Consider the following 57,671-nt stretch of genomic DNA (forward strand, 5'->3'; position numbering starts at 1 on the left):
CGGTGTCATCCCATGATAAAAAATTTAGTAAAACTTTTCGATATTAAAAAAGTTTCCTAACTTTTTTAAATGTGGATTCCACTATAATTTGTTTTACTAAACAAATTCGTGGAATGACAATAATAGGTAAATTAAATGCAAAGTTATTATATTTCAGCACCTATCTTTTTAAGTAAGGAAGATTCTAAAACTAGTTCAACAATGACAAAATAATATATGAAAAAAATACTAATACCATATGCCTGTGGCGAAGGTGCTAAAGATAACGGTTGTGCAGATGCACCGAAACATCTGAAAAAAATAGGTCTTGGTTCGCACATTAAAGCAAGGTGGACGGGTGAATATAAGTCGGATAAAACCGATAAGTACGAAATTATAAAAGATAGTTGTAACAGATTATCAGATGATGTTAGCAAAGTAGTGAGTAAGGGTAATTTTCCTATAGCTATAGGCGGCGACCATTCTATGGCCGTGGGAACGTGGAGCGGAGTAACAACCGGACTTAACATGCAGGGGAATTTCGGTCTTATATGGTTTGATGCACATATGGACGCGCACACGCCGCAAACTTCTCATTCGGGTGCATATCACGGTATGCCGTTAGCACATCTGCTAGGCTATGGCGATGAAGGTCTATGCTCTATAGGCAGCAATATGCCTAAAATATCACCTGCCCATCTTTGCCTTATCGGTATCAGGAGCTTTGAAGAAAAAGAAGCCAACCTGCTGCAAAAATTAGGCGTGCGTATCTTTTACATTGATGAGGTTAAAAGAAGGGGGCTGCAAGACGTGATAAGCGAAGCACTGGAAATAGTGAAAAACAATACTCAAGGATACGGCATAACGATAGATGTAGATGTCTTCGACCCTTCAGAAGCACCGGGGACGGGTACAAAAGAACCTGACGGTCTGCATAGGGCGGAAGCCGTAGAGGCGTTCTGTGTTTTTAAAGGTGATAAAGACCTAAGAGCGGTTGAGCTTGCCGAATATAATCATCATCTGGGCAACAAAGGAATAACTTCAAAACTTATTTTCTATATATTAGGGGCGATTTTTAAGTAACTTTTTATACGAAATCCAATCATTTTGCCATCTTAACTATTAGTTAACTATTTAATAGTAATATTAAAGCAACAATATAAATTTGGTTGGGAGATATAATTATGTCTTTAAAGGTATTAAAAGTAATAATCGGTGCGTCATTTTTGTCATTTGCGTCTGTAGGGGGTGCAATTGCCGATATGGAAGGGAATCAGTATTATCCGGAATCCGGTCAGGAAAACCGCACAGATGAGGAAATGATAGACCGTCATGACGAAGTTCTAAACGAAATGTATGACGATTATGAGCATAAACTAAAAGCCTCCGAGAAATTCTATAACGGGGAGCTTGTCAGAAGGGAAAAACTTCACGAAAGAAGAATGGAAAGACGCAGTATATCGGCAGAACTTAAGAAAGAAAGAGCCATGCAACGTTCAGATGCACATGCCGATTATCTACAGAAAAAAGCAGAACTGGCAGAAACTCAGTTCGAAAAAAAGAACTATTATGTTGAAGCTATGAAAGAAAAAAGAGAGTATTTCAGAAAAAAAGAAGCTGAAAAAACGGGTATGGACCGGCACGAAGAAGACCCTTATAATAGCAAAGAAACCAATGAGATGAACATGCAACAATAAAGTAAGTTACTTTATGGAATATATTGATGAGTTATTAGTAGCGATAGATGAGCAGGTTTCATATATACTTGTCGGTTCTATATTTACGTTTGTAGCACTGTTTATATTCAGAAAAATTATATCAATGTTCTTGTTCGTTGTGTTCGGACTAATCTTATTTGCCGTTGTAAAACTTACCGTATTGCAACCAAGTACAACCGGAGATACTGCCGAGGGTGTTATAAAAAAGAAGATGAATAGTGTACAAGAAGCTATAGACGAATCTATAGAAGGTGTGAAAAACATAAAAGAATCTATGCAAGAAAAAGTAGACGGTGCTAAAGAAACCAGAAACAAAATAGATAAAACCCTTGATAAGTTCAAAGAAAAAGAAAAATCCGAATTTGATAAATTTATGCAGGAACTGGAAAAAGAAAAGAAAAAATCGGATTTTGACGTATTTATGCAGGAACTGGAAAAAGAATGAACTTATGAAAAGCGCTGATAATAATAAGCAATTTTAATTGCAATCTTTCAATGGATTTAGCGTTGAATTAATGATAAAAATGATTTTCCTTAAATGATATTGAGGTTCTATATATCTCTAAAGAAATCTGTGCATTATATACGCATCAACAAGCCCAAGTTCTTTATGGTCGAACGCCTGAGGGATAGTTCCCACTACCTCGAAGCCCATTTTCATCCATAATGCTACGGCTTTATGGTTGGTACTTACTACGATATTGAACTGCATGGCTTTATAGCCCTGTTTTCGGGCTTCATTTAAAGAATGCTCACACAATGCTTGCCCTATATTTTGTTTGCGGTAGTCGTGATGCACCATATACGCAGCATTACAGACATGCGAACCACGCCCCACCTTATTTTGCCTGATTAGGTAAAAACCTACTATTTTACCTTCTAAAACGGCAACGAACGGAGTAGTTTCCTCCATCCATAGCTTATGGGCTTTTTCACGTGTCGTATCATCTTTATAAATAAAACTTGTTCCTTCATTGACTATATGATGGAATATCTCCCATATCCCTTCAAAATCATCATCTTTAGCTTTTCTTATTTTCAACGGCATAACGAACCTTATGTATAGTTATTTATACACTATTTAGCACAAAATAACTAAATTCTCCACATAATTTTTATGTGCTACCTTTTGAAAAAATTAGCTTTATCCTTAACTCTATCCTGCCAGCTTTTTTCCGGCTCAAGAGAAGTGTGGGGCGTCGATTTTAGAACTCCTCTCGGATTATATTTATCAAGGACAGAAAGTTTAGTCTTCTCATCATGATGTTGTATATTATGCTCAATAGGGGCTTCAAGCCTTCCCATGTTTCTGGCTGCCACCAGAGGTACGGTTATTGCCATTCTGGGTATCATTGCCGCACCTATGCCTGAGCCACCCTTTACCGCCCGTGCAAAATTTGTTTTCAGAGTTTCCATGCTATAATTATTTTTAGCGTCCTTGCCCCAAAAATGTATAAGCTCAAGCGGAGTGCATGCAAAGGCGGTAAATGCCCCCGTTAACAAAGATGCTTTATATACGTCGTTATCTTTTATTTTACCGTCTTCTCCCCGAAATTGAGAGTTTATATAGTCCCCTCCCATAGTAAAACTTGTTATTGCAGCGGCACTTCTGCCTGTGGCCGATATTACCCTGCTTGACGGATAAAGATTTCCTACATTTCCTTTTGATATTGATTCCTTATAGCTATCAATAACTTTTTTAAAGCCGTTTTTGGGGTCTAAAGCTGTAGCTATCCCTATTGTTTCCACAGGACATAATATCGCCGCCCCTGCCAGTATGAATGCTGATTTTTCAGCACTTTTGATAATATCGTCTTCAGAATCACCGAGCATTCTGTCACTGGTTATTGACAGCCCTAATCTTACTGCCTGCATCAAAGGCGTATGTATCAATCTTGCCGATATACCGCTATAGGAATTTTGTACCTTTTGTGAAAAACCGTGTTGTTGGTAAAACGGTTTTACATGCCCTTTGTAATATTCTCGTAAGTTGGAATAGTTATTTCTTTCCTGCGGGTCAAGTATCCTTAGTTTTGCAGAATGCAGAGGGTAGGTTCCTACGGTAATTAACGAACTATATGCTGCATTTTTTGCCAGAGTATTAAATAAGCTAAAATCACTGTTTTTATTATCAGCGTTATCGGATTTTGTTTGGGCATTTTTTTTTAAGCTATCTTTCTCTGTAGCAGTCACTAATCATTCATAAATTGAGTCAAAGCGTTTATTACGGCTTTATTCTCATCTTCCAGACCTATAGTGATTCTCAGGAATTGATCAAGTCCGTAATTAACTACCGGACGTACGATGATACCTTGTTCCATCAAAAATTCAAATGCATAATTTGCTTTTTGTGCATTTTTAAAATCAACCAGAATAAAATTACCCACGCTTGGGACTGATTCAAGCCCTATATTGTTTAGTTCTAATGCCATATTCTCAAGTTGGGCATTATTGAAATCCTTTGTTTTTTTAGTGAACTCCACGTCTTTTACGGCTGCGGTTGCCGCACTTATAGCGGCTGACGATACGTTAAAAGGACCTCTTGTTCTGTTTAGCACATCGGCAACCGATTCAGGGCAATATGCCCAGCCTATACGCAGTGCCGCCAGACCGTATATTTTTGAGAAGGTACGGGTCATAACGGTATTTTCACCCAAATCCACAATATCCTCACCTGCCGTATAATCGTCTTTTTCAACATATTCAGCATAAGCACCGTCTAATACAAGCAATATATCGTCCCGTAAATTCTGACGCAGGCGTTTTACCTCCCCGCCCGATATATAGCTGCCTGTCGGGTTATTAGGGTTAGCGATGAATACTATTTTTGTTTTATCGGTAACGGCATTTAAGATATTATCTACAGATGTTTTTAAATCCGTTTCAGGAACGCTAATCGGTGTTGCACCTACTGTCAGGCTGTATATCCTGTACATAAGGAAGCCATGTTCGGTATAGATAACCTCGTCACCTGCTCCTGCATATGCAAGGCAAAGGAACGATATAATCTCATCGGAACCTGCACCGCAAACTATGCGGTCGGGGTTCAACCCATATACTTGCCCGATAGCTTCACGCAATATTGTTGCACCGCCATCGGGATATCTGAATAATTTTCCGGCTTCGTTCTTATATGCTTCTATGGCTTTGGGGCTTGCACCAAGTGGTGTTTCGTTAGATGAAAGCTTGATTGTTTTAGCTTCATTCTTCGATTTTGACAGACCGCCCTTATATGGCTGTATTTTCAATATGGATTCTTTTGGTTTTAATGTCATGTTCTAACCTGCTTATGATATCAAGCACATAGATATAGCGGAAATTATGGGATTTGTCACCGATGAACTTGTTTATCGAAAACTCTTATATTAAAAAACTAATTCCACTTTGCCACAGGTGGTAATGACATCAAAATAGCTTCGGTATTGCCGCCCGTCATAAGACCGAACTTTGTCCCTCTGTCATATACAAGATTGAACTCGGCATAACGCCCTCGTTTGAATAGCTGATGTTCTCTTTGCTCTTGATTCCACTCCTCAAGCATGTTGCGACGCACAATTTTCGGGTAGATATCAAGGAAAGCCTTACCCACATCTTGTGTAAAATCAAAATCATTTTCCCAATTACCGCTATCTAAATAATCATAGAATATACCGCCTACTCCACGTGATTCGTTCCTATGCTTTATAAAGAAATATTCATCACACCATTTTTTGAATTTAGGGTAATATTCGGGGTCATGCTTATCACATGCTTTTTTGAAAGCTGCATGAAAATCTTTTGTGTCTTCCTCTACTTCATACATAGGATTCAAGTCACCACCTCCTCCGAACCAGCTTTTTGACGTTACAATGAATCTGGTGTTAAAATGTACGGCAGGAACTAACGGGGAATGCATATGTGCTACCAGCGATATGCCTGTTGCAAAGAATTCAGGGTTTTCTTCCGCTCCGGGAATTTGCTTCGCAAACTCATCACTGAATTTTCCGAAAACAGTTGAGATATTCACGCCTACTTTTTCAAAAACACGCCCTCGCATAATAGACATCTGACCGCCGCCACCGCCTTCTCTTTCCCAGTTCTTACGCTCAAACCTTCCAACGGGCTTATCAGAATCGGTCAATTCGTCTTCGATTTTTTCAAATTCAGAGCAAATACTATCCCTTAGTCCTTCAAACCATGCGGCAGCCCTGCTCTTTTTCTCTTCCATCAGATTACCTTGTTGTTGTTTCACTTTTACCATTTTTACACACACTCAATATTAAAAACATTCGACAGCAAACTATGTCATTTTAATAGAGCAGTAATTGACAAAACTCAAATAATATATTAACAAGCCGGAAATAATATAAAAAAATTCATAAACAAAGAGCCGATAATATGAAAAGAACCTGACCGTTAAAGAAAGTATAAAGCCTAATGAAAGTCCTCTGTTTCGTTAATCAAAAATCACCGCCCGTTGAAGAATAAAAACTTACTCTTCTTCGGCAAGTAATTTTTCCGCATCAAGTGCTGCCATGCAGCCCATACCTGCGGCAGTTACCGCCTGACGGTATCTTTTGTCCTGCACGTCACCTGCGGCGAACACGCCTTTTATGTTGGTATTGCAAGTTCCGGGTTTAACTTTGATATAGCCTTCTTCGTCCATATCTATCTTACCTTTAAACATAGCCGTATTAGGTTTATGACCTATCGCTATGAAAACACCGTCGGCAGGTTTTTGAGTTATCTCACCGGTTTTTGCATTTTTCAATTTAACGCCCGTAACGTTCAGCGGATTTTCATCGCCTGTTATTTCTTCTAGCTCGGTATCCCAGATAACCTCTATTTTCTCATGCCTGAAAAGCCTGTCCTGCATAACTTTTTCAGCACGCAATGAATCACGTCTATGCACCAGATTAACTTTACTTGCGTGATTTGTCAGATATAAAGCCTCTTCAACTGCGGTATTTCCGCCGCCTATTACATATACTTCCTTATTTTTGAAAAAGAAGCCGTCACAAGTTGCACAGCCTGAAACACCATATCCCTGATATTTTGTCTCGCTTTCAAGCCCCAGCCATTTTGCCTGCGCTCCCGTACATATAACTACAGTATCTGCGATAAATTTATCACCTGTTTCAGATATAGCCTTGAACGGACGTGATGAAAAATCCACTTCTTTTATATGGTCGAATATTACATTAGTTCCCACATGCTCTGCCTGTTTTTGCATTTGTTCCATGAGCCATGGACCTTGAATAGCATTTTCAAATCCGGGATAATTCTCTACTTCGGTGGTTATGGTTAGCTGACCGCCCGGCTGCATTCCCTGTACTAATATAGGTTCGATATTTGCACGTGCCGCATATATCGCCGCCGTGTAGCCCGCCGGCCCTGATCCTATTATCAACATTTTAGTACGATGTTCAGCCATTTTTATTCCTTTTGATTTCAGTAGTATAATCTGTTAGCGTCAGTGCAAGTGCCTACTGACACTTAACACCGACACTTAACACCAATTAAAGACTCGAAGCGTTCTTATCCAAGTATTTGGCAACACCTTCAGGAGATGCTTTCATTCCTTCAGAACCCCTGTTCCAACCGGCAGGACAAACTTCGCCGTTTTCCTCATGGAAGTTAAGAGCATCTACGATACGTAAAGCTTCATCAATGCTACGTCCCAAAGGAAGATCGTTTACAACCTGATTGCGAACAACACCTTTTTTATCGATAAGGAACGTACCGCGAAGTGCAACGCCTGCACCTTCTATCAACACATCATAATTTCTTGAAATCTGTTTTGTAAGGTCGGAAACGATAGGGAACTGAACCTGACCGATACCGCCGTTATTTACAGGAGTGTTTTTCCATGCAAGGTGGCTGAATTTTGAATCAACGCTAACAGCTATAACCTCAACGTTACGGCTTTTGAACTCGCTTAATTTGTTATTGAATGAAATGATTTCCGACGGGCATACAAAAGTAAAATCAAGGGGGTAGAAAAATAATATACCGACTTTGCCGTTTAAGTATGATTTAAGGTTAAAACTATCATTTATCTGATTATCCGGCATTACAGCAGAAGCCGTAAAATCAGGGGCCTCCTTTCCAACTAAAACACTCATTATAGAGCCTCCATAAAATTTTGTTACAACATAAAATTAGTAGTTATTTATATGGGGCATGCACCGCCTAGTGTCAAGTAATGAATCATTAATATTTTTTTAAGATATTTCGGCATTGATATTAATTTCAGACCGCCTAATACTTAAATTATAATCCCCCTTATCTCTTCACAAACTTTTGTCCGCTCCCAAACAAAACCGACCGGCTTTAAAGATTTTATAGGTTTAGCCACCCAAGCTATATTAGTTATAAAAACTTCCTCGGCATCTTTTAGGTCATCAAGTTCAAAATCGCCCTGAACAATCTCATAAGGTGATTTTTCAATAACCGCCTCACGCATTACCCCTTTTAGGATGTTATTTGCAGGGGTATATAGCTTCCCCTCTTTGAACCAGAAAATATTTCCCGAACTGCCTTCACATATTTTCCCTTCAATGCCGAGCAGCAACGCTTCAAAACATCCGTTTTCAATTGCGTGCATTCTGGCAAGCGTTGAGTTTAGACCTTGTGCGGTTTTGATGTCCGAAGGCATGCATATATCGGGGATTTTCCTATATGAGCTAAGCCAAAGGTCAACAGGTTCATCGCTTACATTCGCACTTTGTAGCGTCTGTATAATAACTGTAGGCTTACCGCATTTGGGCAGATATCCTTCACTTCCTACACCACGGCTTATGGCTATGCGTATAAATCCTTTCTCAACTGCATTTTTTTTCAGTAACTCATTACATATACGTTCTATTTCCATGGTATCAAAATTTATTCCGATAGCTTCCAGACCCCTTCTTATCCTTTGCAGGTGGCTTTTAAACCTGAACATTTCCCCTTTATTTACCCTTATTGTATCGAAAATACCGTCGCCATAGCGGAAGCCACGGTCGTCAAAAGATATGGCTGCCTTACTTTCATTTATGAAGCTGCCATTGTAAAAAACACTCTTGCTGTCACATAAATTTGACAAAATAATCCTTTCCTTATTAATGTTTTTAGTGTATATGAGTCCGCAAGTATAATGAAAAATATAAATTTGTATATGAAAGAAGGCTATAATTCGGTCATATCCCTAGAAGGATTGCTACTCAAGGTTAATATCGGCATAACCGAACAGGAACGTGATATACCGCAGGATATCAAAATAAGCTTAAAGTTCTTTTACAAGGATTTCCCTTCCGGATGCAATACGGACAATATAGCCGATACGGTCTGTTATCATAAAATAGCCGATATTGTGACTAGTTATTGCAAGAGTAATAAAGTTAAATTATTAGAGTATTTGTGTTTAGGATTACATAGGAAAATACGTTTAATCGCACCCGAAGATGTAGTTATCTGGATAAGAGTAGAAAAGTGCAATCCGCCGATAGACGGAATGTTAGGCGGTACAAGTTTTGAATATGGTGATTTTTAGGAGTTATAATGGTTATTCTAGGACTGGGAAGTAATTTCGGCAACAGAATGGATTATCTGTCAAAAGCGGTAAATAAGCTAAGTAAGTCGGTATTGGCGGCAGTTGAGATGTCTAATATATATGAATCGACTGCGATATTGAAGAACGGTTCGCCCGATTCTTGGAACCAGAAATTCCTTAATATGGCAATACGCGGTGAGACTCATCTTTCGCCTTCCGAATTGTTAAAACAAATAAAGATGATAGAAAAGGAACTCGGTCGTCTGGACAGAGGCGTTTGGGCTCCAAGGGAGATTGATATCGACATATTGGCTTATGATAATATTTACATAAATAATGACGAGCTTACAATTCCCCATAAGCATTTATATACAAGACCGTTTGCCCTAGTGCCGCTGGCGGAACTTGCCCCTAACTGGCAGTGTCCGATGGACGGTGCGTTCAAGGGCAAGACTGCCTATGAAATAACAGATCAGTTGATAAGCTCCTGTAATGAAGAACTTATAAAGACCGATAATAGAATTACTATAAGCGATATCTTGGTGGCGTAAAATCGAACAAAAGGAAGGTAAAAATAGATAGCGAGTTATTGAACGATACGGTTGAAGCTATTATAAACTTTAAAGCTAAATCTAGTACTAATGGAATTAACAATTTAAAGGAAAGTACCGTAGAAAAAATTAATAAATATTATGCGGTGTTTCGCAGTGAGTTTTTCGATGAGGAAAAAAACGCCTTTACAAGAGAGGCTCGGCAGCGGAAAAATATGCAACCTTTAAACGCATATGCAGATCTTGCATTATATAAATCTCAGATTGAAATTTCAGGAATTGACGGCTTGTCTGCCGAGCAGGCTCAATATCAATATAATTTAAGTCAATCTTTGTTGGAAGAAGCAGAAAGCATAAAAAAAATACAAGGCAAGCATCTTAATGCCCTACAAATAACTAAAAAAAAGATTAATCAAGCAAATGAATATCCCGAACTTCATATCGAATATCAGGCGAAAAAAAACATTTCAAATCAGCTTAGTTTTTAACGTTATTTGCCGCTTTATTAAATAGAAGTTAATTCTTCGAAGTAATTTATACATCAAGTACCCTTAGTTCATTGACAAACCGCTTAAAACATCGTAAATATACCTGACAAAATCACTATGTTATTATGAGCGGATAATATGTTTATACAAACGGAAACAACACCAAACCCTGCCACCTTGAAGTTTATTCCGGGTGAGTCGGTGCTTGGCAGTTCTACGGCTAACTTTAATAGTAAAGAGGAGGCTGTGCGTTCGCCTCTTGCAACGGCTTTATTTGATATAAACGGTATTGAAGCGGTTTTCTTAGGCAGCGATTTTATATCTGTAACCAAGAATCAGGATAATGACTGGAGTCACCTTAAAACGGAAGTGCTTACAACCATTATGGAGCATTATGTTGCAGGCAAGCCCGTAATGTCGGGTGACGGCTCTAAAGCAAGTGCGGAGTCTAATGAAGATGATGACGAGATAGTAAAGCAGATAAAAGAGCTTATAGAAACTCGTGTACGCCCTTCGGTGGCACAAGACGGCGGTGATATAATATTTCACGGATTTGAGAACGGCATTGTAAAACTTGAAATGCACGGTGCGTGTTCGGGCTGTCCCAGCTCTACAATCACATTGAAAAACGGTATCGAGAACATGCTGAAACATTATGTTCCTGAAGTTGAGTCTGTAGAAGCTATTGAGATTTAGAATAAATTCCATTGACTAGTTTTAACTTATAGACGAAGATACTTTCTTGTATAAATAAAAAATATGGGGGATGTATTAATGACTACATTATATGAAAAGCTAGGCGGTAAAGCAGCGGTAAATGCGGCTGTAGATATATTCTACGAAAAAGTTATGGCTGACGACACAATAAATTATCTATTTAAAAACGTAGATATGCCTCGACAAATCGCCAAGCAGAAGGCTTTTTTGACATATGCTTTCGGAGGTGCTCCTAATTATTCGGGTAAGAACATGCGTGAAGCTCATAAGAACCTGAACCTAACGGAAGAGCATTTCAATGCTGTTGCCGGTCATTTAAAATCCACGCTGGAAGAACTAAGCGTTCCTGATGATATTCAGGACGAAGTTATGTTAATAGCGGCAAGCACGCATGATGACGTTTTGAATCTGTAGCCTTATTTTAACGATTATTATATAACTCCCTAATATTACTATCCAATTAAAAAACGACTACATTTAGTAGAAAAAGTGCTAGCCATACACAATTTGTTGTGATATTTTACTTCTTAAGCCAAGCAAGTAGCTAGGCGTTATTTTTTTAAGCCCCAGTGGCGTTTGAACACTAAAAAAGATAATGCTGTAGTCATGAAGAAACTTGTACTTGCCACATTAATGCTATCATTTTTTCCTTCTGCTTCATATTCGCAGCAGGACATACTTTCATCGCTTTCAACTAAACTGAAATATCTTAACCAACGCCAGTCCGTAATATCACATAATATTGCGAATGCCGATACACCCGGATTCAAGGCTCGTGACTTAGAGGAATTCAGGATAAATTCTGCTTCGGGTTCAAATATGGGCATAAAATTACAGGCAACCGCTCTGGGGCATATAGGCGGAGCAACCTCAGTTGCACATTTTAAAACCATCAAACAGGAAGATTCGTATGATACGTCTTTAGACGGCAATAACGTATCACTTGAAGAGCAGATGATAAAAATGGCAGAAACCGATATGGAATATAATAAGGTAGTAGGTATCATGCGTCAGTATAACGGGTTGGTCAGATCTGCTATAGGAGGTAACAGGTAATGAGATATGTGTTTATTATTTTCGTAGTTTTATTTCCGTCCTTATCCCAAGCCCTTGGGCTTGACGATGCTTTTGAGCGTTCTACGGCGGGTATGAAGGTGCAAAGCCAGCGTATGAAGATTATTTCACAAAATATCGCAAATGCCGATTCGGTCGGTACAAGTCCTGATGAGGAGCCGTACAGGCGCAAAACCATATATTTTAAAAATACCGTCAACCCTAAGACGGGTAATGAGATAGTTGAGGTAGATAAGTTATCAAGGGATTATAAAACTCCGTTCAAAGCAAGATTTGACCCTTCTCATCCCGCTGCCGATGAAGACGGTTATATTTTATTACCAAATGTCAACCGCACGATAGAAAATGTTGATATGAAAGAAGCCGAGCGTAGCTATGAAGCGAACCTTGGTGCAGTTGAGACCACAAAGCGTATGTACTTAAATACGCTTGAGTTGCTAAGGTAGGCAGCTCTTTTCGGCAAGTAGCCCTGATTTTTTATATAAATATAATTATTACAATTATGGATTCCACTATAATTTGTTTTACGAAACAAATTCGTGGAATGACATTGATAAATAAGGGAATACATATGTCAGTGAGTTTTAATGCCGCACTAAATGCCTATAATAAAGCCGCACAAATGCCTACAACCGCAATAACTAATCAAAGCGGAAGTGAGTCTGCAACCGGTTCTAACGCTATAGCAGCTTTCGGAAACTCCTTGGCAGGCAAGGTGGGTGAGGCAACCAACACTTTAAGGTCTGCCGAGGCAGTTACGGCAAAATCACTTGTAAAGCAGGCAGACTTGACTGACGTTGTAACAGCGGTTACAAAGGCAGAGGTAACCTTGCGTACTGCCGTTGAAGTCCGTGACAGGCTTATAACTGCTATGCAGGAAATATTAAGGATGCCTATTTAATTGGAATAGTAATAATATGGACCCTACTACGGCACTTGATATAGGCAGAGAATCTATTTTTGTTCTTTTGAAAATATCACTACCCCTTATGCTGGTAGCCCTGTTTGTCGGTCTTATAGTGTCGCTGTTTCAGGCATTAACGCAGATTCAGGAGATGACACTATCATTTGTTCCTAAGATAATCGCTATTTTTCTGGCATTGATAATGTTCTTGCCCTTTATAGGTATGCAACTACGAGGGTTGTCTGAGACTTTGGCGGCTATGATAGTTTCGTCATCAGGTGTATTATAATATTACGATTTTTCAACTAAAACTTAACAAAACCCACTATAAATATATCTATTTTTATCGTTTTTTTAATGCTTTCTTAATAAATGTAATGCGTTTTAGGGAAATTTCTGCTATAATAAACGTCATTATCATAAGAAGATAATGAAGGAAGCGGCGGAATTTGACAGGGAAATTTTTTACATTAACTTTAATAGCAATTAGCCTTCTGGGCTGCCAGAGGTTTGATAGGGAGAATGTGCCTGCATCACAGAAAGTAATGGGGCTTATTAACAAAGATCAGTTTAAGGCAAGGGCTTTCAGACAGCAATATTTTGATCACATACCCGCTCCCAGATATGATGACCAGCCTACCTATCAGGATAATGAGGCATCAAGATATTACTATCGTACCGAAGAAGAGAAAAAACAGCTTATGTATGCAGGGCGTGACCAAAGCTATGAAGAAGGATTTCAGGCGGGCTGCCAAACATTCGCAAGTGCTATAGGCTCAGGTCTTGCACGATTAAGAGATACCGTAGTCGACGCCGATAAATTGAGCGAGAATCCTTGGTATTTACGCGGATATCAAGATGCATCGGCATATTGTACACACGCACTGGATTGGGAAACCCACTAAAGGAACATATAATGAAAAAGTTTATATTATTACTTATGGTATGTTTTGCGTCTTCGGGCTGTTCAAATTTAATGAGAATACACCCCGGTGGCGAGGATATACTACCGCCTCCGGGACCTAAAATATATCAGCAGGGTTTTTTGGACGGTTGTGAAAGCGGAAGTTCCGGTTATAAAAGTAGTTTGAAAAAAATGTATTTTACATGGAAACAAAATCCTGAATTAGCTCAAAACAGGGTTTACTATAAAATATGGAAAGACGCTTATGCATACTGTGCCGTAAGAGGAATGATGAATAGCTCTCACGGTTTGGGCAACTGGAGATAATAATGAAAAATATCTTTATTTTAATTATTACGGCTTTTTTTCTGATGTCCTGTACATCGGATTTTAAGCCTAGGGTCGGTGCTCCTTGGATGCAAGACATGTTGACTCAAGGTCCTGAAGGTCCTACCAATTTCCGCAAAGGCTGGAGGGACGGCTGCGAAACGGGAATATCGGCAACTGCAAACAAATTGCAGCGTGTTTTCTATGATTTCAAACAGGATTTTGCGTTGGCACAGGATCCGGTATATTATAAGGGTTGGAAGGCTGCTTATAATTACTGTCAACGTTATGTATTCCAGTATTTAAGAAGGAATATTTTATAGATATGAAAAAACTTGTATTATTATTAACGGTATGTTTAGCGATAACGGGTTGCAGGGGGCAGATATTTTCACCTAATAACCCTATGGCTCCCAAACCGTTTAGGATAGGCTCACCGCCAAAAGATGCACATCCCGACTACAAAGAGGGCTGGGAGGACGGATGCAACACCGGTCTGTCAACCATGGTTCCGGGCTATTATAAAAGCTTTTATGCATATCAACAAGATACCTACAAGGTAAATAATCCGGTCTATTATAAGGCATGGAAGGATTCTTACACATATTGTAGACAATATGCATTCCGTTATGTTTGGGATTCACTGGATCAGAGCGGACACCCGCTGGATAACAATCTGTGTGTATTATGTCCCAACGAGTTGAGGTAATATGAATAAAATTTTATTGATAGTAATATCCGTATTCTTACTTACAGGCTGCTACAACGCACCTGATGCGATAAAGCCGCATTCATGGCTATTCAAGCAAATGCCTCAGGACGCACCCAATAAATATAAACACGGCTGGAAGGACGGCTGCGAAAGCGGAATGTCGTCAATGACCAGTACAACCTATAAGACGTTTTATTCATTCAAGCAAGACCCTATTTTGCGAAAAGATCCCACATACTATAAGGCGTGGAAAGACACTTTTAATTTCTGCCGTCACTATGCTTACGGAACACTTCGTCAGGCTGATATACGTATGAACCTGCCGAATGAAAGGTCGCAGTTCCTTACAACTTTTATGGGTACGGAGAACATACTTGAACACGGTTTATTACAAATGTGGGGGCCGGGTGGCGGTACTTTGAAATTCTTGAAAAATTTCGGAGGTGACTACGGCAGCTTAGGACGTGAATTCGGCATGGGAGGAGCAATGGACTTCTCTGACGACATGGTGATGAACGGCAAAGGCAAAAACCCGATAATGAACTGGGAGTTCAAATACGAGTATTAGGAACTTTATGCCGACTTCCATTCGTGCATACCTGTAATTCCTGTAATAATATTACCCCAAAAAGAAGCGTGGTTGCCTCTTTAGCCTGATTATATCGTTAGGTTCAATTCCGTTAACAGATTTTCTAGCCCTGCCTGATTGTGTAATAAGCATTCGTTTTACTAACTGCTCAATATCTGCTCCAACTGTTTATAACAATCTTCCAGCCTAGCTTGTTCATCAGGAGCCTGTCTTAAGAATTCCTCTATCCGGTCGTGGTATTTTATTGCCTCGTCCACTAAAGCATCAGAACCATGCTTATATGCACCAAGTCTTATTAACTCTGCCATATCGTTATATGTTGCTATAATTGACTTGGCTCGTTGTACAATTTTATTTTCGGCATCGCTATTACATGCCGGCATTGTACGTGAAATACTTTTCAATATATTGACGGCAGGAAAACGCCCCCTCTCGGCTATTGACCTGTCCAGAACTATATGTCCGTCCAAGATTCCTCTTGCCGCATCGGATATAGGCTCGTTATGGTCGTCCCCTTCAACCAATATGGAGAATATACCCGTTATACCGCCTTCTTTTGTTCCCGGTCCTGCCCTTTCAAGCAATTTGGGCAGTTCGGAAAATACGGTAGGTGTATAACCTTTGGTAGTCGGAGGTTCGCCTGCCGAAAGCCCTATTTCCCTCTGTGCCATAGCAAAGCGTGTTACCGAGTCCATCATGCACAGCACATCTTTGCCCCTGTCCCTGAAATATTCTGCCACAGTCAATGTAAGATATGCTGCCTGTCTTCTCATCAAAGCCGATTCATCGCCTGTTGCCACAATCACAACGGCATTTTTAAGCCCCTCTTCGCCTAAATATTCCTGTAAAAATTCCTGAACCTCACGCCCACGCTCACCGATAAGACCTATAACTTTTATATCGGCATCGCAATATTTTGTAAGCATAGAAAGCAAAACCGACTTACCCACTCCCGAGCCTGCGAAGATACCCATTCTCTGACCTTTACAGCATGTGAGGAAGGTATTTAAAGCTTTAACGCCAAGATCTATTTTGCCCTTAACCCTTTTTCTGGCATGTGCAGATGGCGGGTTGTTGCGGAAAGGATAGCTTAAATCACCTTTGGTCAAAGACCCTTTACCGTCTAAAGGTTCGCCCATAGCATTTATGACACGTCCACGCCATGCCTCACACGGGTAAATAACGGAAGCCTCATCTATCAGCCATACTTTACACCCCATGCCTACACCTTCTAAGTCACTAAACGGCATGAGCAGAACAACATCTTCCCTGAAACCTACCACCTCGGCGATGATTTCTTTATTATTGCGGGCTATTATTTTACATCTTGAGCCTACACTTACAACTTTTTGCAAACCCGAACATTCCGCCAGCAACCCCCTTACGGACTTTACCCGCCCAAAATAATGTATATCGGGTAATCTTTGAATTTCATTTGCCAGATTATCAAAATGCTGTTTCATAGATATAAAACATAATGAATCAATAGCTATTTTCAAAGATAAATTATCTATAGGTTATAATTTTCCCTTGAGTGTAAAGCTTTTGTAGTTTATTAAGACATTCTTGATTTAAAAATCCATCTACCTGCCCTTAGCTCAGCCGGATAGAGCAACAGCCTTCTAAGCTGTGGGTCAGAGGTTCGAATCCTCTAGGGCAGGCCATTGTTTACAGCGGTACATACCGAAGACATAGGTAACACGAACAAAACGTGTACCAATGGAATAACAACAATGTTCTTAATTAAAAACCTGAGTTTTTGTTGATGATATCGTTAATTCGTGATATCTCATTATATAATAAATAATTTCAATAAGCAAAATCATGCAAGACTGCAATTTTTTAGGGGCATATTCTTTATTCTCAAAGGAAGTAAGGCGTTTTTTAAAGGTCTATAACCAAACGCTTATCATACCCGTTATAACCTCACTGTTATTTCTGGCTGTGTTCAGTCTGGCATTGGGCGGCAGGGTTGAAACAATCGGCACTTTACCTTTCAAGGAGTTCATGGCGGCGGGTCTTATTATGATGGCGGTAATGCAGAACGCTTTTGCCAATACATCGTCCTCGTTTATTATGGGTAAGGTGCTTGGAACTATAATTGACTATCTTATGCCACCGCTTTCCGCATTTGAGATTACCTGTTCGATGGTGCTTGCAGGAGTGGTAAGGGGGCTAATGGTAGGGCTGCTTGTGTTTATATCCGTTGCCTTCTTTATAGATATCAATATCCATAGTATAGGCTACACGTTATTTTTTATAATATCAGCTTCAATGCTGCTTTCTCTGCTAGGCTTATTCGCCGGAATAGTTGCCGAGACTTTCGACCAGATGGCTGCCGTTACAAGTTATCTGATAACACCTATGACATTCTTATCGGGAACATTTTACTCGATTCACAAACTGCCTGAATTCTGGCAAACCGTCAGCCATGCCAACCCGTTTTTTTATATGATAGACGGTTTCAGATACGGTCTGACCGGTTATCACGACGGCAACCTTAATGTAGGTGTAATAGTTATGTTAGTTGCAAATATGTTTATATGGATTGTAGTACAGGTTATGATTAAGAAAGGATACCGTATAAAAAGTTGACTTTGCCTTGTATCTTAAGTACATATCTTTACGTTAATTTTTTAAAGTAGTGTGATTATGGCGTTATTAAAGTATAGTAATGAAGCAGTTGTAACGAGAGTTCCAAAAAAAGGGAGAGATAGGTTGACGTCGCATATATTGCCTGTTTACAACAGGAGCAAATTGCAAATAGAACGAGGTGAGGGAGTATATCTATATACTAACGATTCAAAACGCTATCTGGATTTTATGTCCGGTATAGCGGTAAACAGCCTTGGTTATAATCACCCGAAGCTGGTGAATGCTCTTCACATACAATCTAAAAAAGTATGGCATCTTTCCAACCTTTACGAAATACCGGGAATGGAAGAGCTTGCCGATATTATTACCGAGAACTCTTTTGCAGATAAGGTATTTTTCTGCAATTCCGGTGCTGAAGCAATCGAATGCTGTATAAAGTCGGTTCGCAAATATCATGATGCTACGGGTAATCCTAACAAGTTCAGGATAATTACATTTACGGGTGCTTTTCACGGCAGGACGCTGGCGGCTATCTGGGCAAGTAAGCGTGACCCTATGATGCAGGAAGGTTTTGGTCCTCCGGTTGAAGGTTTTGATAATGTTGAGTTTAATAATTTAGAGGCGGTAAAAGAAGCTATCACCGATGAAACTGCGGCTATTTTAGTTGAGCCGATACAGGGCGACGGCGGTATCAGACCTGCCGACAAGAAGTTTTTGAAAGGCTTACGCAAGATATGTAACGATCACAAGTTGTTGCTGTGTTTTGACGAGATACAGTCGGGCATAGGCAGGACGGGCGAGCTATTTGCACATGAGCATTATGATGTCAAGCCTGATATAGTAACATCGGCAAAGGGTATCGGTGGCGGTTTTCCTCTTGGTGCGTGCCTGCTTTCGGAAAAAGCTGCCAAAGGCATGACACTTGGAACTCACGGCTCTACATATGGCGGTAACCCTCTTGCTATGGCAGTAGGTCAGGTGGTAATGCAAGAAATTTTGAGCGAGGGATTCCTTGCAAATGTCGAGCAACAGGGAAAATTGTTGAAAGACGGTCTTAATAAACTTGCCAAGAAATATATCAAGGTTATAGCCGAAGTCAGGGGTATGGGGCTGATGCTTGGTTTAAAACTGATTCCCGACAACAAGGAATTTGTCGGAAAGCTACAGGATAAAGGTTTATTAGCACCTGCTGCCGCCGATAACGTGGTAAGGCTCCTGCCTCCGCTTATTATCAATGAACGCCATGTTAAAAAAGCCCTTTCCATCATTGAGGAAGCCTGTAAGGAATATTAATTTACTATAGAAAGTTCTGCAAAAGTCAAAAAAACTACTCTCCCCTTGAGGGAGAGTTAAAAACACGAAAGTGTTTTTGTGAGGGGTGAAAACTCGCAAGTATTTGTTATACCTGTGTTTATCACCCCATCCCTAACCCTCCCCCACAAGCGGGAGAGGGATAAAAAGAACTCAAATTTCAACTTTACGACCTTTTGCAGAGGCTTATATAAAAGAAATTAAAGGCATATTTTAACTAAAATAACGCTCTATACAATGAAATTTATAGATTTATGTTCAGGGATTGGTGCGGCACATTTGGCATTTAAAAAATTATCCTGCCAATGTGTTGGATATGCCGAAATTGATAAAAAAGCTGAAAAAACATATAAGCTTTTCTTTGGAAGTGAGCTAAAAAATTATGGTGATTTAATGAAAATAAAATCATCAGATTTACCGTCATTTGACATTCTTCTTGCGGGCTTTCCATGTCAATCATTTTCCGTAGTAGGACAACGGAAGGGGTTTATTGATGAACGAGGTCAGATAATATTCGGGATAAAGAAAATATTAAAGGAAAAAAAGCCTAAATTCTTCTTACTCGAAAATGTTAAGGGAATACTAAGTGCAGGTAACGGCGATGTGATTAATGTAATTGTTAAGGGGCTGGAAGCTCAAGGCTATAATGTTTACTGCAAAACCCTTAATAGTTACAATTACGGCACTCCACAAATAAGAGAACGTGTTTATTTTGTAGGTATCAGAAAAGATTTGGTTCCAAAGTTTAAGTTTCCCGATAATGATAATAACATAGGATATAACATTCAAAGATTCTTAATCAATAATGATGATAAACACATATTGTCAGGAAAACCTTTAGAAACATTTAAAAACAAATATCTTAATAATAAATATAATTTCGGAAAATATAATTTTGATGATCTAATCAAAAATGAATATCTGGTTATTGATACAAGACAAAGCGACTTAAGACTTTATATAGATAGAGTGCCGACCATCAGAACGGGTAGACAAGGTATAATTTATGTTAAAAACGGTAAGTTAAGAAAGTTAAGTGCAATGGAGGCGTTACTTTTACAGGGATTCGATGAGGATATGTCCATAAATGCCGATTCCGCCTTTTCACAAACGGCATTGTTATCTCAGGCAGGTAACGCAATGACCGTTAATGTAATGCACGACTTAGGAAAAATTATATTAGAAAGTTACGCATGAAAGATTTAGTCAAAATGGGTTCAGATGCCGCTAAAGCAGGCTTCAAAAATGAAAAAGATATTATTGAGCGTTTTAACAATTGGAAAAATGATAACCTTGCCCGCCAGTGGCTCAAGGCTATGGGTTATAAAATAAAAGAGATTGAATGTGTTAATGCCTATAAAGTTAAGGGGAGTTTTAAAGCTGACATTCAAGTTCAGATTCATATTGAAATTAAATTAAAGAAATTACAAGATACTCAAAATTTACAAGTAAAATTAGTTTCAAATCCTCAAGGGTTTAATCAAATTGATAAAAGGTGGGTCGACAAGTATGTTGAATTATGGAAAATTCCAAAAGATGTTGAAAAATTACTAAAGTATTTTACCGGAGAAGTAGAGCCTTACATATTAAATCCAAGAGACGAAAGGAGGATGTTTGCAGATGAATTCTCCGTTCCGGAACAACAAAAGCTCGTACGGTTTATATCAGAAAATAAAACTCTTATTATATCGGATATTTTGAAAGGCAGGGGCAGCTTTTCTGCGGAATGGATGCTGGTAATTCTTAAATTGCAAGATTCTGACTTAAAATGGACATTAAAACCTATTAATTATGTTCTTAATTATTTTGGAAACGGCGAAGTCTGTATTACTGATAGGGGTAGCATAAAAATAGGAAAAATAACGCTCCAACGAAAAGGAGGTGATGGCGGAAGAAAAACAGCTCAAATGTTACAATTTAAAATTAACCCATGTTTACTATTAGAGTAGATTTTTAATAATAAATTGGTGAGCGAGCTATATGAATTTTTTCATATCAATGTAACATTACCGATAAAATAAAAATATTATAATTTATTTCTTTACGAAATAATAAAAAGACAATATATGGGGTGTATGGTATGCCTAATATAAGGGATTTAAAATGTCTAAAGCAAATGTAGTTAACATGAATAATGAAACAGCCGAACAATATTTAGAAAGCTTCATGAATGAAGTGAAAACTAACCACCCGAACGAGCCTGAGTTCCAACAGGCTGTTTATGAGGTGGCATCGACTATTATTCCTTACATTTATAACAAGCCTGAAATAAGGAAAGCCAAGATATTGGAGCGTCTTGTCGAGCCTGACAGGATAGTTATTTTCCGTGTTAGCTGGACTGATGATAACGGCGATGTTCAGGTTAACAGGGGCTACAGGGTTCAGCATTCTAATGCTATCGGTCCATATAAGGGAGGGCTTCGTTTCCACCCTAGCGTTTCCTTGAGCGTTTTAAAGTTCCTTGCGTTTGAACAGACTTTCAAGAACAGCCTTACAGGTTTGCCTTTAGGTGGCGGTAAGGGCGGCTCTGACTTTGACCCTAAGGGCAAGTCTGATGCGGAAGTTATGCGTTTTTGTCAGTCATTCATGATTGAGCTTTCAAAGCATATAGGTCCTTATACCGACGTTCCTGCAGGCGATATAGGTGTAGGTGCAAGGGAAGTCGGTTATCTTTTCGGTCAGAACAAAAGAATAAGCGGGCAGTTCAACGGTATCCTTACAGGTAAAGGGCTAACATATGGCGGAAGCCTTATCCGTACCGAAGCCACAGGTTACGGTGCTGTTTATATGTTAGAGGACATGCTAAAAGAAAAAGGTGAATCCTTAAAAGGTAAAGTGGCGTGTGTTTCAGGTTCGGGCAATGTGGCAGAATATGCGGTTGAAAAACTTATCGAACTTGGTGCTAAAGTTGTTACGCTATCGGATTCATCAGGTTATATTTATGACCCTAAGGGGGTGACAAGAGAAAAACTTGATTATGTACGTGACCTTAAACAAGTCCGTCGCGGACGCATATCCGAATATGCAAAAGAGTTCGGTGTTGAGTATTTTGAAGGCGAAAAACCTTGGAACGTTAAGTGCGATGTAGCTCTTCCATGTGCCACCCAGAACGAGCTTGATGAAGATGATGCCAAAAAACTGGTTGCTAACGGGTGTATTGCGGTTTCAGAGGGGGCTAACATGCCTACCACTCAGGAAGCTACCGATATTTTCATTGAAAGCAGGGTATTGTTTGCACCGGGCAAAGCGGCTAACGCAGGCGGTGTTGCGGTGTCCGGTTTAGAGATGTCACAAAACAGCATGCGTATCGGTTGGGACAGGGAAGACCTTGATAAACGCCTTCGTGATATCATGCTTAAGATACATGCTCAATGTGCCGCAAACGGACGTGAGGAAGACGGGTATATCAACTACGTTAAAGGTGCTAATATAGCGGGCTTCAAAAAAGTGTGTGAAGCTATGCTTGCTCAGGGTGTGTTCTAATAAAACATGTAGGCTGCAAAAGACGCAGGCATTTTTCTGGTTGGCGGTTTAGTTTATGGAATTGCAGCCTGACTTAGCACTTCCTACGCAGGCTTATAGGCTCTAGAAGCTGAGAGTGAACAGCAGGTTTGACGTATGGTCAAAGTCATTATCGCTCATGTCGGTTTCCAGTTGATATGCGATACTTGGTTTGGCTATTTTAAATTCAGGTAGGTCTACGCCTAATATAAACCTGTTAGATGTCCAGTCATCAGCGTCAAAATCATAGAACGTTTCATTCCCGATAAAAGGCTTTATGTTATAGTATGCATCTTTTGTCTTGAGCATAAGACGCAGCCTGTTTCTCGCAGTATCATTGCCGTTTTCACGTACCCTGTATTCATGTCGGGTTCTAAACTGCCACTTCAGCTCCGGTATAAATTCATATTGCGGGCTATATATTGTTTTTTGCAGTTGTACGTGAGGTCTTTTTTCAAAGTCCCAGCTTCCGTCTGTTGACTTTGTATATACCGCCCTGAACTGAACGCCGCCTTCCCACCCTTCACCGAAATATTTTATAGGAAACCTGAATCCCCCGTCATAGTGGCGGTAAAAAACATCATTACCGTTATAGCGGTACTCTATCTCGGTATAAAGTTTAACATCATTTTTTATTTCAGGTGAATATACCAGTTTATTCCAGTGCCGTAATGCGTATGCAGGGGGTGTTACCGATAAAAGGATTAAAAATATAAATATTTTTTTCATTTATGCAGATACCTTTTTAATTTTATATATTACGGCTGAAAATAAATATTCGAAACAAACAATCTACGAGACCGATATTTTCATTACATTAACTATATTAACTTCTTATTTTTTTCAAGTTTATAGTAAAAAACCGTATAAATTTTATATTTCCAACCTCATTCAGATGAGTAAAATAAACCATATTTTAGCAGTGCTACCTATTCTAAATTTTTGTTGTAAAATATTATGAATTTTTGGGTTTTCCCGTCCTTCTGTCTTCTTTAGAGTCTCTATAGACGACTGTTTTTGCAAATTTTCCGATAACGTTGAGTACAACATGCTTAATTACACGCATGTGTTCCGACGCATTCTTTTTTCGGATTCCCGATTAATCTTCGTTAAAACTCATGTCCGAAACACAATATAGTAAACTTCGTACCGTCCGATGATTTGGTACGAATGAAAGGATTTTGCAGAAATTTAGATTAGGTGAGCATGATAAAAATCGCCTAAGCAGCCTTAACTATTTTCCTGCTTACAGGGAATAGTAACGCTTCGATTTCTTTTAACAGGTTCTTCACCTCAAGGGCGGCTATGCTTGAGGGCGTAGTCTCGGTTACCGTGCGTCCGTCCATCATTGCCGATGCGAACAATATGCGGTTGCCTATCCTTGTATCGAGGACTTTCGAAAACTCCCCCGATATTTCTTTAGTCAGGTTTGCATTGAACACCACACGGTTAAGTAGAATTCTATATGGGATACGCTCGTTACCCACTATATCCATGGTATCATCGGTTGCCCAAAGGTCGGTGGGAGAAGGCTGTGCCGGAATTATGACCAAATCTGCCGCTCTTATGGCGGTTTTCGTTTCTGTTTGCGTGTGAGGCGGGCTGTCTATAATTATAACATCGGAATTATTTTTAAATTCGGATATCTCGTTATGTAATCTCCAGCCTGAAATGCTTGAAAAATTAATGCCTGTAAAACCCTCACCAAATTTTTCTTCCCTTAAAGCGTGCCACTTGGTAAAACTACCTTGAGGATCTATGTCTATAGCAGTTACTCGCTTTCCTTTTTGACCGAAAGCAACTGCCAAATGTGAAGCTATTGTTGTTTTACCTGAACCGCCTTTTTGCTGGGCTATGGTGATGACTTTATGAGACATAGGCATCCTCTTTTTTTGAATATGAGAAAAACTGTAACCAATGGTTGTATAACATGGAATCACTGATAATACAAGCGTCTATATTACTTGAAGAGGGAAAGTCGGTAAGTTTTCCAACGGAAACGGTGTATGCGTTAGCCGCAAATGCACAAAATGAGAATGCGTTAGAGGCTATTTTTAAGCTAAAAGGACGGGAGTTTAAAAAACCTTTGGCACTTTTAGTAGAAAATATAGATGAGGCAAAAAAGTACGTTGATTTTAATGAACATGCACTGATGATTGCAAAAAAATTATGCCCCGGTCCCATAAGTATGGTACTGCCCAAATCCAAAGGCTGCGACCTGCCCGATATAATAAACGGCGGTATCGATACATTGTCGGTGCGTATCCCGGACCACAAGACGGCACTGGAAATATTAAGGCGTACAAATTGTCCGGTTGTAGCTACCAGTGCCAATTTATCGGGCAAGCCCGATGCACTTTGTGCCTCTGAAGTAAGGGATTATTTCGGTGATAAAATAGACATGGTGATTGAAGGCGGAGGATGTTCGGGCGAGGCATCTACTGTTATCGACCTGTGCGGCAACTTCCCTAAAATTTTACGTAAGGGCAAAATAACTATGGAAGATATTTTAAAAATAATTGAAAAATAAAGTTCTAAGGGGTAGTTTCATAAATAAATAAAATGCCGGAAAGTTATAATGCCCCCATCAAGAAAATCCAAAGAGATTAAATATGCGTCATTTACATACCGTATGCTGGCAAGCGTTATAGATACGATTTTAAGTGCCATAGTATTCTATCCGTTTTTGGCTGCGGCATGTAAGTTTGCCGATATCTGTAAGACGGGCAATATAATCATTCCGGCTACCGATGTCACGCCGACACAGGCTCTGGAACTATACACTCAAATGCTCATGGAAAATTTAAGTGCTAACATACTTGAATTCTCTCTGGCTTTTTTTGTTATAATCTTTTTCTGGATCTACAAAGGAGGCACTCCGGGGAAAATACTTTTTAAAATGAAGATAGTCGATGCCAAAACCCATCAAAAAATAGGGGTTGTGCAATCCATAGTACGCTTTTTCGCTTATATCGCTTCCGTAGTTCCGTGTCTTTTAGGCTTTATATGGATTTATTTTGACAAACGCAAACAGGGTTTTCATGATAAAATAGCACGAACTGTTGTGATTATTGATAAGTCTGCTAAAGAAAACGAAAATGAAACAGAAAGTTAAATTGTCATTAGGTTATGATTTTTTACAAAGTGCCAAGCCCAATATTTTATAAGCCAGTTTTGCAGCCAGAAAATCGCAGGCGTGCCAGCCTTCTATCGGGGCAAGTTCGTTTATGTCCGCACCAACTATATTACTGACGCTTGCGGCTTTTGTTATTATATTTAACGCATCTTCCCAGAACAGCCCACCCGGTTCGGGAGTGCCTGTAGCAGGCATCAGGCTACCGTCAAATCCGTCCACGTCAAATGTAAGATATACGTTCTTTCCTTTTACATGCGAGATTATCTCGTCAATATCCCAGTTGCGTTTATCCTTTGCCCAGTAAATATGGATACGGTTGCGGTTGGCTTCTAAAAAAGGTATTTCACCTGCCGAGATATTTCTGATACCGCATGATACAAGGGTCAGATGCTCACCTTTATTTTTTACCTTGTCATCATCTAAACAACGGCGTAGGGCAGATGCGTGGCTGTAATGTTCGCCGTCATAGCCATCACGCAAATCGGCATGTGCATCAAAATGTAATATGACAAGGTCATCATATTTGCGTACATACGGGCGTATGGCTCCCGCAGTGATAGAATGCTCACCGCCAAATACGAACGGGAACTTTCCGTCATCAATTACTTTTTGCACTAAACTTTCCAATTGTCCCAGAGCTTTGGGCAGGTCTTTATCTATTGCCGGTTCTTCAACGGTAACAATGCCGATATCTCTATAAGGCTCACACCAAAGATGCTCGTCAAATAGCTCGACTTCATGGCTGGCATCTATCATAGCCTGAGGGCCTTTTGAAGTGCCGCCGCCATAACTTACCGATGCTTCCAACCCGAACGGTATTATTACCGCCTTTGCGTTCTCATATGATACTGCGTCTTCTTTCTCTAATCCTAAGAACGCCTGTTCCGGTTCTATTATTTTCATCTGTTATGTTTCCTTTATTTTTCATGGACGAATTTATAGTATTTACACTTTTCAACAACGCTGTCATCCCTGTGAATTTTCGTAGAAAATTATAGGGGGATCTCATTTAAACTTATCCGGATCCCCGAACAAGTCGGGGATGACAATTCTAACTCTTAAAAAGTTAAAACACTATATCTTCTCGTCCCGTATCTTAAATCTTTCCGTTAAATCATTAAATGCCAGATGTGCGGCAAGCTCACTGCTCTTGCGAGCCCATGCGGGAACATAGGTAGGGTCGGCAATAAACCCTTTATCGGAAAGCGGTTTTAACTTGGTCACATCATCTGTGGTAAGCTTACCGCAAAATAACAGGTCTATGTCGTGCAAAGTCCCCTGATGCATGGCACGCTTTAAAAATGAGCCTACCTCTATAAGTCCTCGCAAATAAACATTATCTTTATAGAAGATTATTCCACCCTGTGGCTGACCGCCCCTGAAAATACGCATCGCAGAATAATAGCTTTCTTCAACATCTTGTCCGTGTTTTTTATAGAACTTGAACAGGTCTATGAAATCCGCTCCTTTTTCAGCCATGTCTATCGCGATGATACGCAGTGCAATTCTCTTTAGTCTGCCAAGCTCGATTGACAGGTTTATATACTCGGCGTAAACGGCAATACCCTCCTGTGTGGCTGTAGTGCGTGGGGCATTATATCCGAGCGTCTTTAAAACAGGCTGTTTACGACCGTTTATATATGTAAGTGTGTGAACCATCACTTCATGATAAAAAAGCTGCTCAAGATCGTTCCTTGAGAACATCGCACTTTTCCTTATCTTTACATAATCAGGTCCTGCTGCTGCCCTTGCCACTATTTCGTTATCGACCTTCACCTCTATAGGGTCTGTAGTCTGGCAGATATTTTGCTTTATCAGCTTGCTAAGTTCTTTCCTGAACTGACCTGCCGTATATATAAGAGGGTCGTTCTCTACCATGTTCTTATATTCGTCAGCAACCCTCAGGAAATATTTGGCTATGCCTATGCTCCTGCGTTTATAGCCTGTTAGGGGGTCTTGCGGACTGCCGTATAATTTTCGGGAAAACTCGGTAACATCGGGAGTGCCTACACCTTGCAGTATCATGTAAGCATCAAGGTAGCTTTCGGCTGTTTCCCTTAAAAATGATATTGCCGGAGAATGGTCTTGTCCAAGACTTGTAATATATTTTTTTAGTACGGATATCTTGTTCTTATAGTCAGGCTTCTGATATACTATTTTAGGTAATGCTAAGTTACCCTTATCATAGTTTGATATAAAACCCCTCATCGCTGATTTTGACCAACTGATAGGGTTAAGTAAGAAAAAGTCCTTGATAATACTTACCAGCTCATCATCTAATTTACGGACTTTTTCTTCTATTTTGTTCATCGTTTATGAGTATCCGTTAAATATATTTTACAAATTGCACTACAACCTTTAATTTATGTCATTCCAAACTTGATTTGGAATCTAAGAAAAAAAGAAGTATGCACAAAGTGCATGCATTATTATATTTCTTGAATCCTATGGTCAAGCCATAGGATGACGTTTATATATGTAATTATAAAGTTAAACGACATAGACTAGTACTCAAAACCATAAAATGACAGGAAATTAAACTATACAAATAGTTTAGAATACTCCTTCGGCTCCCTGTCTTTCCAGTACCCTCTGTGATAAGCGTCACTTGCAAGCAACGGCATTACGGAAGTAGCTTCTGCATATACCATCTGTTCATATGCGGTATCTACCTTACCCCATGAACACGCCTCTTTCAATGTAGAACTGGAGCAAGCACCGTCACGCACATCGGCAACGGTTATCTGGATAGCGTATTTATGCATTTCAGCCTCAATACCCAGCACCTCGGCACATACAACCGTATCTTGCACGAAGTTCTTAGGAACGCCGCCGCCTATCATCAATAAGCCCGTAGTGCCTGCCTTTATCTTTATATCGGTCAGTTCACGGAAATCACGGATAGAATCAATAGTCATGTGCTTTTCAGGATTATCAACCTGATGTTTTACCAGACCGAAACCTGCCGATGAATCGGTGAAAGCAGGACAGAAAATAGGCACGTTCTTCTCATAGCAAAGCTGAACAAGCGAATCTTTCTTTTTTGCATTGCCTTCAGCCAGCCATTTTCCCATTTCATAAATAAACTCACGCGAGCTATATGGGCGTTTTTCCAGAGAATTAGCTATCTGGTAAATAGTATTATCACAGCTTTGCAAGTCTTCTTCGTCAATATATGTGTCATATATACGGTCAATATACAGGTCACGTAAATTTTTATCGTCCTCAAACTGGCTACCCTGATAATGTTTGAAACCCAAAGCCTCAAAAAAATCCATATCAACAATTGAAGCACCGGTTGCAACTATGGCATCTACCATATTATATTTTACAAGGTCGGTATAAAGCTTCATGCAGCCACCTGCGGAAGTAGAACCTGCAAGAGTAAGAATTACCGAACAGCTTTTGTCTTTCTGCATATTATTGAATATTTGTGCAGCACGAGCAAGGTCACGTGACGTGAAAGACATATTATCCATGCTGTCGATTATAGGACGTGCATCAAATGAAGTTATATCAATATGCTTAACTTCACGGCTGAGTAACTTTGCCTTAGCATCGTTGTTTTGTTTTGTATTTTGTTGTGTCATTTTTGTATCTCCTTAAAATAACAGGCAGCTAATTTGTCATACCAAATTAGTTCGGTACGACATTAAACTCCCTATGCCGCTATAATTTCCAACTGTTCGTCAGAGCAATGTTCATCGGAATACATTGTCATTAACGGCAGGTCGCTTACATATCTAACCTGCTCTTCCGGAGCAAAGCCGTTAAAACCCGTGTTCATAGTGCGTCCGTACGCCCCCATTTGACCTATCTCTATCATATCGCCTTCGTCAGTATCGTTAGGCAAATAAAAAGGTCCTTTCATATAATCAAGCGAATCACAGGTAGGGCCGTAAAAACTGAAAGGAAGCAAGTCACTTGAGTATATTCTTTCGTCACATATCAGCCTGACAGGAAAAATAAACCCTAAAAAGCCCGCATCAAATAGGCTTCCGTATGTGCCGTCATTAATATAAAGCTTATTTCCTTTTCTCATATCAACTCTGACTATCAAAGAGGCGGACTCGGCAACGATAGCACGCCCTGGCTCTGCCAGAAGCCTTACATCACCCACATCTTTTATTTCTTCTAACTCATCATGTATTGCTTCAAAATATTCCTTCATATCAGGAGGTGTCATTCCCGGATAAACGGAAGGGAAACCGCCGCCTACATTGAAATATTCAAGTTTTATACCGGACTGGCGTACAACCTGTGCAGCCATTCTTATGGCAATGCGGTAAGCGTCAGGGTGCATACACTGCGAGCCTACATGAAAACATATACCCATTTTATCGGCATGTTTACGGATTTTCTTCAAAAGCTCAGGTGCGTCCTGCAAGTTTACACCGAATTTTTCCGATAGCGAAAGCTCGGCAAAATTATTAGGTATGGATAGCCTTACATGAAGGCTCAAATCTTTAGCATTGCCTGTTTCATTCAATATTTTGTTTAACTCGGCTTCACTATCGAGTGAAAAGTTCCGGACACCATAATCAAAATATGCTTCTTTTATCGCATAACGCGGTTTTATAGGGTGCATGAAATATAATTTTGCATCGGAAGATATGCTGCGTACCAGCTTTATCTCTTCTATGGACGCAACGTCAAAAGAATTTATCCCCTGTGCGACAAGCTGTTCAAGTACATGCCTTTCGGGATTGGTCTTTACCGCATACAATAATTCGGCTTTGAAATTATTTTTAAAGAAATTTACAGACTTAGCCAAAGCATCCGGGCGAAAAACAAACGTAGCTTTATCGGATAAATCGTCAGAAATTTCTTTTATTGTTTTGAGCTCATGCATCATAACAACCTCAGACAATTAAGGAGTTAACCACAATAATTATCCGCCATTGCCGCGATAACACCGTGCCCACTGGCCTTCAAAATTAAAAAAGATGTTCCTTATATAACCATAACGGAAAAAAGCAATTAAAATATTCAAAAAATATAAAATTTTTTAGGTAATGCCAAATCAACTATTATTGAGCTTACGTCCTTCCTCGTGTGAAGGTTCTTTTTTCAACATGTTCAACGGCACTTTTCGCCCCTTCCCGAACTATTTGTCTAACCGAACCTGAAGACCGGCTATCGCCGCTTATGCGATTTATCTCTTCATCTATTGCCGCCTGAGCTTTTTGCATGGCTATCCTATTAGCCTGCAATTCCGCTATTCTTGTTGCATTGTCGATAACAGGAGGCTGTGGCGGCGTATAAGCTGCGGGCATAGTTGCATATTCGGCAGGATACGGATTAAACTGCACGTATTGTTGTTGGTAATATTGCTGTTCATTATAACCGTAATAGCCGTTATCCTGCGGTGCTGCTTCTTGATAATAAGCCTGCTGAGGAAATGCGTATTGCGGAGGCATCTGAGTTTGCATATAGGCATCTAAAGGATATTGTGCCGTTACAAATCCCATCTGTTGAGGTTGCGTGTAATATCCGTCCGGAGGGACATAACCGTATGCTTGCTGCGGTTGCTCCTGATAATAAGCCCCGTAAGCTGCTTGGGGATATGCAACATATTGCTGTTGTGGATTTGGTATTTGCGGCAAAGGGAAATTGCTTGCATAACCGTCATTTGCAGGAGCGTAATATTGAGGCTGAGGCGGAGATTGTTCGATTGTTTCCGCATAAGCAGTATCAGGGATATCATTTATATTTTGAGCCGGAGTTATTGCTTTAAAAGCGGAGCGTTGCGTATTTACAACGAATTTCTTTTCATTTTCCTGTTGAGCGTCGTATTGTTGAGGGGTTAGGGTTGACATGGAATCTTTCTTCTCCGTATCTACCGACACTTCAATAAACGGAACTTTCTTTTCAAAATCTTCTTTTTGAGCAGGTTGGCTTTCTTCCCTCAATGAGGCAGGTCTTTTTTCCTCACTTTGTATAGAAAGACTATCAAACCGAACTGAAATATCGGTATTATTTGCACTTGCAAGAGATTTGTCGTCCGTATCTTTAGATTGTTGAGGCGTATAATCCGAAAACTCTTTTTCTGTTGAGGTTGCGGCACTTTGAACAAAGTCCGGCTCATCTAAAGCTTCCTTCTTTAATGAAGGGTCGGGTCTTCCGCTTTTTCCGTCAGCCCAGTCACTTGCTTTTTGAGCCTTTTTCTTGTCAGAGAATTTCCCCAGTTCCTCCTTTATTTTATCACGGTAACTTTTTCCGCCATAGATATGTTCCTCATCAAGGGCTTCATCAAGAGCTTGGAAATTGCCGTCCTCTTTTTCAATTATATATTTACGGATATTTTCTTTTTGCCTGTCAAACTCCTTTTTGGGGAACTTGTCTTTATCGGTCTTTTTGAATAAATTATAAACCTGTGCTACAAGGTCTTCCAAATCCGGTTCGGTTGTAACGGCAAAAACAGGTACCGATATTTCAGGTTCTTTGTTTTCAACAACCTGTTTAAGGCTAGATTTATGTTTTGGATTCTTTTTCTTCTTTTTAGAATGCTTCTCGTTAGATTCTTCATTTTTGTGAGCTACTTTTGCAACCGGCTCTTTTTCGAGCAACCTCTTGTTTATTTTCAACTGTTGCTCAAAGAATTTAAGGATTTCCGGGTTATTACTAGCCTTATCAACAGGGGTTTCAGCGTTTTTGTTGGGTTGCAACATAAGAGATACCTTGTCGGAAGGTGTCAGATCCTTATAATTAAGTATCTCCCTTAATATATCCTTTGAGCCGTTGGCAGCGGCAGAGTGCAAAGGAGAATTTCTTTCAAAATCCACGAGAGCTATAAATTCCGCTATTCGTTTGATTTTTCCCGATTCATTTACTTTATCAATAATTTTAGTGACAAATTCAGGAAGTACGGAATCCTTTTCCTGTTCCGCAACTAAATTTAATGCCGAGCCGGTAAAGATAAATTGCGGACGGTATATAACCGCACCGTTTGAATATTGTGTAGGGTTGGTGTCCAGTGCTACTCGTGGATTTATCAGCGAGTCGGGAGTTGATTTTGCTATCGTTTCTTCTAAAATCGCCTTAGAGTCTTTTTTGTATTTTTGTCTGTCGCTTCCCAAGCGGGAACGTGCATGTGCATCTATTGCCAATTCAATAGGAAGCACCTTTGCCTGATTTAATTCTCTGTTATTAAAATCAGCTCCATATTTACTTAAAATGTCAAAAGACTTTTTGTCATGCATTCCTATGGTCAGGTTAAGTAACGTAGTACCGGATATTTCATGCCCTAACGTTTGGTTAACGCCGTCATGCAGAGAGTCGGTTTGCCTAAGCTCGGATATCAGAGTCCGTACTTTTTCTTCACTGCCGTAATTCGGATTGTTTTTATTCGGTTCAAGGCTTCTTTGTAAAACGTTTGCCAACGCTTTTGCCTCTTCAGGTTCAAAGGTGACTTTCGTATCTTTCGTCGGTATTTCGCTATAACGTACCTGATAATCTGCCGCCTGCTTATATTTTTCTATATAGAATTTATATGTATCTTCATTAAAATTCCCGAAGAGTTCTGAATTTACTCCTTTTATTAGAAATTCCGGCTTTTCTTTATCGGAAAGCGAACTATAGATAATATCAATTGCTTCCGTATTATCCTGTAGCATAAGCCTGTCAAGAATTGTTTGATTCTTCGGGTTATTGCTGTTCAATATGCCTATCCGCTCTTCTTCGCTTACACCTTCCAGCCTGTCCATAGCAGTTTTATAAAGTTTCGGGTCGGCAGAAGGTATTTCGCTTAATATATGGAATACGGTGTTATTCTCATTGCTTGGTTTCTTAAGTGTTTCAAGCGATGATCGTGCAATCAATGTATCTGCTACCGAGTGTTCTACTTTATCTTTCTTGTCTTTGTCGGTATTTTCAAGTTCGGTCGCATATGCTTCCAAAGCGTTATCTAACGGCGTAAAACCCAAATTGTTCCTTCTATCGGGAGAAAATCCCGCTTTTGATATCAGAAAATCTATATCATCTTTAGTCTTCCTGTCCGATGTGGCGGCTATATGTAAAAGCGACTCGCCGTATTTGTTAAGGGATATATCAAGATCTACTTCTTCCTCGGCAGAAGAAGATAAAGCCTGTTGAAATAATCCCACAGCCTCATAATCAAATAAATTCGGTGCATCATCTTGTAATCTGGTTAATATTCCGTCTAACGTTTTTTTGTCGTCATTATTTATCCGCTGCATAATACTAACCATATACCCAAAATTAAATTATTAACGTATTTTTATAGTTTTGCAGATTTTTATATTAAAAAAAAATAAATTCAACAATAGTCTTATATTTTTAATAAGTTCATATTAAAAATTAATAAATTAACCTTGCGTTGTTCTTAATAACGTGTTAGATATGTGTCGCCAACTTTTTGGTTAACATTTGGTAAAAATATTTAACATGAATTATGTTATGAGACCGGTATTGCTTATTTTGATTGCGTTATTACCGCAGTTCGCTGCGGCTATGAACCGTGAGGGGCGATTGGACGGCGGACGGCAAAGGAACGTGGTAAGGGATTTTGAAAAAGAAGGTAACTTACAAAGAGATCTATTGGGAAGAAAAGTAGTTATTTCCCCTAATTCAAAAATAGATGGAAATTCACTGCAACTTGAAGTTGCCCCATGGAGTACCGTAATCCTGAACATTCAACAGCATGATAACGGCACGCAGACTACACGCACGCCGTTTTATCAGAATGTTGAACTGCCTAAGTAGGTTACTATTTCATGACGGGAGCACTATCAATAAATGTCTAAACTTTTAAAAATAACTTCGTGCCTATCTGCATTGCTACTTAGCGGGTGCAGCGGCTATTTCGGTAACTACTGGACACCTACGGACAATTACGCAAAACCTATCGGGCAGAGCAGGGTAACGGATAATACTACTATTTATACCGATACGCTGAAATGTCTGGCACATCAGATGGAGCAGAAAAATATAATCCCCGATGTAATGACGGTAGGGAAAGTTCTCGATTATACGGGAAAAGATGACATTGAAACAGGTCGCAGGCTTACGCAGGGAGCTACTCTTATGGTTATCTCGGCACTTTCAAAGGCAGGCGTGCCGCAGGTTGAAAGGTACGACACTTCCGTCAATGAGTTCGAACTGAAAATGAAGGATAACAAACTTATAAAGAATAGTATCGAAGGCGATGAAAGAGCATTCCAGCCTATTCTCGCCGGTTCGATTGTGGGAAGTAAATATGCCATAATGGGCGGTATAACCGAACTTAACTATAATATACGCTCAAATGACGTTAACGCTCTTTTTGACTTTGCCTCAGGCGGTATGCGTTATTACGTAATGAACGTAGCTATGGATTTTCGTATCGTAGAAACAGAGACATTGAAGATTATGTCCACTGTAAGCTATCAAAAACAAATTATCGGTCGTGAAGTACAAGCAGGAGTCTTCGAATTCTTTGATGACAAGCTTTTAGATATAGGAATCGGAGAGCGTTCGCTTGAGCCGATGCAGCTTGCCGTAAGAGCTATATCGGAGCTGGCGGTCTATGATCTGCTTAACGACCTGTACCAAATTCCCCGTGCATATTGTTACAACCTGACTGTGCCTCGGAATAATTAACTTTTATTAACATTAACTTAAGGAGTATATAATGAAAAAAGTTAGAAAAACCGGACTTCTTGCTACTGCCGCCTTTGTATCAATGTTTGCTTCAAACGTTGCATATTCATGCCCGGACGGCGAGATTTGCGGGCTTAACCTAGAAATAAATGATGACAAAGTTGTTAACATTGAAGGTCTGGGCGGAATTGATATATCCGGTATAACCGTAACAGGTAATGCCGAGGTAAGCGTTGATGTTCCTACAAGCGTTCAGAATGTTGTTGAGTTCAGCCAGACTAACATAGGTAACATCTATTCCGACCTTAACTATAAAGGTCAATGGATAGCCGGTGACTTTTCGTCTCAGGTTGCATCAATTGCAAACAGTGCCGATATAGAGCTAGACGGCGATAGCGCTGTTGAAGCTGCTCAGGACAACTCCGCTGACGTAACCGCTTATGCTGATTTCGAACTAAATCACCTTGTAGAGATCGAGAGTATCGACCTTGACGTTACTGCTGTTGCGAACAATGCTAACATCAGCGACGGTAACGGTAACTCTATCCTTGATATATCTCAGAACAATACGGGGCATAATGTTACTGCTTCTCTTGATGCCGTATTTAACGGTCAACAAGCTCTTACTCAAGCTGACATTGATATCAACGTGTCTGCTATCGGTAACAACGTAAGTGCTGAAGACGGTTTTATCATATCTTCAATCGCTCAGCATAACTGTGCTGACATCACTGCTGTAGCTGATATTGAAGTTAACGGTATGAGAGACCCTATCAATGTAACTGCTGTAGGTAACAACCTTCAGATTTCCAGAGTTAATGTAGGTAACTAATTACTACTAAGATATAGGTGGGGCAAATGCCCCTCCTGTATCCTCTATGATTTTTATATAGGAAATTTATGACAATACTACGTCTGTTAATAATTATCTCACTTATTCCTCTTGGAAGCCTTTACGCAAGGGATTTCGAGCTGGATAGGGGTATCGGTTTCCAAAAAGGCAGGGACATAGAGGACTGGGTAAAAACTCAGGACGCTACAAATTCACCTTCAAGCCTTGATTCTAATTTTAACAGGATAAATTCACTGACAAAATCAAATCTTGCCTCCAGTTACGGTAACTCTATTGTTATCCAAACGCAGCCGGGAAGCCATGTTGTTGTAAACGCTTCGCAAATCAATACCGGTAACCAGATTGCCGAGGTAAACCTAAAAAGTATAAGCGGACCTACATATAATAATGTAGAGATACCGTCTTATAATCAGGACACGCATATTTTCCACGCACAATAATTTGCCATTTTTTAATAATCATGCTTCCATTGCAGTTTAACGCCGCCTACTCCAGAACTGCCTCCGGTACTGCTTTCAACACTCAGGTTGGGCAGAACCTCTATCTCAACACTGCCCTTCATGGGCTGTGACGGATTGTTACCTTTTTCTATCTCTATATATACTTTCTCATTGATATATTTTCCGACACCTACGCTTATTTCCTGCCCGTCATCTGTCTGCTCGGAATCTACCGATATGTTATCAACACCTATCAGCTTGCGTGTTTCTTCCAGCGGGTTAAACAGGCTTCTGCCTCCGTTCTTTAATTTTTGTAGCTCATTGGCAAGCCTGATTGCCTGCAACGGAGTTATCGAACCTGAGGATTTGCCGAACAGCAGGTTAGAGACTATCTCGTCCTGCGGCATTGAAGGTACTGAAGAAAGGCTAAGGCTTAAATCTTCCAAATTACCTGTAAGCCTTGCAGTAACCTCTACTTCTTTGCCTTTATATACTCCCGGTATCAGCAATGAAAAACTGTTACCCTCAAACCTGACACTGCCGTTTTGTAAAACGAATTTTTTGCCCAGTATTTCATAACTGCCCCTTACCGTAGTAAAGTGACCGCTATATTTTGCCTTATTAAGTGTTCCTATAATATTTATCTTGCCTTTTAATTCTGCATTTACGCCACGTCCCCTCAAATATGCCTGATTATCGGCAATAATAGTTACATCCATATTTATCTTAGGAAGCTTTCGGACAATGCTGTTATCATCATCGGTTGTTTTTACTTCGCCGTTATATTCCCGTGTTATTTTAACTTCCGGAATATTATTTGTCGTAAGGTTATCAAGTATTAGTGAAAACGGCGTTACATCAAGTATTCCCGATAGCAAAAGTTCCTTGAAAGAGCCTGTTAATTTCAAATTACCGCTTGCAGAGCCTTCCATATCATTGCGACGCAGTATTTTTGCAGAATCAGCTTTAAGCTCTATATCTACTTCATTAACCGCACTGCCTGACCAATCAATAGTTCCGGTTATGGCTATTTTGCCTTCTCCCCCATCGGTGGTGCTTGCTTCTATTATTCTGAATTTTGTATTGTCGGCAGCAAGGTCTAAGTTGATATTATGCAGTTCGGTTCCGCTGGATTTATTCTCGTAATATCCTTTTGAAAGTTTTAAAGAGCCGTTTATAATAGGCTGTTTGAGATTCCCCGAAAGCTTTACGTCAATTTTACACAACCCCCTTATGTCATGTATTTCCTGATCTAATAAAAGCCGGATATATTTCAGGTCAAAGTCTGATGAAACCGAAGCATCAAGCGGAAGGTTATGGTTGTTTTTAAGGTTAAGGTAGGTAGCAAGCGGTATGCTCAATTTTGCATTGCTTATCACCGAATTTTCTTTGATAACATCTATTTGTGCGTTCAGTATGTTCTGTTCGGTCAGAATATCTGCCTTAAGTGTTATCGGTATGATTTTTTTGTTATCCGTAACATCGGTAATAAAATTTACATTGCCGTTTATCAAAGGCATTTTGGCAGAGCCTTTCAGCCCAAGGTCTGCAGTTATCTTGCCTGCTTTTATGTTAATACCCATTGCACCCATAATACGGGTTGGCAGTGCAACAGCCTTTATTTTGATATCGAACTGTGCTTTTGAGTATTTGCCTTTTAAACTTATATATTCCTCATTGCTGGTACTCAATTTGAAATCATCAATTATCACCTCGTCAATATTACCGTGAGCTACAATATGTGACTTTAAAGGCAGGGTAGTATATTTACCGTCAAATGAAAGGTCGCTATGAAAACTAAGCCTGTCTATCAAACCGCCGACCGACATGCTTCCTGTTACAGAGCCTTTTATATCGGGTTTTTGTATCCATAGCTGAAACGGTGATAAAGGTAATTTCTCAAGCTTGGCGTTTATTGAAATTTCCTTATTATTAACAATGCCGCTTATAACCTGTTTACTGCCCTCAATATCTATAGCCGCCTCATTTATAAAAACGGTTGCCTGACGGCTGTCTACGGTAAGTTTTGCGTTAACCTGTAATTGCTTATCCTGAAACGGAAAGCTAAGGCTATCTACGGTAACGTTATAAAGCTCCTGTTCCTTTGTTATATTTGCCGTTAATTTTATATCCACTGTGTTTTCTTCAGGCACATAAAGGCTATTACCTATAAGCCCGCCTTTTTCTTCTCGGATATCGGCAGTGATAATAACGTTTTGACTATCGGATAATTTTGTCTTTATACTTGCCGACAAGCCTTTTTTATCAAGTGATGCGATATCTATATCGGCATAAAAAGGCGTGTCCGGACTGAACGCCGATAGTTTGCCCTTTAACGAGTAGCTATATTTTTTGATTGTATTGTAATGTAGGATAAGTTCCCTAACCTCGATATTATCGACTTTTACAGGGTATAATTTCGGTAGTACGAATTTTACTTTTTTAGCTTCGGTTTTTTTAGGGGGCGGATTACTTTGTATGTATAACTCCAGTAAATCGGCACTGAAATTCTTTATATAGACATCTTTATCAAGCAATTTAAAAACACTAAAACTTAGGCTTAATTCTTTGCCTTTGAGCAAAAGCTTACTGTTTTTATATATTTCAATATTACGGAATTTCCATTTATCAATGTCGGAGGATTCAACTCCTTCGATTTTAAACTCGAAGTCGGTTCTGCTTTCAACAAGGGTTGTAGCTTTAACAGCTATCCATGTGCGGGCGTTATTGTTGTAAACGATAGCGGATACAGCTCCCGTCACTATCAAAACCACAAATATGGAGATATATAATAATATTTTAAAAGACTTGCCTATTACCCTCAAAATGCCTGCCCGATGCTAATATAAAATTGAAAGCTGTCATCTATACCTTCTCTGCGTTCTAAAGGGAACGCCATATCAAAGCGTAACGGTGCAAAATCGGTATAGTACCTGACACCCGCACCATATGCCCATCTTACACCTTCATCAAGGTCGGGAGTTATATCATCATAGGCGTTACCTGCGTCCAAAAACATAACTCCTCCCCATTTTGGAGTGAACCTTAACCTACTCTCAAACGACATCTCGGTAAAGGAGCGTCCGCCTGTGGGAATATCAACATCAAGAGGACCTAGCTTCTGAAAGGCATATCCACGCACCGAGCCGCCGCCTCCGGCAAAGAACCTCTCGGCGATAGGTATGTCGTCAGTGTTTTGTCCGTTTATAGAGCCAACCGCACCCCTTAATGCAAATGTCGGTTTGAATTTAGCACGCTCAAATGTGTGATAGGCACTTGCACCGACTGTTGTTTTTACAAATCCTGTTCCCGTGTCGAAGGTATCGATGAAGGGTGCTATCTCGGCATTGACCGACCAGCCCTTTTTGGGATCAAGTATATTATCACGCCTGTCATAGGTAAAAGCCAGCGGGAAGGATAACAGCCCGAAAGTCTCTTCCTGTCCGTTACCGTCTTCATCTACCTGTGTGATATTCAATCTGCTACCTATTGAACCGGTAAGGTGTTTGCTTATTTTTCGTTCCAATCTTGCGGATATTGATGCTCCTATGGAGTTGAACGCCTCAAGATTCTCCTCCGATACTTCCGCACTTAAATTAAGGGTTTGTTTCGGCGATAAAAATGACGGTATAAAAAGCTCCGTATTTGCCGTGCGGTATAGTTCGGATATTTTAGCGTCAGACTGTAATTTCCATGCCTTACCGAAAATATTCCTATGCTCCCAACCCGCTGATAAAATAACCCCCTCATCTGAACTTACACCGCCGCCCAGCTTTACCGTTTTATGCTTGCGTTCTGTTATATCGAATTTTACATCAACAGAATTATCACTATTTTTTTGCAAAGTAGTTTCCACACCGCTTATAAGACCCGTCTCAAACAGGTTAAGGCGTGCTTTCTCAATTTCCGAGCGTTTAAAACAACCGCCTTCTTTAAAACCGATTTTCGGTAGCATATATGATTCTTTTATAGTGTTGTTGCCTTCAAATGATATGTAGCCGAAATCAGCGACATTGCTTCCCTCAACATTAATAACTATCTGTGCTTCTTTATCCGAGTGGTTTATTGTAGCGTCATAATCAACAGATATCTCCCACAGGCAATTATGTTTTTCGATATGTTTTTTTATAGAAGATATGGCGTTCAATAAACCCTCCGCCCTGAACCTTTCTCCTTTTTTTAATTCCATACCTTCAACTGAAGGAAGATTCTCAAGAAAAGATTCAATGGACGCACTTTTTATCAGGTAAGGTTCATCAGGCTCAATATTGAAATACGCCTCATCTTCAATTATCTCATATTTAATTTTAGCTGAGTAAAAACCCTCCGATCTCAAAAGTTTTTCTATCGCTTCCTTGTCGATACGTGCGGATTTGTTGATTGAAAGCTCAAAGTCGGCATTCTTCCTATCAAAGTGGTTTTTCTTCAGCACGTTCTCGATTAAAGGTTTTAACAATCCCTCGTATGAGTTGCCGCTAAACTCGATATTAAATTTCGGTTTACCGCCCAATAAGGGCAGGTCGATTGCCGTTGCTTTTTGAAAGGCAAACATAGATACCACAAATAGTGTGATAAATATAAAGTTGCGTGCTTTATCAATTGTCATAAACCGTAAATAACTTCACTTGTTAAATAATTTTTAAGGCAATCTTATTCTTTATACGGCTTAACAACAATAGTTTTAGATGGAGTACTCGGCAGGAGTCGAAATTGTGTTTAGTTAGCAATGCAAAAAATCTTATTGAATAGTGGTTAGTAGTCGATATTCAAGAATTTTACATTTAATAATTTCATAAGTGACAACTGTGCAAATTATATGTAACTAGTAATTATATATTAAATTACACAAGACTTTGAAATAAGTTCATGGTGAAAATCTATAAATAAGTCGGGAGGACGTTTAAAGTGGTAGATGTAACAAGCATAAGAAGAGAGGTACGTTACGGCATGCCTGCCGCAGATCAGGTTATATTCAACCGTCATTATGTATTAGGATATTCATATTATTTCCGTCAGGCAAAATGGGCATTGGAAATTGTAGACCCCGATAAGACCGATGTAAAAAGAATAGATTCCTTTCGCCCCGATTACAGAATACCGGAAATGTTCCGTGCCGATTTGGTAGATTATCAAAATTCAGGTTATGACAGGGGGCATCTGATAGCAAGTGCCAACCAGATAGAAACGGCCGTGCAAAATAGCGAGACATTCCTGCTTTCCAATATGTCGCCGCAGGAACCTAAATTCAACAGAGGTATATGGCGTGAACTCGAAGAGGCGGTAAGAGAGCTTGATTCCAACCCGAAAATATATGAAACATATGTTATCTGTGGTCCGGTATTTGATTTTAGAAACGCTGTCAACACAATAGGCTCGCTTGATGATAACGGAGTAAGCCTGCCGATACCCAATTCATATTTTAAATCGATACTGACCGAGGACGACAGAGGAAAACTAAAAATGTGGTCGTTCATTATACCGAATAAAGAAGCCGATAAACCGATTGGGGAATATGCGGTTCCAACCATCAGAGTCGAGCAATATGCCGGTATTAAGCTATGGAGTAATCTGGAAGGTAAAAATATAGATAGCGAAAAGAAAAAAGTACGTGCCTATTGGGGGTGAATATTAAATTACTCGCTCTCTTTTGCCACGTCTTCCGTTTAGTATTTTTTCAGTTTGTGTTAATTCATTATTTGCAAGTGCGTTAGTGCTTAAAACGTCTATGCCGTTCTTAAATCCCTTTTGTGAACCTATATACAAACCCATTATGGCAGTCCCGCTACCGACCATATGACCGTTTTTAACCGCTCCTGAAATTGTATCGGCATTGATATTTTTATTTGTTGCCATGCTATAAATACCCGTGCCTGCAACACCAAGTGCGAAGCCTAATGCATATGTTAACGCCCCTATCTCAACAGCACCCTTTATATTGTTTTTGGCTTCCTCCACCACAGGAGATTTTTCAGAGTTTGCAAAAGCTATAGAAACCCCGACGGTCAGTAAGCTAAAGCCGGTCATAAAACCCATCAATGATTTTGAATGCTTATTAACATTCTCTTTTATTTCCTTATACATCTGTTCACGTATCATTTTCATTTGAGTTTCTTGTGCAAATTTTTTTAACTCTTCATTTACAGCTTCAAAAAAAGGCATTTTTCTGTTTAACTCATTATGCCTGTCAATCTTTGCCTTGCCCACCATTAAAGTGCCTGCAACTATAAGAGCACCTGATACAACTTTATTAGCCGATAATATTTGCGTTTTGTTATGTGACTGTGCCAACTGGAAATTAACCATTTAAATTACGTATTTTTGTTTTTATAAAAATGATTCGGTAGCATATATTACTAGAAATAATACAGCGACTTGTAAAATAAAAAATTATCAGTGAAGTATTTGCAACCTGATTAAATATCAACAAGGCATGTTTTTGCGATTATGGAATTAAATATAAAACCGCAATCATTCTTAAAAGTGCTTTACCATTCTTTACATAATATTTATGGTAAGAATTATTAAAACATAAAAAATCAATAGTGAAAAAATTAAGGTATGTTAGAAGCAAAAGGTATTGTAAAAGAAACGGAGTTAAGAGAGTATCATTCGGTAAAAGGGGCGGTTTGGAAATTAAGGGCATGTGATGAGCGGCAGGTTCTGGCTATCTCGCAAAAATTAGAAATACCCGAAATACTGGCAAGAATGCTTTATGTTCGTGGTGTAGGTCTAAATGAGGTTGAGTCTTTTTTGAACCCCACATTAAAATTCCTAATGCCCGATCCGTTCCACCTTCTGGATATGGAAAAGGCTGCTAACCGTCTGGCAGACGCAGTTGAAAAAGGAGAGGAAATAGCCGTATATGGCGATTATGATGTCGACGGTGCTACGTCTTCATCGCTTTTGAAAAGATATTTTCGTGAAATAGGCAACGAACCGATAATATATATCCCCGACCGCATAAAAGAGGGATATGGTCCTAATACCGATGCTCTTTTATATTTAAAAGAACATGGTGTAGATGTGTGTGTTACGGTAGATTGCGGCACTATGTCGTTTGAGCCGCTGGCAGCGGCAAAAGAGGCGGGGCTTGAAGTTATAGTAATCGACCACCATCTAAGCTCGGAAACACTTCCTGAAGCTGTCGCAGTAGTAAACCCTAACCGCCTTGATGAAACATCGGATCAAAAACACCTCGCCGCAGTCGGGGTATGTTTTCTTCTTATCGTTGCCGTTAATAAAATATTGCGTGAGCGTGGTTGGTTCCAAAAAAGGAAAGCTCCCGACCTGCTTAACCTGCTGGATATCGTGGCACTGGGGACGGTTTGTGATGTCGTACCTTTAAAAGGTGTTAACAGAGCTTTTGTTTCACAAGGGCTAAAGGTAATGCGTAACAGGCATAATTGCGGGCTTGCGGCACTTGCCGATATCGCTAAAGTAGATGATTGCCCAAGCACCTATCATTTGGGATTTATGATGGGGCCGAGGATAAACGCAGGGGGCAGGGTAGGTCAGTCCGACTTGGGGGCAAGGCTCTTGTCTACCGAAGATGTTGACGAAGCATACGATATATCCATGAAACTTGATAATTTTAACATGGAAAGACGTGCTATCGAAAGCATGGTGCTGGAAAGTGCAGTTGCCCAGATAGAGCAAAAAGGTACAGATAGACCCGTTCTGTTTGCAATAGGGGAGGGGTGGCATCCGGGAGTTGTCGGCATAGTATCCAGCCGTATTACGGAAAGGTTCAACCGACCAAGTGCTATTATATCAATTAATGAAGGGTTGGGAAAAGCATCTGCACGCTCTGTAAGCGGTATTGATTTCGGCTCGGCAATAGTCGCTGCCAATCAGGCGGGATTGCTTGTCACCGGCGGGGGGCATGCAATGGCGGCAGGCTTCACAGTTGAGGAGGGCAAAATAGACGCTATGTATGAGTTCCTCTGTAAAAGATTCGAAGAAAATATTGATGAATGTGCCGTAAAACAAATTAAGGCAGATGGTTTCTTAAGCATTGACTCGGCCACGACCGAGCTTACCGACCTCATAAAAAAGGTGGAACCTTTCGGTACGTCAAACCCCGAGCCACGCTTTATATTTAATGACCTTTATATTATATATGCCGATATTGTCGGTGCAGACCACATAAAATGCGTGTTCGGTACGGATCATGCCGGCAATATGGGTAAGACCATAAAAGGTATGGCTTTCCGCAGCCTTGAAACGCCTCTGGGTAAGGCATTGCTTGACAACAGGGGGAAAACGGTATCTGTTGCGGCAAGGGTGAAGCTAAATAGCTGGCGTGGGGTTGACACTGTTGAATTGTTGATAGATGATGTTGCCGTTTAGTCGGGAGTGTTCGGTAAGTATAATTTATTTCAGTATCTTTTCGTTTAATGCTAATAGACGCTGAAACAAGTTCACCATGACATAAAATTTAACCAAGTCATTGCCTAATTATAATAAGTTTTAAAAGTATGTTATCGGTCGTTACTAAATCGGATTTGCGTAATGTTGTAGCTCGATTCCGTAAGGAGGGTAAAAAAATAGGTTTTGTACCTACAATGGGGGCGTTACATGAAGGGCATTTGTCATTGGTGGATATCGCAAAGCAAAGCGCAGATATCGTAGTTGTAAGTATATTCGTAAATCCTACACAGTTTGCCGAAGGTGAGGATTTTGATAAATATCCGCGCACGATAGAAGATGACAAAAAAAAGCTTCAAACAAAAAATGTAGACATAGTTTATCTGCCGAGCAAGGAGGAGATGTACCCTCAAGGGTTTGACATAAAAATATCGGTAGGGCAAATAGCAAAAGAACTCGAAGGCGTTACCAGACCGCATTTTTTCGATGGTGTTGCATTGGTGGTAAATAAATTATTCATGCAGGTGCAGCCTGATATAGCCGTATTCGGACAGAAAGATTACCAGCAGCTACATGTTATACGCAAGTTGGTTGCGGCTTTTGACATAGCTGTAAAAGTAATCGGTGCAGATATTGTCAGGGAAAAAAACGGTCTTGCCATGTCGTCACGCAATAGGTACTTATCTGATGAAAAAAGGGAACTGGCAGCTAATTTATATAGGATAATGAATGAAGTAGCCAACAATATAAAAAAAGGCAGCTCTTTTGAAAAGGCGTTATATTGGGGAAAGGAGGAATTGCAAAAGGCAGGCTTTACAAAAGTTGATTACCTTGAAATCAGGAATCCACAAACACTGTTAAAAACCGACTCCCTGCCCGCAAGACTTCTGGCAGCGGTATATTTGGACGAGGTAAGGCTGATAGATAATATTCAGATAGTATAGTTGCAAAATGGCAACATTGCTCATTATAAAAACCTTAAATTGTCCGATTGGTAAATTATGCGTACTCATTTATGGTGCATTAATCTATATATCATATGGGCAATTTATTATATATAGTATGAGTGTGTAGTAACTTTGAATTTAATTTACTCATCTTTGTCATCCTATGAAAAAAATTTAGTAAAATTTTTTATCATGGGATCCAATTCGAAAAGTTTAGGAAAACTTTTCGATATTAAAAAAGTTTCCTAACTTTTTTAAATGTGGATTCAACTATAATTTGTTTTACTAAACAAATTCGTGGAATGACAATGATAGACAAATTAAAACTTTATACATAACCGGAATTAATAAGTTGTTGCATAGGGATTAGTAATATTTGAGAATCTGCATCAAAGACAAACCTTTAAGATGTTAACTTTTTGTTAATAAGGGGGTGGTAGAATTTTCAAATATTGAATAAATTTTGTTGGAGTTATATAAAATGTATTTTAGAAATGTTGCAATTGTCTTAACGTTAGTTGTATCCTTCCTGATATGTGTTTCACCGCAATCATCATATGCCTATCAAACAACTGAGGATTCAAAAATTTCCGATCCTCTGGAATCGGTGAACAGGGTAATATACGGCTTTAATATGTTCCTTGATAAGATAATTATAGAGCCTGTTGCAAAAGCCTATAAAAAAGTAGTGCCGGAAGTCGGACGGAAAGGAATAAGCAACGTATTGCAGAATCTTACGGAGCCTGTAACATTCGCAAATTCAATATTACAAGCTGATGCGGAAAATACATTCACCACTTTCTGGCGATTTGCAATTAACTCCACTGTCGGTATTGCAGGTCTGTTCGATGTTGCAAAGCATGGCGGTCTTGAGCATAGGGGAGAGGATCTGGGGCAGACTTTCGGAAAATATGGCGTAGGAAACGGTCCTTACCTTATGCTGCCTATCATAGGTCCTTCAAATACAAGGGATCTTTTCGGTAGTGTCGGTGATTCTTTCATGGATCCGTATAACTACACGGTAGATGAGTACGGAATAGCCGGACGTAACCTTTTAGAAGGTCTGGACACCAGAGTTGAGCTTTTAGGTCTGCTTGATGATATTGAGGAGTCTTCCCTTGACCCATATGCTACCATAAGAAGCCTTTACACCCAAAAACGTAATGATGAGATTAGGAACGGTAAAAGTTCGGCTCTTAAAAAGTAACATTTTCCTTGCAAAAATATAATTTAACCATATAAAAGCACTTGTAAAACAATTCTTTTTAATAACGAGTGGTTCGGGTTTTGCTTGTATGTGCGTGTTATATTATCGAACACTCTCCTATTATTAAAATGAATTAACTGTAAAAAATATCGCAGTTGTGTTATGGTTTTAATCAATAATATATATTATAAAGAAGCTTATGAATATTTTTCGTTCTAGATTTTTGATAACATTAGTTATCACTTTTATAGCTAATGTTGCGTATGCCGATGTTGAGGGAGCCCAAAAATTCGTAAAGGAATTGGGTGATACGACTATTGAAACAGCTAAATCTACCGAACTATCCGTTGATGATAAGGAACAAAAATTAATAGAACTTTTTGAAAAGTCTGTTGATACGGCTTGGATAGCTAAATTCGTTATGGGTCAATATTGGCGCGATATGTCCGAAGAAAAACAAAATGAATATAAAAAGCTTTATCATAAATATCTGCTTCAAACATACGTTCCTGAATTTAAGACCTATACCGATGAAAAATTAAAATTCCTCAGTTCTGAAAAAGAATATGAAAATGAGTATATAGTAAAAACCGAGATAGTTTCTGCTAACGGTAATGCATATAGAGTTGACTATAAGGTTAGGAAAAACACTGACTCCGATTATAAAATATTTGACGTAGTAGCCGAAGGCATAAGCCTTATAACTACCCACCGTTCTGAGTTCGGTTCTATAGTTTCGAGAAAGAATGTCGACTTCCTTATCAAAAAACTGGATCAGAAAACCGGTAAGGAAAATTCTAATTAAACGATAATACTGCTTATTTTTATATTCCTAAATAAGAGATTGAAAAATTATAATAACTTTTCTATGTCGCTATAAACAACGGCTTTTTCTTCACGTTTTATAATATTTCCTATCTCAAAAACAGTTTCACCTGATTCTTCTAATATGGATTTAATTTGTGACGAATCATTCTTGCCGACAACTATAATCATTCCGATGCCGCAATTGAATGTTTTTAACATCTCTTCTGCCGTAATCTCTCCTAAGTTAGCAAGGAACTTGAAAACACAAGGCATAGTCCAAGCAGAACAATCAATATTCACCGCAATATCATCGGAAAGGACACGAGGAATATTCTCGGTAAAACCACCGCCGGTAATATGGGCAAGTGCCTTGACTTTGTCAGTCCTGATAGCTTCCAAGCATGACTTTATATATATTTTTGTAGGCGTAAGGAATACCTCACCTAATGTTTTACTATCATCAAACGGGGCGGGGCTTGAATAATCAAGTCCGTTATTATCAATAATATGCCTGACCAGTGAATAACCGTTAGAATGTATTCCGCTAGATGCCAGACCTAATATGACATCACCCTCTTTTATATCGCCTTTAGGCAATATATTTTTGCGTTCTACCGCACCCACGGCAAAACCTGCCAAATCGTAATGACCTTCGGCATACATTCCGGGCATTTCGGCAGTTTCACCACCTATCAGGGCGGCGTTAGCAAGCTTGCAGCCATCGGCTATGCCTTTTATTACATCATAGGCTACATCATTGCTTAATTTTCCGGTTGCAAAATAATCAAGAAAAAATAACGGCTCGGCTCCCTGTACTACCAGATCGTTCACGCACATAGCAACTAAATCTATCCCGATGGTGTCATGTTTATTTACCTCAAAGGCGATTTTCAGTTTTGTGCCTACTCCGTCATTTGCGGAAACCAGAACGGGGTCATCATACTTACAGGCGGCTAAATCGAATAATCCGCCAAAGCCGCCAAGGTCGGCATCAGCACCTATTCTTGAGGTGGATTTTGCCAGCGGTTTTATCTTATCTACCAAACGGTTGCCGGCATCTATATCTACGCCTGCATCTTTATATCTGTTATTCATAATAAATTCTTGGACATCAATAAAAATTAGTGTACAAAAAATATACGTTTTTAAAGAATTTACAAGTAACAATAAGCTATGCGTAATAATTTTGTACTAATAATAACTTTTATTTTGTGTTTATTCTCCGGTTTAGCTAATGCGGCAGGGATATTTACCATTAATAATCTGAAAGTCAGCGGTAAGGGCGAAAATGCAAAAGAGGCCAAAAATAATGCTATTGATGTGGCACAGGCTCAGGCATTTAAAGAGTTGCTGAAGCGCATCACGCCCGACTATACGCAGAACATTTGGCCCGAACCGGACAAGGAGGAGATATCCGAACTGGTACAGGGAATAGATATAGATAAGGAAAAAGTGACTTCAACCCACTACGAAGCGGTCATAAACATATCTTTCAATGAAGTGTTCGTAGAAAAATTATTACAGGAAGCAGGAGTTTCTTATACGGGAACAAAAGCAGATCCGGTGCTTCTTATACCGCTTTTAATAACAAATGGAGAAGGCGTTATCTGGGATCGCAGTAACTACTGGCAGGCTGCGTGGAAAGAAGCCCTCGAAGATAGCAGTTTTGCTAATTTCATAATACCCGAAGGCGACCTTGGCGATATATCTGCCGTCAATATCTCAAGCCTTATGGAAAACGATTTGCCTCTTAGTTTTAATGAAAGGGAAAAGATAAAGTTCCTTATCAATAAGTATAATGTGGACAAAGTGATGCTGGCAAAGGCTTTTCCTAGCGAATATAACGGAACTATCGGTATTGAAGTGGAAACGTCTTATATAAGTGAAGATGAGCCGCAAAAAAAATCGCAAAAATTCTACGGAAAAGCTGAAAATGAGAATGTGAATCAGGTAATGGCGAAAGCTGCCTCTAGCATAATATCGAATATAGAAAGAAAATGGAAAGATGAGCAGGAACAAATACGTCAGTCAAAAGCCGAGATAAATATCAATGTTCCGGTAAAAGACCTAAATGACTGGAACGAAACTTATAACCGACTAAAAAGCTTTAGCTTTATTAATAAGATAAATACTAAATATATTACGGTGGAATTTATATCTTTAGACCTGTTCTTTCAGGAGGGATATGAGAAATTCATAGTCAATCTGGCACAAAACGGAATGTTCCTTGAAAAGCGTTCAAACGGTCTTTTCTTGAGAAAGCAGGATTCTATGCCGTCATGGTTTGAACCTGCAAGCTATGAAGGCTATATTATGAATTCTGACGGCAAATTCGGCATTAAATAATTAAGGAGGTTTAGTGAACACAAGAGATAAGCTGTTGTTCTGGCTAATAGGTTTTTCATTACTTGGAGGCTTCTTGTATATGGTCAGCGGCATCTTACTGCCGTTCGTAGTTGCAATGATAGCTGCCTATTTTCTTGACCCTGCCGCCGATAAACTTGAGAATTTCGGTTTATCACGCTCAATTGCGACTTTAATTATTACCGGTGTATTTTTTGTCACGGTAATTTTGATAGCAATGCTGGTAGCTCCGATACTCTATGACCAGCTACTTTCAATGTTCAGGAAGATTCCCGAATATATTACCCTTGCCAATGAAAAGTTCTTGCCGAAATTCTCAAGCATATTAGAGCAGATTGATCCCGATGCCATAAACAAGGCTAAGGAATCCGTCAGTGAGATATCCGCTTACGCTTTCAGGTTCGTAACAAAGGTTATGGGTAATATATGGAACTCAGGGATTGCGGTAGTCAATATCCTGTCTTTGTTATTTGTTACCCCGATAGTTACTTTTTATATGCTGCGTGATTGGGATAGGTTACTTGAGAAGGTAAAGGGGTGGCTGCCTGCCGATAATAAAAAGGTTATTCTTGAGCAAGCCCATGAAATCGACAAAACCCTTTCAGGCTATATAAGAGGGCAAACAAATGTATGTATTATTTTAGGAGCTTTCTACGGTGTGGCGTTAAGCCTTGTCGGGCTTGAGTTCGGCTTTGCGATAGGTCTTGCTACGGGCATATTGTCTTTTATCCCTTATGTAGGGCTGTTGTTCGGTTTCGTTGTGGGCATGGTTATTGCCGTATTGCAATTCGGGAATATTATTGATGTCGGTATTGTCGCATCAATATTTATTATAGGGCAGATAGTAGAAGGGAACTTCATTACCCCTAAACTTGTAGGTGATAAGGTGGGGCTGCACCCTGTCTGGATAATCTTCGGAATGATGGCAGGTGCTTCTATGTTCGGTTTCTTAGGTATATTGCTTGCCATACCAGTAACTGCCGTAATCGGTGTGTTGGTAAGGTTTTCGCTTGCACAGTATTTAAAAAGCTCTTTTTATAAAGTTGAAAAACCTAAAAAAACACCCAAAAGCCCGAGAGCGGCTAAAAGTAACGGTTAGTTATGCCACAAGAATCCTTTGATTTGTCAGTAAAAATACCCGTAAGGGAAGATGACTACATCATATCTAATTCCAATATAAACGCATTTTCTCTTATAAGTAAATGGCCGCAGTGGGACTCGAAAATATTATTGCTTTATGGTCCTGAATCCTGTGGCAAGACCCATCTTGCAAAAATATGGTGTAAAAATGCAAATGCCGTATCTTTGTCTGCTGAAGATATATATGCGAATAATTTTGACCTGTCTAAAAACCATCTTCTGGACGATCTGGAAAAAGTATGTGATGAACCGGCCTTGCTGCATTTTTATAATATGGTTAAAGAGGCAGATAGCGGATATCTTATGATGACCGCAGGCAACAGCCCGTCAAATATGAAGATACGACTTGCAGACCTCAAGTCAAGACTTGGTGCGGTTGCATCTATAGGCATAAGTGACCCTGACGACGAGATACTCAGACAGATACTGGTAAAACAATTTGCCTCAAGGCAGTTAAAGGTTGATATGGACGTAATAAAATATATCGTATCACGTATGGAAAGATCGTTCCGAGCGGCAGAAAAATTGGTCGATATCATTGATGAGGAGGCTCTTAAACAGAAAAAAAATATCACCATACCTTTTGTTAAGACTCTTTTGGAAAACCAATGAAAAGCATTCAGACCATAATAAAGGTAAATAAACAGGCACTAGATGAAAAGCGTCAGGAACTGGCAGAGCTTGAAGGGCAAAAAGAACAGCTTATAAACTGGCAAAAGAAAATGAAAGACGAGCTTGCAAAAGAATTTGATTTTGCAGTAAAAAATCCTGAGATGAGCATTACCTTTGACTATTACCGAAAATTGATAAGCCGGCGTCAGGTAAACCTGCAATTAGCCTTAAATGACCTGAACTTGCAGATTGAGAATATAACATTACAGATAGCCGAGCTTTTCGGTGAAGTAAAAAAATATGAAATAATAGAACAGCAAAAACTGGCTAAAATATTGAAAGAGCAAAAGCTCCGAGATTCAAAAGCCCTTGATGAGATTGCTATTAGTAATTACCTAAAAGAACGTAACGGGCAGTAGGTAGTGTCCACAAATTATGGTAAATTAACTTTTCAACAATGCTGTCATCCCCCGAATTTGCAAAGCAAATTATAGGGGGATCTCATTTGAAATTATAGAGAAGGGCTAATCACATTTATATTTTTCCCTTAGAGCCATAATCGTAGCCTCAGGTGCGGATATATTGAGGTCGTTTTTAGGATTTTTAGTCCATTCTAAGAACACTTTGGCAAGATCATGTGCCGATATGTCTTCCGGAATACACGTTTTGGTATTAGCCTTTTCTGCTTGAAGTATTATCAATATCCCGCCTATCCCGAAAAAATAACCGTTACATGAGGCTCTTTTTGCAATGTTTTCCGTAGTATTGAACACATTCTCGAAGTGATGCTGGCAAGATGCGTATATATCCCCCGCCCTTACTATAGGAGCCGTTTTAGGCTCGGATTTCAACGGCTGTTCGGAGGTTATTACATCGTCCTTTACCGCACGCCCCTCATCAGCAACCGCCTTTTCTCCATAGACAAAAGTAGATATTATCAAAAATAATGACGATAGTATTATGGTTCTCATTTTTCGGATTCCTGTTTTTTTTGTGTAGTTTTCCTTCTAAGGAGGTTCTTACGCAAATTTTCCGCAGACCTTGATGATTGCGGTTGTTTTTTATTAATATTATTATCTTTTATAACTTTTGTCATAAAATGCTTGCCTTAATTATTAAGATGTGGCAAATTTCCGCCCCTTAAAGAATTATAGTTTATAAAAAAATAATATAAATATCTTTTTATAATAATAATTTATATTAGTTAAAAAAGCATTAAGATAGCCGCAGTAGCTCAGGGGTAGAGCACGTCATTGGTAATGACGGGGTCGGGAGTTCAATTCTCCCCTGTGGCACCATTTTATAAGTATTATAAAATAATGTGTTGATAGCCCCGTCAACGCCCCACCCAAAATTACAATTTTTAGCTTATGCCTATTTTACGCCTAATGTAACCCTTGCGTAAATTTGTTATTTAATCAATTTCTTTTAACTTGTTTTGTTTGGCTTGGTAGCCATCTAGTGCCTTTTTGGTTAATATGAAAGTTTTTTATAATTACGTTGTTTATCAAATAAGAATCATATAAAGTCAGAATCGAAGTTGTTGCATTTATCCCCTTTATATCAGTGCTTTAGCTCGGTAATGGCTTTTTCTGAACGGAGTATGGTTGCTTAGTTTATCAAATAACCATCAAATAAGATTTAGTGCTTTATGGTATAAAAAAATATAATATATGGAATGGGTAATGTTAAGCCCAGAAAGGTATATATTTAACATGCTTGCGAGAGGTGTTGTCTGGGTCTGATGGCTTTATAAATCCTTTCTTTAACGTGTCGGATATAATACGCGAAACTATTGCCTGATTCTTTTGTTCAATGCCAAAGCGTTCTCTAAGTGAGGAGTTTGTCATTAATTGATTTGATTCTTGGCACAAGCAAGCATGCCAATAACAAGCTCTAATTTTTTCTTCTTTATTCATTTTCGTCAGCGCTTTATATGCGTAAATAGTTATTCTGGTATGGTTTTGTTCAACTGAAAACTTTGGAGCCGGCAATTGTACTTTTTCAATTTCAAATAATACTTTATCGATTCCAGTTCCTCGTTCCTCGCAAATATTTATACGTCTCATGAATCTTGCTAGTATTTCATTTCTTGATTGTGGTGGGGAGTCTAAGAATCTATCCGTATCTATTAGAGGAACTCCGGGATTTGTAATTTCAATTCGGTCTTGGAATATTTCTACCATTGGACCGGTTCCACTTATAGTAAAGTTTTGGTGAATTAATGCATTTGCTACAAGTTCTCTTATTGCTAATTCTGGGTAAGTCTTGACTTCTTTTCTAAGTGCTTGACCAATAATTTCATTGCTTGGTAACTTGTCATTTATAAAGGATATAATATTCTCAAAACCTACTGCTTACCCCTTCTTTCCAACTTGTTCTTTGGTTGTTTGTACCCTGTTATTTCCATCATAAATTATTACCCGAATTGATTTTCTACTCAGGTGATCAAAGCTGTTTAAATCTTTAGCCGGTAGAACTCCGCCTAAATTAGTTATATGGTATTTGTTTTTGCTTTTTTTTATTAATTTTTCTTGCTCAAGGCATTCAAGAATACGACTCTTATTTTCAGGTAAGTTTTGACCTGTTAATTCAAAATATTTAGGATAGTCTAAAAGTGATAAAATATCATCATTAGTTAAGTCTTTTGCAGCAAGCCCCTTTTCAAAAACTATTTGTTTTGATTGCTCCCACAATGTGCGTTCTTTTTCCGGATACTCCTGTAATTTTTTCTTATAACTACCAATTCTTATATAGGACGTATCTTTAAATCGAACAGGCTGATGCCATGCCGGAGGTATTTCAATAATTACAACCGGCTTTTCTTCAAATAAGAACTCATGAATTGTAAAATCAATACGAGGAGTAAGTAAATTCATAAGCCAACTTTCTAACTCTTGGTTGCCTACTTTTTCTTGAGACGGCTTAAATTTAGTTCCACATATATTGTGACTGCTATCGTCAATTCCAAATATTAAATAACCGGCTTCTTTTTTATGAAGTGCTGCTGAATTAGACAATGCAGAAATGTACTCTCCCATTTCATCATTACGACACTTGCCTTCTTTAAATTCTAACCATTCACTTTCTTTAGGTAAACTAATGAAACTTTTTATTAGGTATCTTAATGAGGGCAAGGATATATTTGACATATTTCTAAATAATCACTTTTGCAACCACTTGCCTTCGGCTGACTGATAATATTCGGAAGCCTGAAGTTTTTCATATAACTTTTTTGCGGCAAGGGTTTCTACAACGTCCAGAGGCTGACCGTTTTCGGCGGAAATATTCTTATATGCTTCTTTGCGTTTTGCGTTTATCTCCTCTACAAGTGATGTAACCTCATCACCTGATTTTACCGCACCGATATAGCCGTTATTTTGCTCACCGACCAAACCGTTTGTCTTTGCGGTGGCAAGGTCTAGAGCATTTGCCATATTTGCGGACAATAAAACCGTAACTGCAACTATAAAATTTCTAACTATGTTCATTTGTATTTCTCCTTTAGAAAATATCCGAGTTAGACATTGCTTTTTCAAGATCCTTCTCAATCTCAACTTTGACCCTGTGGTCAATGTTAATGTTAAGGTTTATCTCGATAGGCTTGTCGGGTGCCTGAAATTTTACTTCATGCTTTGTACATGCAAGCGTAAAAACCATGAGCGTTAATGTGATATATTTTAATAGGTTCATTTTATTACCTGTTCTGTTTATATTGCGATATATCGTCCAGTCCCAGCATAGAACTTATCGACTCTATAACATCTCCACGGAAATTAATATTAAGATTAACTACCGCCCCATTATATACTTTCGGGTTATTTCCCCGAAGCTTTGCACTTATTTCCGGCTTACCGTCATGTTGACCTGTAATTAACTTTAAGTCATCATACATAAAATTTTTCAATAAATCACTTGTATTTTTTACCTGTTCGACATTTTGCGGTAATGCACCCAGATGTTTTTCACTTAATGACAAAATACCGTCGGTGAGGTTGTACATACTAGCCCCTTCAAAACTAAAGCCTTTTGAGTTTTTTCTTATAGGAATTGTTCCCGACATATTACCTGTAGCCTTCACGGTTTCATCATCTTTTAAAACGAACTTTAATAATTTTTCTAGCGAAACGGAATTTATATCGACCTTTGTTTCAAAGTTCTTTTTATCAAGAGGTAGTTTTGCAACGGACAGGCTACCTTCGGCAATATCGGCTTTTATGTTCTTGGCGTAAGTGCCTGTATTATTGCTTACCAGCATTCCTTTAATAGCAAACATTTTGTGTTTAGCATTTATCTGAAGCTCCAGACCAGAAGACGCCAAAGAGCCTTTGGCTGAAACGGAAACAGGCAGCCATATTACCGGAGTTCGCTCGTTCTTGTCTAAAGATATTTTATTTATAGCGGCATCTATAATATAAAACTGCTCGCCCGTTGTTAAAGATAACACCGCCCCTTCAATATTATATGACCTGTTATTTGCTAGTATATTACCTGATTTCAAAGTAGCTGTTAGCAATCGTGATTCGGTATTTATTTCGGCTTTGATAATAAAATTGGCGGTTATGTGCTTTTTATCCTTGTATATAATCCGGATTTCATCTGCCTTGATGGTTTTAAAGGGTATCTTTGCGAAAATATCAGGTGATGGAATTTTTTTAAAAATATCGCCCTGTTCGCCTGAAGGCTTGTCACCTGATCGGATTATATATGTGAAGCTGCTAAGTTCTATAGTATCAAAATTAAGGTTAGCGGCTTCCTTTATGTTGTAACTAATATTGATATCGGGAATAAATATTTCAGGTTCCATATCTATACGCAAATCGGATATCTTTATCCCCGTTAACGATACATCTGTTATTTTAAAATCACCGATGGGAATATTCATGGCTTGCAGCTTGTCACGCACGACTTCTGCAACCCATATTTTCCAAGGCATGGTAAAATAGGCAGTGACCGAAATGCCGGATAAGACTATAATAGCAATGAATAAAAATTTTAAAAAACGCATATAATGACTTTACGCTAATATTTTTAATATTTTAAGTATAATTTTTTCATTTTTATTATAGAGTTCAGCCTTTAAATGTACAACAGCGTAGAAATATGGTAGTTAGTGGAAAATACAGAAAATAATATCAATTTAAAAAAGTACAACCTCCTGTTTGCCGTGACATATGGGGCGGGTATAGCATTTATCAATATACTTTCTCAGGTTTTTGATATTGATTCCGGGAGTTTTGCCGATAATGTTATTATGATGGGCTGCATATATTTTGTTGCAGGTAGATTTTTCAATGATGAACAAAGGCTGCCTG

At 39.2% G+C, this 57,671-nt stretch carries 62 protein-coding genes, 2 tRNA genes and 1 pseudogene (1 of these 65 running past the window's edge); 40 read left to right on the forward strand and 25 right to left on the reverse strand.

The genetic code is table 11. The annotated features are described in order from the left end of the window. Positions 1-216 precede the first annotated feature (216 nt). The 3 genes from O2942_05455 to O2942_05465 all read left to right on the forward strand — a co-directional run bounded on the left by O2942_05455 (position 217) and on the right by O2942_05465 (position 2,142). Positions 217-1,062: an arginase gene (locus O2942_05455; protein ID MDA0781695.1), complete on the forward strand. Its 846-nt coding sequence runs from the start codon at positions 217-219 to the stop codon at positions 1,060-1,062. Between the two features lie 101 nt (positions 1,063-1,163). Continuing rightward, on the forward strand, positions 1,164-1,676 hold the full coding sequence (locus O2942_05460; protein ID MDA0781696.1) for a hypothetical protein: 513 nt from the start codon (positions 1,164-1,166) through the stop codon (positions 1,674-1,676). Between the two features lie 13 nt (positions 1,677-1,689). Next, on the forward strand, positions 1,690-2,142 hold the full coding sequence (locus tag O2942_05465; GenBank protein ID MDA0781697.1) for a DUF2852 domain-containing protein: 453 nt from the start codon (positions 1,690-1,692) through the stop codon (positions 2,140-2,142). A 117-nt stretch (positions 2,143-2,259) separates the two neighbouring features. Here O2942_05465 and O2942_05470 read toward each other — a convergent pair whose 3' ends face one another. From O2942_05470 to O2942_05500, 7 genes are all read right to left on the reverse strand, one after another. Next, positions 2,260-2,745: a GNAT family N-acetyltransferase gene (locus O2942_05470; protein ID MDA0781698.1), complete on the reverse strand. Its 486-nt coding sequence runs from the start codon at positions 2,743-2,745 to the stop codon at positions 2,260-2,262. 74 nt (positions 2,746-2,819) lie between these two features. Then, complete coding sequence (locus O2942_05475; GenBank protein ID MDA0781699.1) at positions 2,820-3,890, reverse strand: hypothetical protein; 1,071 nt, start codon at positions 3,888-3,890, stop codon at positions 2,820-2,822. Next, positions 3,890-4,972 (reverse strand): histidinol-phosphate transaminase, encoded by a 1,083-nt coding sequence (hisC, locus tag O2942_05480; protein ID MDA0781700.1) that lies wholly within the window; start codon positions 4,970-4,972, stop codon positions 3,890-3,892. The genes O2942_05475 and hisC overlap by 1 nt, the downstream gene beginning before the upstream one ends. A gap of 98 nt (positions 4,973-5,070) precedes the next feature. Then, entirely contained in the window at positions 5,071-5,904 is an 834-nt protein-coding gene (gene hemF, locus O2942_05485) for an oxygen-dependent coproporphyrinogen oxidase (GenBank protein MDA0781701.1), read from the reverse strand. A 264-nt stretch (positions 5,905-6,168) separates the two neighbouring features. Continuing rightward, positions 6,169-7,110 carry a thioredoxin-disulfide reductase gene (trxB, locus tag O2942_05490; GenBank protein ID MDA0781702.1) on the reverse strand — a complete coding sequence of 314 codons (942 nt, stop codon included), beginning with the start codon at positions 7,108-7,110 and terminating at the stop codon, positions 6,169-6,171. A gap of 85 nt (positions 7,111-7,195) precedes the next feature. Beyond that, positions 7,196-7,801: a peroxiredoxin gene (locus tag O2942_05495; GenBank protein ID MDA0781703.1), complete on the reverse strand. Its 606-nt coding sequence runs from the start codon at positions 7,799-7,801 to the stop codon at positions 7,196-7,198. Positions 7,802-7,944: 143 nt separating this feature from the next. Next, positions 7,945-8,763, reverse strand: coding sequence for an aminotransferase class IV (locus O2942_05500; GenBank protein ID MDA0781704.1), 819 nt, complete (start codon positions 8,761-8,763; stop codon positions 7,945-7,947). A gap of 51 nt (positions 8,764-8,814) precedes the next feature. Here O2942_05500 and O2942_05505 point away from each other — a divergent pair, with 51 nt between their 5' ends. The 14 genes from O2942_05505 to O2942_05570 all read left to right on the forward strand — a co-directional run bounded on the left by O2942_05505 (position 8,815) and on the right by O2942_05570 (position 15,455). Beyond that, positions 8,815-9,210 carry a dihydroneopterin aldolase gene (locus O2942_05505; GenBank protein MDA0781705.1) on the forward strand — a complete coding sequence of 132 codons (396 nt, stop codon included), beginning with the start codon at positions 8,815-8,817 and terminating at the stop codon, positions 9,208-9,210. Positions 9,211-9,218: 8 nt separating this feature from the next. Beyond that, positions 9,219-9,761: a 2-amino-4-hydroxy-6-hydroxymethyldihydropteridine diphosphokinase gene (folK, locus tag O2942_05510; protein MDA0781706.1), complete on the forward strand. Its 543-nt coding sequence runs from the start codon at positions 9,219-9,221 to the stop codon at positions 9,759-9,761. A gap of 38 nt (positions 9,762-9,799) precedes the next feature. Further along, on the forward strand, positions 9,800-10,249 hold the full coding sequence (locus O2942_05515) for a hypothetical protein (GenBank protein MDA0781707.1): 450 nt from the start codon (positions 9,800-9,802) through the stop codon (positions 10,247-10,249). 138 nt (positions 10,250-10,387) lie between these two features. Then, positions 10,388-10,945 carry a NifU family protein gene (locus O2942_05520; GenBank protein ID MDA0781708.1) on the forward strand — a complete coding sequence of 186 codons (558 nt, stop codon included), beginning with the start codon at positions 10,388-10,390 and terminating at the stop codon, positions 10,943-10,945. A gap of 78 nt (positions 10,946-11,023) precedes the next feature. After that, positions 11,024-11,380, forward strand: a complete 357-nt coding sequence (locus tag O2942_05525) for a group 1 truncated hemoglobin (protein MDA0781709.1) — start codon at positions 11,024-11,026, stop codon at positions 11,378-11,380. Between the two features lie 192 nt (positions 11,381-11,572). Next, positions 11,573-12,022 (forward strand): flagellar basal body rod protein FlgB, encoded by a 450-nt coding sequence (flgB, locus tag O2942_05530; GenBank protein ID MDA0781710.1) that lies wholly within the window; start codon positions 11,573-11,575, stop codon positions 12,020-12,022. Further along, positions 12,022-12,486 (forward strand): flagellar basal body rod protein FlgC, encoded by a 465-nt coding sequence (flgC, locus tag O2942_05535; GenBank protein MDA0781711.1) that lies wholly within the window; start codon positions 12,022-12,024, stop codon positions 12,484-12,486. The genes flgB and flgC overlap by 1 nt, the downstream gene beginning before the upstream one ends. A gap of 125 nt (positions 12,487-12,611) precedes the next feature. Next, positions 12,612-12,941 (forward strand): flagellar hook-basal body complex protein FliE, encoded by a 330-nt coding sequence (gene fliE / locus O2942_05540; protein MDA0781712.1) that lies wholly within the window; start codon positions 12,612-12,614, stop codon positions 12,939-12,941. 16 nt (positions 12,942-12,957) lie between these two features. Then, positions 12,958-13,233, forward strand: coding sequence for a flagellar biosynthesis protein FliQ (gene fliQ / locus O2942_05545; protein MDA0781713.1), 276 nt, complete (start codon positions 12,958-12,960; stop codon positions 13,231-13,233). A gap of 160 nt (positions 13,234-13,393) precedes the next feature. Next, positions 13,394-13,849: a hypothetical protein gene (locus O2942_05550; protein ID MDA0781714.1), complete on the forward strand. Its 456-nt coding sequence runs from the start codon at positions 13,394-13,396 to the stop codon at positions 13,847-13,849. Positions 13,850-13,860: 11 nt separating this feature from the next. Then, positions 13,861-14,175 (forward strand): hypothetical protein, encoded by a 315-nt coding sequence (locus O2942_05555; protein MDA0781715.1) that lies wholly within the window; start codon positions 13,861-13,863, stop codon positions 14,173-14,175. A gap of 2 nt (positions 14,176-14,177) precedes the next feature. Beyond that, positions 14,178-14,498 carry a hypothetical protein gene (locus O2942_05560; protein ID MDA0781716.1) on the forward strand — a complete coding sequence of 107 codons (321 nt, stop codon included), beginning with the start codon at positions 14,178-14,180 and terminating at the stop codon, positions 14,496-14,498. A gap of 2 nt (positions 14,499-14,500) precedes the next feature. Further along, positions 14,501-14,884: a hypothetical protein gene (locus O2942_05565; protein ID MDA0781717.1), complete on the forward strand. Its 384-nt coding sequence runs from the start codon at positions 14,501-14,503 to the stop codon at positions 14,882-14,884. A 1-nt stretch (position 14,885) separates the two neighbouring features. Then, positions 14,886-15,455 carry a hypothetical protein gene (locus O2942_05570; protein ID MDA0781718.1) on the forward strand — a complete coding sequence of 190 codons (570 nt, stop codon included), beginning with the start codon at positions 14,886-14,888 and terminating at the stop codon, positions 15,453-15,455. A 161-nt stretch (positions 15,456-15,616) separates the two neighbouring features. Here the strand turns inward: O2942_05570 and fliI are convergent, their stop codons facing one another. After that, positions 15,617-16,939 (reverse strand): flagellar protein export ATPase FliI, encoded by a 1,323-nt coding sequence (fliI, locus tag O2942_05575; GenBank protein MDA0781719.1) that lies wholly within the window; start codon positions 16,937-16,939, stop codon positions 15,617-15,619. A 124-nt stretch (positions 16,940-17,063) separates the two neighbouring features. On the opposite strand from fliI, the gene O2942_05580 reads away from it, so the two are divergent. The 6 genes from O2942_05580 to gdhA all read left to right on the forward strand — a co-directional run bounded on the left by O2942_05580 (position 17,064) and on the right by gdhA (position 22,865). Next, positions 17,064-17,140 (forward strand) — tRNA-Arg (locus tag O2942_05580). Positions 17,141-17,300: 160 nt separating this feature from the next. Next, positions 17,301-18,071, forward strand: coding sequence for an ABC transporter permease (locus O2942_05585; GenBank protein ID MDA0781720.1), 771 nt, complete (start codon positions 17,301-17,303; stop codon positions 18,069-18,071). A 57-nt stretch (positions 18,072-18,128) separates the two neighbouring features. Continuing rightward, the gene (locus O2942_05590; GenBank protein MDA0781721.1) at positions 18,129-19,364 is read left to right on the forward strand and encodes an aspartate aminotransferase family protein; all 1,236 of its coding nucleotides are present in this window, start codon (positions 18,129-18,131) and stop codon (positions 19,362-19,364) included. A gap of 255 nt (positions 19,365-19,619) precedes the next feature. Beyond that, positions 19,620-20,579 carry a DNA (cytosine-5-)-methyltransferase gene (dcm, locus tag O2942_05595; protein MDA0781722.1) on the forward strand — a complete coding sequence of 320 codons (960 nt, stop codon included), beginning with the start codon at positions 19,620-19,622 and terminating at the stop codon, positions 20,577-20,579. After that, positions 20,576-21,331 carry a type II restriction endonuclease gene (locus O2942_05600; protein ID MDA0781723.1) on the forward strand — a complete coding sequence of 252 codons (756 nt, stop codon included), beginning with the start codon at positions 20,576-20,578 and terminating at the stop codon, positions 21,329-21,331. The genes dcm and O2942_05600 overlap by 4 nt, the downstream gene beginning before the upstream one ends. A 178-nt stretch (positions 21,332-21,509) precedes the next feature. Then, positions 21,510-22,865 carry an NADP-specific glutamate dehydrogenase gene (gdhA, locus tag O2942_05605; GenBank protein ID MDA0781724.1) on the forward strand — a complete coding sequence of 452 codons (1,356 nt, stop codon included), beginning with the start codon at positions 21,510-21,512 and terminating at the stop codon, positions 22,863-22,865. 102 nt (positions 22,866-22,967) lie between these two features. Here gdhA and O2942_05610 read toward each other — a convergent pair whose 3' ends face one another. Beyond that, positions 22,968-23,612, reverse strand: a complete 645-nt coding sequence (locus tag O2942_05610; protein ID MDA0781725.1) for a DUF2490 domain-containing protein — start codon at positions 23,610-23,612, stop codon at positions 22,968-22,970. A gap of 491 nt (positions 23,613-24,103) precedes the next feature. Further along, positions 24,104-24,760: a ParA family protein gene (locus O2942_05615; protein MDA0781726.1), complete on the reverse strand. Its 657-nt coding sequence runs from the start codon at positions 24,758-24,760 to the stop codon at positions 24,104-24,106. A 53-nt stretch (positions 24,761-24,813) separates the two neighbouring features. Between O2942_05615 and O2942_05620 the strand changes: the two genes are divergently transcribed. Together O2942_05620 and O2942_05625 are read left to right on the forward strand one after the other, a co-directional pair. Further along, positions 24,814-25,413: an L-threonylcarbamoyladenylate synthase gene (locus tag O2942_05620; protein ID MDA0781727.1), complete on the forward strand. Its 600-nt coding sequence runs from the start codon at positions 24,814-24,816 to the stop codon at positions 25,411-25,413. A 48-nt stretch (positions 25,414-25,461) separates the two neighbouring features. Continuing rightward, the gene (locus O2942_05625) at positions 25,462-25,998 is read left to right on the forward strand and encodes an RDD family protein (protein ID MDA0781728.1); all 537 of its coding nucleotides are present in this window, start codon (positions 25,462-25,464) and stop codon (positions 25,996-25,998) included. 12 nt (positions 25,999-26,010) lie between these two features. On the opposite strand, the gene speB is transcribed toward O2942_05625, so the two are convergent. The 5 genes from speB to O2942_05650 all read right to left on the reverse strand — a co-directional run bounded on the left by speB (position 26,011) and on the right by O2942_05650 (position 34,217). After that, positions 26,011-26,922 (reverse strand): agmatinase, encoded by a 912-nt coding sequence (gene speB, locus O2942_05630; GenBank protein MDA0781729.1) that lies wholly within the window; start codon positions 26,920-26,922, stop codon positions 26,011-26,013. Positions 26,923-27,093: 171 nt separating this feature from the next. Next, on the reverse strand, positions 27,094-28,329 hold the full coding sequence (locus O2942_05635; protein MDA0781730.1) for a DUF1704 domain-containing protein: 1,236 nt from the start codon (positions 28,327-28,329) through the stop codon (positions 27,094-27,096). A gap of 230 nt (positions 28,330-28,559) precedes the next feature. Beyond that, positions 28,560-29,609, reverse strand: coding sequence for a deoxyhypusine synthase (locus tag O2942_05640; GenBank protein MDA0781731.1), 1,050 nt, complete (start codon positions 29,607-29,609; stop codon positions 28,560-28,562). A gap of 71 nt (positions 29,610-29,680) precedes the next feature. Then, on the reverse strand, positions 29,681-30,874 hold the full coding sequence (locus O2942_05645; protein ID MDA0781732.1) for a type III PLP-dependent enzyme: 1,194 nt from the start codon (positions 30,872-30,874) through the stop codon (positions 29,681-29,683). Positions 30,875-31,058: 184 nt separating this feature from the next. Further along, entirely contained in the window at positions 31,059-34,217 is a 3,159-nt protein-coding gene (locus O2942_05650) for a hypothetical protein (protein MDA0781733.1), read from the reverse strand. Between the two features lie 220 nt (positions 34,218-34,437). Between O2942_05650 and O2942_05655 the strand changes: the two genes are divergently transcribed. From O2942_05655 to O2942_05670, 4 genes are all read left to right on the forward strand, one after another. Further along, the gene (locus tag O2942_05655; protein ID MDA0781734.1) at positions 34,438-34,743 is read left to right on the forward strand and encodes a hypothetical protein; all 306 of its coding nucleotides are present in this window, start codon (positions 34,438-34,440) and stop codon (positions 34,741-34,743) included. 33 nt (positions 34,744-34,776) lie between these two features. Further along, positions 34,777-35,619, forward strand: a complete 843-nt coding sequence (locus O2942_05660; protein ID MDA0781735.1) for a transcriptional regulator — start codon at positions 34,777-34,779, stop codon at positions 35,617-35,619. A 31-nt stretch (positions 35,620-35,650) separates the two neighbouring features. Then, a complete protein-coding gene (locus O2942_05665) occupies positions 35,651-36,451 on the forward strand; it encodes a hypothetical protein (GenBank protein ID MDA0781736.1) in 801 nt (266 codons plus the stop codon). 68 nt (positions 36,452-36,519) lie between these two features. Beyond that, the gene (locus O2942_05670) at positions 36,520-36,912 is read left to right on the forward strand and encodes a hypothetical protein (protein ID MDA0781737.1); all 393 of its coding nucleotides are present in this window, start codon (positions 36,520-36,522) and stop codon (positions 36,910-36,912) included. A gap of 11 nt (positions 36,913-36,923) precedes the next feature. On the opposite strand, the gene O2942_05675 is transcribed toward O2942_05670, so the two are convergent. After that, positions 36,924-39,674: a translocation/assembly module TamB domain-containing protein gene (locus O2942_05675; GenBank protein MDA0781738.1), complete on the reverse strand. Its 2,751-nt coding sequence runs from the start codon at positions 39,672-39,674 to the stop codon at positions 36,924-36,926. Between the two features lie 59 nt (positions 39,675-39,733). Then, positions 39,734-41,518 carry a BamA/TamA family outer membrane protein gene (locus O2942_05680; protein MDA0781739.1) on the reverse strand — a complete coding sequence of 595 codons (1,785 nt, stop codon included), beginning with the start codon at positions 41,516-41,518 and terminating at the stop codon, positions 39,734-39,736. A 299-nt stretch (positions 41,519-41,817) separates the two neighbouring features. Here O2942_05680 and O2942_05685 point away from each other — a divergent pair, with 299 nt between their 5' ends. Then, entirely contained in the window at positions 41,818-42,537 is a 720-nt protein-coding gene (locus O2942_05685) for a DNA/RNA non-specific endonuclease (GenBank protein ID MDA0781740.1), read from the forward strand. A 3-nt stretch (positions 42,538-42,540) separates the two neighbouring features. Here the strand turns inward: O2942_05685 and O2942_05690 are convergent, their stop codons facing one another. Further along, positions 42,541-43,215: a hypothetical protein gene (locus O2942_05690; GenBank protein ID MDA0781741.1), complete on the reverse strand. Its 675-nt coding sequence runs from the start codon at positions 43,213-43,215 to the stop codon at positions 42,541-42,543. A gap of 255 nt (positions 43,216-43,470) precedes the next feature. Between O2942_05690 and recJ the strand changes: the two genes are divergently transcribed. From recJ to O2942_05710, 4 genes are all read left to right on the forward strand, one after another. Beyond that, positions 43,471-45,261 (forward strand): single-stranded-DNA-specific exonuclease RecJ, encoded by a 1,791-nt coding sequence (gene recJ, locus O2942_05695; protein MDA0781742.1) that lies wholly within the window; start codon positions 43,471-43,473, stop codon positions 45,259-45,261. A gap of 128 nt (positions 45,262-45,389) precedes the next feature. Further along, entirely contained in the window at positions 45,390-46,223 is an 834-nt protein-coding gene (panC, locus tag O2942_05700) for a pantoate--beta-alanine ligase (protein ID MDA0781743.1), read from the forward strand. 484 nt (positions 46,224-46,707) lie between these two features. Next, complete coding sequence (locus O2942_05705; protein MDA0781744.1) at positions 46,708-47,433, forward strand: VacJ family lipoprotein; 726 nt, start codon at positions 46,708-46,710, stop codon at positions 47,431-47,433. Positions 47,434-47,632: 199 nt separating this feature from the next. Next, complete coding sequence (locus O2942_05710) at positions 47,633-48,238, forward strand: ABC transporter substrate-binding protein (GenBank protein MDA0781745.1); 606 nt, start codon at positions 47,633-47,635, stop codon at positions 48,236-48,238. A gap of 47 nt (positions 48,239-48,285) precedes the next feature. Here O2942_05710 and purM read toward each other — a convergent pair whose 3' ends face one another. Continuing rightward, positions 48,286-49,335, reverse strand: coding sequence for a phosphoribosylformylglycinamidine cyclo-ligase (gene purM, locus O2942_05715; GenBank protein ID MDA0781746.1), 1,050 nt, complete (start codon positions 49,333-49,335; stop codon positions 48,286-48,288). 78 nt (positions 49,336-49,413) lie between these two features. Here purM and O2942_05720 point away from each other — a divergent pair, with 78 nt between their 5' ends. The 4 genes from O2942_05720 to O2942_05735 are packed head-to-tail and all read left to right on the forward strand — an operon-like array spanning position 49,414 to position 52,775. Next, positions 49,414-50,586: a DUF2066 domain-containing protein gene (locus O2942_05720; GenBank protein ID MDA0781747.1), complete on the forward strand. Its 1,173-nt coding sequence runs from the start codon at positions 49,414-49,416 to the stop codon at positions 50,584-50,586. Positions 50,587-50,599: 13 nt separating this feature from the next. Then, positions 50,600-51,703 carry an AI-2E family transporter gene (locus tag O2942_05725; protein MDA0781748.1) on the forward strand — a complete coding sequence of 368 codons (1,104 nt, stop codon included), beginning with the start codon at positions 50,600-50,602 and terminating at the stop codon, positions 51,701-51,703. A gap of 2 nt (positions 51,704-51,705) precedes the next feature. Further along, positions 51,706-52,356 carry a DnaA/Hda family protein gene (locus tag O2942_05730; protein MDA0781749.1) on the forward strand — a complete coding sequence of 217 codons (651 nt, stop codon included), beginning with the start codon at positions 51,706-51,708 and terminating at the stop codon, positions 52,354-52,356. Continuing rightward, on the forward strand, positions 52,353-52,775 hold the full coding sequence (locus O2942_05735) for a flagellar FliJ family protein (GenBank protein MDA0781750.1): 423 nt from the start codon (positions 52,353-52,355) through the stop codon (positions 52,773-52,775). The genes O2942_05730 and O2942_05735 overlap by 4 nt, the downstream gene beginning before the upstream one ends. A gap of 105 nt (positions 52,776-52,880) precedes the next feature. Here O2942_05735 and O2942_05740 read toward each other — a convergent pair whose 3' ends face one another. Both O2942_05740 and O2942_05745 read right to left on the reverse strand, forming a co-directional pair. Beyond that, entirely contained in the window at positions 52,881-53,327 is a 447-nt protein-coding gene (locus O2942_05740) for a Rap1a/Tai family immunity protein (protein MDA0781751.1), read from the reverse strand. Continuing rightward, the gene (locus O2942_05745; protein ID MDA0781752.1) at positions 53,324-53,452 is read right to left on the reverse strand and encodes a hypothetical protein; all 129 of its coding nucleotides are present in this window, start codon (positions 53,450-53,452) and stop codon (positions 53,324-53,326) included. The genes O2942_05740 and O2942_05745 overlap by 4 nt, the downstream gene beginning before the upstream one ends. Before the next feature lie 127 nt (positions 53,453-53,579). Between O2942_05745 and O2942_05750 the strand changes: the two genes are divergently transcribed. Continuing rightward, a tRNA-Thr gene (locus O2942_05750) sits at positions 53,580-53,654 on the forward strand. 390 nt (positions 53,655-54,044) lie between these two features. Here the strand turns inward: O2942_05750 and O2942_05755 are convergent. The 4 genes and pseudogenes from O2942_05755 to O2942_05770 all read right to left on the reverse strand — a co-directional run bounded on the left by O2942_05755 (position 54,045) and on the right by O2942_05770 (position 57,364). Further along, a pseudogene (locus O2942_05755) lies at positions 54,045-55,508 on the reverse strand (putative DNA binding domain-containing protein). Positions 55,509-55,520: 12 nt separating this feature from the next. Continuing rightward, positions 55,521-55,847: a YdbL family protein gene (locus O2942_05760; protein ID MDA0781753.1), complete on the reverse strand. Its 327-nt coding sequence runs from the start codon at positions 55,845-55,847 to the stop codon at positions 55,521-55,523. 13 nt (positions 55,848-55,860) lie between these two features. After that, complete coding sequence (locus tag O2942_05765; GenBank protein ID MDA0781754.1) at positions 55,861-56,049, reverse strand: YnbE family lipoprotein; 189 nt, start codon at positions 56,047-56,049, stop codon at positions 55,861-55,863. A 4-nt stretch (positions 56,050-56,053) separates the two neighbouring features. Next, complete coding sequence (locus tag O2942_05770) at positions 56,054-57,364, reverse strand: YdbH domain-containing protein (GenBank protein MDA0781755.1); 1,311 nt, start codon at positions 57,362-57,364, stop codon at positions 56,054-56,056. A 105-nt stretch (positions 57,365-57,469) separates the two neighbouring features. Between O2942_05770 and O2942_05775 the strand changes: the two genes are divergently transcribed. Then, a protein-coding gene (locus tag O2942_05775) for an ABZJ_00895 family protein (protein ID MDA0781756.1) crosses the window boundary here: on the forward strand, positions 57,470-57,671 show its start. It continues 263 nt past the right edge of the window; 202 of the gene's 465 nt are visible here — the first part of the coding sequence; the start codon lies at positions 57,470-57,472; the stop codon falls past the right edge of the window.

Source organism: Pseudomonadota bacterium (assembly GCA_027620075.1).
Lineage (GTDB): Bacteria > Pseudomonadota > Alphaproteobacteria > Rickettsiales > UBA6187 > 1-14-0-20-39-49.

Coding starts and splice junctions, on each gene's coding strand:
- folK (MDA0781706.1), top strand. CDS start 9,219: ATGGTTATTCTAGGACTGGGAAGTAATTTCGGCAACAGAATGGATTAT.
- O2942_05665 (MDA0781736.1), top strand. CDS start 35,651: ATGAAAAAAGTTAGAAAAACCGGACTTCTTGCTACTGCCGCCTTTGTA.
- O2942_05720 (MDA0781747.1), top strand. CDS start 49,414: ATGCGTAATAATTTTGTACTAATAATAACTTTTATTTTGTGTTTATTC.
- O2942_05670 (MDA0781737.1), top strand. CDS start 36,520: ATGACAATACTACGTCTGTTAATAATTATCTCACTTATTCCTCTTGGA.
- fliI (MDA0781719.1), bottom strand. CDS start 16,939: ATGAAACAGCATTTTGATAATCTGGCAAATGAAATTCAAAGATTACCC.
- fliE (MDA0781712.1), top strand. CDS start 12,612: ATGTCAGTGAGTTTTAATGCCGCACTAAATGCCTATAATAAAGCCGCA.
- speB (MDA0781729.1), bottom strand. CDS start 26,922: ATGAAAATAATAGAACCGGAACAGGCGTTCTTAGGATTAGAGAAAGAA.
- flgC (MDA0781711.1), top strand. CDS start 12,022: ATGAGATATGTGTTTATTATTTTCGTAGTTTTATTTCCGTCCTTATCC.
- O2942_05505 (MDA0781705.1), top strand. CDS start 8,815: ATGAAAAATATAAATTTGTATATGAAAGAAGGCTATAATTCGGTCATA.
- O2942_05640 (MDA0781731.1), bottom strand. CDS start 29,609: ATGACACAACAAAATACAAAACAAAACAACGATGCTAAGGCAAAGTTA.
- O2942_05620 (MDA0781727.1), top strand. CDS start 24,814: ATGGAATCACTGATAATACAAGCGTCTATATTACTTGAAGAGGGAAAG.
- O2942_05465 (MDA0781697.1), top strand. CDS start 1,690: ATGGAATATATTGATGAGTTATTAGTAGCGATAGATGAGCAGGTTTCA.
- O2942_05660 (MDA0781735.1), top strand. CDS start 34,777: ATGTCTAAACTTTTAAAAATAACTTCGTGCCTATCTGCATTGCTACTT.
- O2942_05650 (MDA0781733.1), bottom strand. CDS start 34,217: ATGCAGCGGATAAATAATGACGACAAAAAAACGTTAGACGGAATATTA.
- O2942_05470 (MDA0781698.1), bottom strand. CDS start 2,745: ATGCCGTTGAAAATAAGAAAAGCTAAAGATGATGATTTTGAAGGGATA.
- O2942_05655 (MDA0781734.1), top strand. CDS start 34,438: ATGAGACCGGTATTGCTTATTTTGATTGCGTTATTACCGCAGTTCGCT.
- O2942_05730 (MDA0781749.1), top strand. CDS start 51,706: ATGCCACAAGAATCCTTTGATTTGTCAGTAAAAATACCCGTAAGGGAA.
- O2942_05635 (MDA0781730.1), bottom strand. CDS start 28,329: ATGAACAAAATAGAAGAAAAAGTCCGTAAATTAGATGATGAGCTGGTA.
- O2942_05555 (MDA0781715.1), top strand. CDS start 13,861: ATGAAAAAGTTTATATTATTACTTATGGTATGTTTTGCGTCTTCGGGC.
- fliQ (MDA0781713.1), top strand. CDS start 12,958: ATGGACCCTACTACGGCACTTGATATAGGCAGAGAATCTATTTTTGTT.
- O2942_05740 (MDA0781751.1), bottom strand. CDS start 53,327: ATGAGAACCATAATACTATCGTCATTATTTTTGATAATATCTACTTTT.
- panC (MDA0781743.1), top strand. CDS start 45,390: ATGTTATCGGTCGTTACTAAATCGGATTTGCGTAATGTTGTAGCTCGA.
- O2942_05710 (MDA0781745.1), top strand. CDS start 47,633: ATGAATATTTTTCGTTCTAGATTTTTGATAACATTAGTTATCACTTTT.
- O2942_05565 (MDA0781717.1), top strand. CDS start 14,501: ATGAAAAAACTTGTATTATTATTAACGGTATGTTTAGCGATAACGGGT.
- O2942_05460 (MDA0781696.1), top strand. CDS start 1,164: ATGTCTTTAAAGGTATTAAAAGTAATAATCGGTGCGTCATTTTTGTCA.
- O2942_05560 (MDA0781716.1), top strand. CDS start 14,178: ATGAAAAATATCTTTATTTTAATTATTACGGCTTTTTTTCTGATGTCC.
- O2942_05495 (MDA0781703.1), bottom strand. CDS start 7,801: ATGAGTGTTTTAGTTGGAAAGGAGGCCCCTGATTTTACGGCTTCTGCT.
- O2942_05610 (MDA0781725.1), bottom strand. CDS start 23,612: ATGAAAAAAATATTTATATTTTTAATCCTTTTATCGGTAACACCCCCT.
- O2942_05455 (MDA0781695.1), top strand. CDS start 217: ATGAAAAAAATACTAATACCATATGCCTGTGGCGAAGGTGCTAAAGAT.
- O2942_05690 (MDA0781741.1), bottom strand. CDS start 43,215: ATGGTTAATTTCCAGTTGGCACAGTCACATAACAAAACGCAAATATTA.
- O2942_05590 (MDA0781721.1), top strand. CDS start 18,129: ATGGCGTTATTAAAGTATAGTAATGAAGCAGTTGTAACGAGAGTTCCA.
- O2942_05645 (MDA0781732.1), bottom strand. CDS start 30,874: ATGATGCATGAGCTCAAAACAATAAAAGAAATTTCTGACGATTTATCC.
- purM (MDA0781746.1), bottom strand. CDS start 49,335: ATGAATAACAGATATAAAGATGCAGGCGTAGATATAGATGCCGGCAAC.
- O2942_05760 (MDA0781753.1), bottom strand. CDS start 55,847: ATGAACATAGTTAGAAATTTTATAGTTGCAGTTACGGTTTTATTGTCC.
- hemF (MDA0781701.1), bottom strand. CDS start 5,904: ATGGAAGAGAAAAAGAGCAGGGCTGCCGCATGGTTTGAAGGACTAAGG.
- O2942_05705 (MDA0781744.1), top strand. CDS start 46,708: ATGTATTTTAGAAATGTTGCAATTGTCTTAACGTTAGTTGTATCCTTC.
- recJ (MDA0781742.1), top strand. CDS start 43,471: ATGTTAGAAGCAAAAGGTATTGTAAAAGAAACGGAGTTAAGAGAGTAT.
- O2942_05745 (MDA0781752.1), bottom strand. CDS start 53,452: ATGACAAAAGTTATAAAAGATAATAATATTAATAAAAAACAACCGCAA.
- O2942_05600 (MDA0781723.1), top strand. CDS start 20,576: ATGAAAGATTTAGTCAAAATGGGTTCAGATGCCGCTAAAGCAGGCTTC.
- O2942_05615 (MDA0781726.1), bottom strand. CDS start 24,760: ATGTCTCATAAAGTCATCACCATAGCCCAGCAAAAAGGCGGTTCAGGT.
- trxB (MDA0781702.1), bottom strand. CDS start 7,110: ATGGCTGAACATCGTACTAAAATGTTGATAATAGGATCAGGGCCGGCG.
- O2942_05520 (MDA0781708.1), top strand. CDS start 10,388: ATGTTTATACAAACGGAAACAACACCAAACCCTGCCACCTTGAAGTTT.
- O2942_05735 (MDA0781750.1), top strand. CDS start 52,353: ATGAAAAGCATTCAGACCATAATAAAGGTAAATAAACAGGCACTAGAT.
- O2942_05570 (MDA0781718.1), top strand. CDS start 14,886: ATGAATAAAATTTTATTGATAGTAATATCCGTATTCTTACTTACAGGC.
- O2942_05765 (MDA0781754.1), bottom strand. CDS start 56,049: ATGAACCTATTAAAATATATCACATTAACGCTCATGGTTTTTACGCTT.
- O2942_05625 (MDA0781728.1), top strand. CDS start 25,462: ATGCCCCCATCAAGAAAATCCAAAGAGATTAAATATGCGTCATTTACA.
- hisC (MDA0781700.1), bottom strand. CDS start 4,972: ATGACATTAAAACCAAAAGAATCCATATTGAAAATACAGCCATATAAG.
- gdhA (MDA0781724.1), top strand. CDS start 21,510: ATGAATAATGAAACAGCCGAACAATATTTAGAAAGCTTCATGAATGAA.
- dcm (MDA0781722.1), top strand. CDS start 19,620: ATGAAATTTATAGATTTATGTTCAGGGATTGGTGCGGCACATTTGGCA.
- O2942_05770 (MDA0781755.1), bottom strand. CDS start 57,364: ATGCGTTTTTTAAAATTTTTATTCATTGCTATTATAGTCTTATCCGGC.
- flgB (MDA0781710.1), top strand. CDS start 11,573: ATGAAGAAACTTGTACTTGCCACATTAATGCTATCATTTTTTCCTTCT.
- O2942_05680 (MDA0781739.1), bottom strand. CDS start 41,518: ATGACAATTGATAAAGCACGCAACTTTATATTTATCACACTATTTGTG.
- O2942_05525 (MDA0781709.1), top strand. CDS start 11,024: ATGACTACATTATATGAAAAGCTAGGCGGTAAAGCAGCGGTAAATGCG.
- O2942_05585 (MDA0781720.1), top strand. CDS start 17,301: ATGCAAGACTGCAATTTTTTAGGGGCATATTCTTTATTCTCAAAGGAA.